This is a genomic window from Sphingobium quisquiliarum P25 (assembly GCF_000445065.1).
GTDB classification, from domain to species: Bacteria; Pseudomonadota; Alphaproteobacteria; order Sphingomonadales; family Sphingomonadaceae; genus Sphingobium; species Sphingobium quisquiliarum.
Genome location: NZ_ATHO01000104.1, coordinates 1 through 43651 on the forward strand (window position 1 = coordinate 1; position 43651 = coordinate 43651).

Annotated in this window: 45 protein-coding genes; 15 read left to right on the top strand and 30 right to left on the bottom strand. The window is 65.0% G+C overall.

Annotation, left to right across the window (positions count from 1 at the left end; all coding sequences use genetic code 11):
- The 4 genes from L288_RS33570 to argH form a co-directional block, all read right to left on the bottom strand.
- On the bottom strand, window positions 1-637 hold a 637-nt coding region (locus L288_RS33570), incomplete at its 3' end, for a precorrin-2 dehydrogenase/sirohydrochlorin ferrochelatase family protein (protein WP_021238619.1).
- The gene (lysA, locus tag L288_RS33575) at window positions 637-1902 is read right to left on the bottom strand and encodes a diaminopimelate decarboxylase (RefSeq protein ID WP_021238620.1); all 1266 of its coding nucleotides are present in this window, start codon (window positions 1900-1902) and stop codon (window positions 637-639) included. The genes lysA and L288_RS33570, both read right to left, overlap by 1 nt.
- Window positions 1903-1927: 25 nt before the next feature.
- Window positions 1928-2191: a hypothetical protein gene (locus L288_RS33580; protein ID WP_021238621.1), complete on the bottom strand. Its 264-nt coding sequence runs from the start codon at window positions 2189-2191 to the stop codon at window positions 1928-1930.
- Window positions 2188-3558: an argininosuccinate lyase gene (argH, locus tag L288_RS33585; protein WP_021238622.1), complete on the bottom strand. Its 1371-nt coding sequence runs from the start codon at window positions 3556-3558 to the stop codon at window positions 2188-2190. The genes L288_RS33580 and argH overlap by 4 nt, the downstream gene beginning before the upstream one ends.
- A 55-nt stretch (window positions 3559-3613) precedes the next feature.
- On the opposite strand from argH, the gene L288_RS33590 reads away from it, so the two are divergent.
- Together L288_RS33590 and L288_RS33595 are read left to right on the top strand one after the other, a co-directional pair.
- Window positions 3614-4210: a TlpA family protein disulfide reductase gene (locus L288_RS33590; protein ID WP_021238623.1), complete on the top strand. Its 597-nt coding sequence runs from the start codon at window positions 3614-3616 to the stop codon at window positions 4208-4210.
- A 292-nt stretch (window positions 4211-4502) separates the two neighbouring features.
- Window positions 4503-7121 carry a TonB-dependent receptor plug domain-containing protein gene (locus L288_RS33595; RefSeq protein WP_021238624.1) on the top strand — a complete coding sequence of 873 codons (2619 nt, stop codon included), beginning with the start codon at window positions 4503-4505 and terminating at the stop codon, window positions 7119-7121.
- Window positions 7122-7222: 101 nt separating this feature from the next.
- Here L288_RS33595 and L288_RS33600 read toward each other — a convergent pair whose 3' ends face one another.
- The 7 genes from L288_RS33600 to L288_RS33630 form a co-directional block, all read right to left on the bottom strand.
- Window positions 7223-7402 carry a Trm112 family protein gene (locus tag L288_RS33600; protein WP_021238625.1) on the bottom strand — a complete coding sequence of 60 codons (180 nt, stop codon included), beginning with the start codon at window positions 7400-7402 and terminating at the stop codon, window positions 7223-7225.
- A complete protein-coding gene (locus L288_RS33605) occupies window positions 7399-8010 on the bottom strand; it encodes an LON peptidase substrate-binding domain-containing protein (protein ID WP_031304469.1) in 612 nt (203 codons plus the stop codon). Before L288_RS33605 ends, L288_RS33600 begins: the two co-directional genes overlap by 4 nt.
- An 11-nt stretch (window positions 8011-8021) precedes the next feature.
- Window positions 8022-8933, bottom strand: coding sequence for a tetratricopeptide repeat protein (locus L288_RS33610; RefSeq protein WP_031304470.1), 912 nt, complete (start codon window positions 8931-8933; stop codon window positions 8022-8024).
- Window positions 8934-9018: 85 nt separating this feature from the next.
- On the bottom strand, window positions 9019-9861 hold the full coding sequence (locus L288_RS33615; protein ID WP_021238628.1) for a MipA/OmpV family protein: 843 nt from the start codon (window positions 9859-9861) through the stop codon (window positions 9019-9021).
- Between the two features lie 72 nt (window positions 9862-9933).
- The gene (locus tag L288_RS33620) at window positions 9934-10365 is read right to left on the bottom strand and encodes a DUF2141 domain-containing protein (RefSeq protein ID WP_021238629.1); all 432 of its coding nucleotides are present in this window, start codon (window positions 10363-10365) and stop codon (window positions 9934-9936) included.
- Window positions 10362-11090, bottom strand: coding sequence for a sterol desaturase family protein (locus tag L288_RS33625; protein WP_021238630.1), 729 nt, complete (start codon window positions 11088-11090; stop codon window positions 10362-10364). The genes L288_RS33620 and L288_RS33625 overlap by 4 nt, the downstream gene beginning before the upstream one ends.
- 51 nt (window positions 11091-11141) lie before the next feature.
- Entirely contained in the window at window positions 11142-12032 is an 891-nt protein-coding gene (locus tag L288_RS33630) for a prephenate dehydratase (RefSeq protein ID WP_021238631.1), read from the bottom strand.
- Window positions 12033-12218: 186 nt separating this feature from the next.
- Here L288_RS33630 and L288_RS33635 point away from each other — a divergent pair, with 186 nt between their 5' ends.
- Complete coding sequence (locus tag L288_RS33635; protein ID WP_021238632.1) at window positions 12219-12881, top strand: c-type cytochrome; 663 nt, start codon at window positions 12219-12221, stop codon at window positions 12879-12881.
- Between the two features lie 286 nt (window positions 12882-13167).
- Here L288_RS33635 and L288_RS33640 read toward each other — a convergent pair whose 3' ends face one another.
- Window positions 13168-14484, bottom strand: coding sequence for a hemolysin family protein (locus L288_RS33640; protein WP_021238633.1), 1317 nt, complete (start codon window positions 14482-14484; stop codon window positions 13168-13170).
- Between the two features lie 151 nt (window positions 14485-14635).
- Here L288_RS33640 and L288_RS33645 point away from each other — a divergent pair, with 151 nt between their 5' ends.
- Window positions 14636-15316 carry an OmpA family protein gene (locus tag L288_RS33645; protein ID WP_031304472.1) on the top strand — a complete coding sequence of 227 codons (681 nt, stop codon included), beginning with the start codon at window positions 14636-14638 and terminating at the stop codon, window positions 15314-15316.
- A 115-nt stretch (window positions 15317-15431) separates the two neighbouring features.
- On the opposite strand, the gene L288_RS33650 is transcribed toward L288_RS33645, so the two are convergent.
- The 10 genes from L288_RS33650 to L288_RS33695 all read right to left on the bottom strand — a co-directional run bounded on the left by L288_RS33650 (window position 15432) and on the right by L288_RS33695 (window position 24912).
- Window positions 15432-16049: a MarC family protein gene (locus L288_RS33650; RefSeq protein WP_021238635.1), complete on the bottom strand. Its 618-nt coding sequence runs from the start codon at window positions 16047-16049 to the stop codon at window positions 15432-15434.
- The gene (locus L288_RS33655) at window positions 16046-16678 is read right to left on the bottom strand and encodes a Cif family virulence factor (protein WP_021238636.1); all 633 of its coding nucleotides are present in this window, start codon (window positions 16676-16678) and stop codon (window positions 16046-16048) included. The genes L288_RS33650 and L288_RS33655 overlap by 4 nt, the downstream gene beginning before the upstream one ends.
- Window positions 16675-17568 (bottom strand): bifunctional methylenetetrahydrofolate dehydrogenase/methenyltetrahydrofolate cyclohydrolase FolD, encoded by an 894-nt coding sequence (folD, locus tag L288_RS33660; protein WP_021238637.1) that lies wholly within the window; start codon window positions 17566-17568, stop codon window positions 16675-16677. The genes L288_RS33655 and folD overlap by 4 nt, the downstream gene beginning before the upstream one ends.
- Window positions 17569-17614: 46 nt before the next feature.
- A complete protein-coding gene (locus tag L288_RS33665; protein WP_021238638.1) occupies window positions 17615-17953 on the bottom strand; it encodes a DUF167 domain-containing protein in 339 nt (112 codons plus the stop codon).
- Complete coding sequence (locus L288_RS33670; RefSeq protein ID WP_021238639.1) at window positions 17950-18240, bottom strand: YggT family protein; 291 nt, start codon at window positions 18238-18240, stop codon at window positions 17950-17952. Before L288_RS33670 ends, L288_RS33665 begins: the two co-directional genes overlap by 4 nt.
- A gap of 130 nt (window positions 18241-18370) precedes the next feature.
- Window positions 18371-19288 (bottom strand): acetylglutamate kinase, encoded by a 918-nt coding sequence (gene argB, locus L288_RS33675; RefSeq protein ID WP_021238640.1) that lies wholly within the window; start codon window positions 19286-19288, stop codon window positions 18371-18373.
- A 94-nt stretch (window positions 19289-19382) separates the two neighbouring features.
- A complete protein-coding gene (locus L288_RS33680) occupies window positions 19383-20897 on the bottom strand; it encodes a Ppx/GppA family phosphatase (protein WP_030540142.1) in 1515 nt (504 codons plus the stop codon).
- A gap of 3 nt (window positions 20898-20900) precedes the next feature.
- Entirely contained in the window at window positions 20901-23039 is a 2139-nt protein-coding gene (locus L288_RS33685; protein WP_021238642.1) for an RNA degradosome polyphosphate kinase, read from the bottom strand.
- Window positions 23040-23053: 14 nt separating this feature from the next.
- On the bottom strand, window positions 23054-23677 hold the full coding sequence (locus L288_RS33690) for a P-loop NTPase family protein (RefSeq protein ID WP_021238643.1): 624 nt from the start codon (window positions 23675-23677) through the stop codon (window positions 23054-23056).
- Entirely contained in the window at window positions 23674-24912 is a 1239-nt protein-coding gene (locus L288_RS33695; protein WP_051209659.1) for a translocation/assembly module TamB domain-containing protein, read from the bottom strand. Before L288_RS33695 ends, L288_RS33690 begins: the two co-directional genes overlap by 4 nt.
- A gap of 206 nt (window positions 24913-25118) precedes the next feature.
- On the opposite strand from L288_RS33695, the gene purM reads away from it, so the two are divergent.
- The 5 genes from purM to nadB all read left to right on the top strand — a co-directional run bounded on the left by purM (window position 25119) and on the right by nadB (window position 30333).
- Entirely contained in the window at window positions 25119-26213 is a 1095-nt protein-coding gene (gene purM / locus L288_RS33700) for a phosphoribosylformylglycinamidine cyclo-ligase (RefSeq protein WP_021238645.1), read from the top strand.
- A gap of 144 nt (window positions 26214-26357) precedes the next feature.
- Window positions 26358-27308 (top strand): phosphoribosylglycinamide formyltransferase, encoded by a 951-nt coding sequence (purN, locus tag L288_RS33705; RefSeq protein WP_021238646.1) that lies wholly within the window; start codon window positions 26358-26360, stop codon window positions 27306-27308.
- A 65-nt stretch (window positions 27309-27373) separates the two neighbouring features.
- A complete protein-coding gene (locus L288_RS33710; protein ID WP_021238647.1) occupies window positions 27374-28300 on the top strand; it encodes an ABC transporter ATP-binding protein in 927 nt (308 codons plus the stop codon).
- On the top strand, window positions 28297-28707 hold the full coding sequence (locus tag L288_RS0121670; protein WP_051209655.1) for an endonuclease domain-containing protein: 411 nt from the start codon (window positions 28297-28299) through the stop codon (window positions 28705-28707). The genes L288_RS33710 and L288_RS0121670 overlap by 4 nt, the downstream gene beginning before the upstream one ends.
- A gap of 21 nt (window positions 28708-28728) precedes the next feature.
- On the top strand, window positions 28729-30333 hold the full coding sequence (gene nadB, locus L288_RS33715; RefSeq protein ID WP_021238649.1) for an L-aspartate oxidase: 1605 nt from the start codon (window positions 28729-28731) through the stop codon (window positions 30331-30333).
- A gap of 14 nt (window positions 30334-30347) precedes the next feature.
- Here nadB and L288_RS33720 read toward each other — a convergent pair whose 3' ends face one another.
- The gene (locus L288_RS33720; protein ID WP_021238650.1) at window positions 30348-31196 is read right to left on the bottom strand and encodes an alpha/beta fold hydrolase; all 849 of its coding nucleotides are present in this window, start codon (window positions 31194-31196) and stop codon (window positions 30348-30350) included.
- 159 nt (window positions 31197-31355) lie between these two features.
- Between L288_RS33720 and L288_RS33725 the strand changes: the two genes are divergently transcribed.
- A complete protein-coding gene (locus tag L288_RS33725) occupies window positions 31356-32501 on the top strand; it encodes a serine hydrolase (RefSeq protein ID WP_021238651.1) in 1146 nt (381 codons plus the stop codon).
- Between the two features lie 108 nt (window positions 32502-32609).
- On the opposite strand, the gene metH is transcribed toward L288_RS33725, so the two are convergent.
- The 4 genes from metH to L288_RS33745 form a co-directional block, all read right to left on the bottom strand.
- Window positions 32610-35210 (bottom strand): methionine synthase, encoded by a 2601-nt coding sequence (gene metH / locus L288_RS33730; protein ID WP_021238652.1) that lies wholly within the window; start codon window positions 35208-35210, stop codon window positions 32610-32612.
- Window positions 35211-35348: 138 nt separating this feature from the next.
- Window positions 35349-36395 (bottom strand): homocysteine S-methyltransferase family protein, encoded by a 1047-nt coding sequence (locus L288_RS33735; protein ID WP_021238653.1) that lies wholly within the window; start codon window positions 36393-36395, stop codon window positions 35349-35351.
- Between the two features lie 93 nt (window positions 36396-36488).
- On the bottom strand, window positions 36489-37406 hold the full coding sequence (metF, locus tag L288_RS33740) for a methylenetetrahydrofolate reductase (RefSeq protein ID WP_021238654.1): 918 nt from the start codon (window positions 37404-37406) through the stop codon (window positions 36489-36491).
- Entirely contained in the window at window positions 37403-38374 is a 972-nt protein-coding gene (locus L288_RS33745) for an ArsR/SmtB family transcription factor (protein ID WP_021238655.1), read from the bottom strand. The genes metF and L288_RS33745 overlap by 4 nt, the downstream gene beginning before the upstream one ends.
- 204 nt (window positions 38375-38578) lie before the next feature.
- Between L288_RS33745 and L288_RS33750 the strand changes: the two genes are divergently transcribed.
- On the top strand, window positions 38579-38806 hold the full coding sequence (locus L288_RS33750) for a hypothetical protein (protein ID WP_021238656.1): 228 nt from the start codon (window positions 38579-38581) through the stop codon (window positions 38804-38806).
- Between the two features lie 80 nt (window positions 38807-38886).
- On the top strand, window positions 38887-39114 hold the full coding sequence (locus tag L288_RS33755) for a hypothetical protein (protein ID WP_021238657.1): 228 nt from the start codon (window positions 38887-38889) through the stop codon (window positions 39112-39114).
- 55 nt (window positions 39115-39169) lie between these two features.
- On the opposite strand, the gene L288_RS33760 is transcribed toward L288_RS33755, so the two are convergent.
- Window positions 39170-39580, bottom strand: coding sequence for a glycine zipper 2TM domain-containing protein (locus L288_RS33760; protein WP_021238658.1), 411 nt, complete (start codon window positions 39578-39580; stop codon window positions 39170-39172).
- Window positions 39581-39819: 239 nt separating this feature from the next.
- Between L288_RS33760 and L288_RS33765 the strand changes: the two genes are divergently transcribed.
- Window positions 39820-40806: an esterase-like activity of phytase family protein gene (locus L288_RS33765; RefSeq protein WP_031304475.1), complete on the top strand. Its 987-nt coding sequence runs from the start codon at window positions 39820-39822 to the stop codon at window positions 40804-40806.
- A gap of 71 nt (window positions 40807-40877) precedes the next feature.
- On the opposite strand, the gene rpmB is transcribed toward L288_RS33765, so the two are convergent.
- Complete coding sequence (rpmB, locus tag L288_RS33770; RefSeq protein ID WP_021238660.1) at window positions 40878-41171, bottom strand: 50S ribosomal protein L28; 294 nt, start codon at window positions 41169-41171, stop codon at window positions 40878-40880.
- 155 nt (window positions 41172-41326) lie between these two features.
- On the opposite strand from rpmB, the gene L288_RS33775 reads away from it, so the two are divergent.
- Window positions 41327-41548, top strand: a complete 222-nt coding sequence (locus tag L288_RS33775; RefSeq protein ID WP_021238661.1) for a hypothetical protein — start codon at window positions 41327-41329, stop codon at window positions 41546-41548.
- A 38-nt stretch (window positions 41549-41586) separates the two neighbouring features.
- Window positions 41587-42045, top strand: a complete 459-nt coding sequence (locus tag L288_RS33780; protein WP_021238662.1) for a nucleoside deaminase — start codon at window positions 41587-41589, stop codon at window positions 42043-42045.
- Here L288_RS33780 and L288_RS33785 read toward each other — a convergent pair.
- A partial coding sequence (locus tag L288_RS33785) for a hypothetical protein (protein WP_021238663.1) occupies window positions 42007-43651 on the bottom strand: 1645 nt, incomplete at its 5' end. The genes L288_RS33780 and L288_RS33785 overlap by 39 nt on opposite strands.

A 43651-nucleotide genomic window follows, 5' to 3' on the forward strand; every position in this document is an offset into this window, starting at 1 on the left:
GATGATAGACGCGGTCGGCCTCACCCAGCAAACGGGCGGCGCGCAGCGTGAGGTCATCAGGGTCGCCGGACAAGAGGCGGATGGGAACGAAGCGGGAGGCGGCGATATCGCCCTGCCCCTCCAGCCAAAGCGGCAGGGCGTCCGCCGCATTATCGCTGAACGGGTCGATCACGCCGCCGGGGCTGAGGCCCGCGTCAATGGCGCGGCGGCGCGCGGCTGCATCCGGCCAGCGCGCCCTTATGGCCGATCGCATGCCGTAAAGGGCCGTGGCGAGCGCGCCCAGCCGTTGCGGCAACAGCGCCTCGAACCGCTGGCGCAGCGCCTTGGCAAGGCCAGCAGACGCGCCGCCGGTGCCGATGGCGATCAGCACGGGCGCCCGGTCGACGATCGCGGGCAGGGTGAAGTCGCACAGGTCCGGCCGGTCAGTCGCATTCACCAGCACGCCGCGCGCGCGGAGCCGGACGGCCGTCGCCTCGTCCCCGTCGGCGACGATGGCGATCGCGGCCTCATCCTCCTCCGCCACGATGCGGGCACCCGCGCGTTCGAGCAGGCGGCGCTTGGCGTCCGCCGCCTCCCCTGCCCCGGTCAGGATGACGGGCCTGCCCTTCAACGTCAGGAAGACGGGCAGGCTGTGCATCAGTCGCGCACCCAGTCGGGGATCTTGTCCGCCTCGATCAGCGCCTCGATCGGCGGGCGGGCGCGAACGACCGCCCATTTGCCGCCCGAAACCAGCACCTCCGGCGTCAGCGGACGGCTGTTATAGGTGCCCGCCATGGTCGCGCCATAGGCGCCCGCCGTCATGAAGGCGACCAGATCGCCCGCCTGCACCACGTCCATGTCGCGGTGCATGGCGAAGGTGTCGCCGGTTTCGCAGACCGGCCCCACCACATTGGCGGTCGCGCGTTTCCCGACCGGGTTGACGGCGCGGATGTCGTGCCATGCGTCGTAAAGGCTGGGGCGCATCAGGTCGTTCATCGCCGCGTCGACGATGACGAAGGGAGCCTGCGCGCCCTGCTTCACGCGCACCACGCGGGACAGCAGCGCGCCCGCATTGCCGACGATGACTCGCCCCGGTTCGAACATCAGGCGGACATTCCAGCCGCTGGTCACGCGCGTCACCATCTCCCCATAGGCGGCGGGAAGCGGCGGAATGGGAAGCGAGGGATCATAAGGCACGCCAAGGCCGCCGCCCAGGTCGGCGGTGCGGATGTCATGCCCCGCAGCGCGCAACTGACCGATGAGCGCGCCGACCTTGACGAAGGCGGCCTCCAGCGGCGCAAGGTCCGTGAGCTGGCTGCCGATATGGACAGCGACCCCCTGCACGTCGAGGCCCGGCAGATCGCGCGCGGCGGCATAGCTTTCCAGCGCGCGGTCATAGGGAATGCCGAACTTGTTCTCCGACTTGCCGGTCGAAATCTTGGCATGGGTGCCTGCATCGACATCCGGGTTGATGCGATAGGCGACGGGAGCTTGTCTGCCCATGGACAGCGCGACTTCGGACAGCATCTCCGCTTCCGGCTCGCTTTCCAGGTTGAACTGGTAGATGCCATGTTCCAGCGCCAGACGCATCTCCCCGGCCGTCTTGCCGACGCCGGAAAAGACGATGCGGCTGGCCGGAATGCCCGCAGCGATGGCACGCAGCAACTCGCCGCCCGACACCACGTCCGCGCCGAGTCCCAGCTTTGCCAGCGTCGCCAGCACCGCGCCATTGGGATTCGCCTTGACCGCGAAAGCGATCAGCGGATCGGCAAGGCGCGACAAGGCTTCGCGGAACACGCCGACATGGCGGGTGAGCGTGGCGGTGGAATAGATATAGACGGGCGTGCCGACGGCCTCCGCAATCTCCGTCATCGGCACCTGCTCCACATGCATGGCGCCGTTCACATAATCGAAATGGTCCAAGGCTCTCTTGTCCTAGCGGGTCTGGTCAGGGCTGGCTTTCGGGCGGCAGATCGAAGGGATCATCCTCCCGGACGCGTGAATTGGTCAGCAGGTCGACGGTGCGTTCGGGCCGCGCCTGGATGGAAGGCGTCATCAGTTCCTGCGCGGTCGGCGCTGCGGCGGCGCCCACCGGCACGGCAGGCATCTTCTGCCCCTCAATAGGCTTCAGCGGCTGACGCCCGCCACATGCCGCCAAGGCGAGCGGCAGCATGGCGAAGCCTATGCCGCGAAGGAGGATGCCGGTCCTCATGCCTGCCTGTCCTTTCGAGCCTGCGCGATGCGCGCCCGCACCTGATCGGGCGCGGTGCCACCATGGCTTTTCCGGCTGGCGACCGATGCATCGACCGTCAGCACCGCATAGATGCGCTCATCAATCCGGGCGTCAATGGCTTTCAGCGTTTCGATCGGCAGGTCGGCCAGCGGCGTGCCCGCGCTCTCCGCCGCCGCCACCGCGCGGCCGGTGATGTGATGCGCCTCGCGGAAGGGCACATTGGCTTCGCGCACCAGCCAGTCGGCAAGGTCGGTGGCGGTGGCGAAGCCGCTTTCCGCAAGGCCACGCATGCGATCGGTGCGGAACGTCACCGTCTCGATCATGCCGGTCATCGCGGCGATGCTGAGGCCCAGCAGATCATGCGCCTCGAACACCGGCGGCTTGTCGTCCTGCATGTCCTTCGAATAAGCGAGCGGCAGGCCCTTCATCGTGACGCACAGCGCGTTCATGCAGCCCATGATGCGCCCGGCATGGCCGCGCACCAGCTCGGCGGCATCGGGATTGCGCTTCTGCGGCATGATCGAACTGCCGGTCGAATAGGCGTCAGGCAGCTTGACGAAGCCGAAGGGCTGGCTCGCCCAGATGATGAACTCCTCGGCCAGGCGCGAAAGGTGCAGGCTGCACTGGGTGGCCGCCATCAGATAGTCGAGCGCGAAGTCACGGTCGGACACGCTGTCGAGGCTGTTGTCGGTCGGCTTGGCGAAGCCCAGCGCCGCCGCCGTCGCGTGGCGGTCGATCGGAAAGCCGGTTCCGGCGAGCGCGGCCGCGCCCAGCGGGCATTCGTTCAGCCGCGTGCGCGCATCGGCGAAGCGGCTGCGGTCGCGGCGGACCATCTCATGATAGGCCATCAGGTGATGGCCCAGCGTCACGGGCTGCGCGGATTGAAGGTGGGTGAAACCGGGCATGACGGCATCGGCATGCTCCTCCGCGCGGGCAAGCAGCGCCTGCTGGAGCGCATCGAGCCCCGCCTCTACCTCGTCGATCGCGTCGCGCACCCAAAGGCGGAAGTCGGTCGCCACCTGGTCATTGCGCGACCGGGCGGTGTGCAGCCTTCCTGCCGCCGGGCCGATCAGTTCGGCGAGGCGCGATTCCGTGACCATGTGGATATCTTCCAGGTCCAGGTTCACGGGCACGCCATTGGCTTCATATTCGGCCGCGATCCTGTCCAGTCCGGCGGTTATCGCCTGCGCGTCCTCACCGCTGACGATGCCCTGTTTCGCCAGCATCGCGACATGCGCCTTCGATCCGGCGACGTCCTGCTTCCACAATCGCTTGTCGAACGGGATGGAGGCATTTATCTCGCGCATGACCGAAGCCGGGCCCGCTGCGAAGCGTCCGCCCCACATGCTGTTGGAGCCTTCGTTGCGAACTTCCCCGTCCCGATCAACTTTGCCCTGCGTAATGACACTGCTCCTGCTGGCTGGCCTTGGCGCGTGCGATAGGCAATCGCCGCCTCCTGGGCAAGGTCAAGCCAATAGCAGCGCGCAAATCCCGGCGGCAAGCGGCGAGGCGACGGGCGCTTCGCAAAGCGCGAAGGGCGTGTTCAGCTATACGATCGACCGTTCGAAGGCGGGCGCCGCCGCCCCGGATTTTTCCTTCACCGGGCCGGACGGCAAGGACGCGGCGTTGCAGGATTTCGCGGGCAAGCCAGTGCTGGTGAACCTGTGGGCGACATGGTGCGCGCCTTGCGTCGCTGAAATGCCGACGCTCGACAGCCTGGCCAAGGCTTATAAGAAGGACGGTCTGGCCGTGCTGACCATATCGCAGGACAGCCAGGGCGAAAGCGTGGTCAAGCCCTTCTTCGCCAAGCATAAGCTGCCGAACCTGCAAGGCTGGACCGATCCCGAAAACCAGTTCGGCTTCCACTTCGCCACCGGCATGCTGCCGACCAGCGTGCTGTACGACCGGCAGGGCAAGGAAATGGCGCGGGTCGTCGGCGCGCTGGACTGGAACAGCAAGGAAGGCCGGGATCTGATCGCGGCGGCGCTGGAGTCCTGACGGAATCTACTCGCCCCTGCTCCGTCATGCTGAACTTGTGTTTAAACGTAAGGCATCGCCAAAACGAACAAGCGCCGGAAACCCGCTATTTTCGGCGCATGCAAAGTGCGCAGGCATGTTGCGCGCTTCTCAATTGCAGAGCACGCACAAGCTAAAATATCCTTTGGCGAGATCGATAGTAAATCTATGGAAACAACTTCATAAATCTGAAAAATTGTGCGGCGCAATAGCGGTTTTTCAGACCATCTCCGTTTCCCCCACTGCACGATAACGCATAAGCAGGGGGCAATAGATGAAACGATTATCCGCAGTTCGACTTTCTCTTGTTCTGGCTTCCTCCTGGTCCGCTTGCGCGGTTGCACAGGAGGCGACGCAAGCACCGCAGGCCGACGAGGGATCGGCCATCATCGTCACCGGCACCCGCGCCACCGGCATGCAGGCCGCCGAAAGCGCCGCGCCGATCCAGGTGCTGAGCGAAGAGGCGATCAGCCATGTCGGCCAGCCCAACCTCAACCAGGTGCTGACGCAGCTCGTCCCCAGCTTCACCGCGCAGACGCAGGGCACCGACCTTTCCAGCTTCTCTCTTTCCGCCCGGCTGCGCGGCCTTAGCCCCAATCACACGCTGGTGCTGGTCAACGGCAAGCGCCGCCACGGCAACGGCATCCTTCAGGTGATTTCCGGCGCGTTCCAGGGCTCGGCCGCGCCCAGCATCGACCTGATCCCGCCGGACTCCGTGGCGCGCGTCGAAGTGTTTCAGGAAGGCGCGGCGGCCGTCTACGGCACCGATGCGATCGCGGGCGTCATCAACTTCATCCTCAAGGACCAGGACGAAGGCGGCACCTTCAAGATCACCGGCGGCCAGCATTATGACAGCGAGGGCGAGCTTTTCTCCGCATCCGGCAATATGGGCTTCAAGCTGGGCGAGGACGGCTTCTTCAACCTGACCCTGTTCCACAGGCGGCAGGACTATACGACCGTGGGCGAAGGCCAGGTGCAGGTGACGCAACGCGACGGATCGCTGCAACCCAACGCCCCGGCCCAATGGTCGAACCTGACCGGCGACGCCCTGTCGGGGATCAATGGCGGCCAGCCCCGCACGAAGCTGACGCTCGGCTTCTACAATATGGGCTATGATTTCGGCGGCGTCGAACTGTACAGCTTCGGCGACTATGCCCGCCGCGAAGGCTGGGCCAAGCAGGGCTACCGCCATCCCAAGCGCATCTGCTACGAAGCGGGCAATCTGGGCGGCAGCGTGACCCCGGCGCCCTACGATCCCAGCATCTGCTACAGCGACACCGGCATCTATGGCATGGTTCCGTTGCAGCATGTCGTCGAGGACGAATATAGCTTCACCGTGGGCGCCAAGGGCGAGTTCGGCGGCGGCTGGAACTATGACATCAGCGGCACCTATGGCGCGCAGAAGGACAGCATCTACACCGAACAGTCAGCGCATCGCGAATTGTGGCAGGAAAGCTTTGCCGCAGGCGGCGTCGCCCGTGCGATCACGCCCAGCAGCGCCTATGACGGCGGGTTCAAGCTGGCGCAGACGACCATTACGACCGACATCCGCAAAGAATTCGATGCCGGCATGGCTTCTCCGCTGACCTTCGCGTTCGGCGGTGAGTACCGGAAGGACGAATATGAAATCCTTCAGGGCGACGCCGTTTCGACCTACAAGACCGGCGTCCAGTCCTTCCCCGGCTACAAGGCGTCCGACGCAGGCGATTTCCAGCGCAGTTCTAAGGCGGTCTACGCCAACCTGATCGGCGAGCCGGTGGATGGCTGGAGCGTCGATCTTGCCGGACGCTATGAAGATTATACGGATTTTGGCGATACCGCGATCTGGAAGGTGACGACGCGCTACGACTTCTCGCCCGCCATCGCCATCCGGGGCACGGCCAGCACCGGCTTCCGCGCTCCCACCCTCGCCGAACAGAAATATTCGACCATCAATGTGGGCCCGACCAGCGCCATAGCGCAGCTTCCCGCAGGCACCCCGGCTGCCGCACTGCTGGGATTCGGATCGTTGAAGGCGGAAAAGTCGAAGAATTTCTCCGCCGGTATCGTGCTGCGGCCGGTGCCCAAGCTGGCGGTCACGGTTGATGGCTATCTTATCAAGATCAAGGACCGCATCACCGGGACGGCGGCGCGCAACGCCGTGCTGAACGGCGTGCCGCAGGCGGGTGGCGCGGACATTCTGAACGCCCTGAGCGCGGCTGGCATCGTGCTCGACAGCGCATTGTTCACCGACGGCACCATCGGCGTGTCCAGCTTCACCAACGGCATCGACACGCGGACCTGGGGCATCGACTTTTCCGCAAGCTATCCGGTGGCGCTGGACTTCGGAACGCTGAACCTGTCGCTGACCGCCAACTATAACAAGACGAAGATCACGGACAACAAGGTCGGCTATCCGATCTTCAACGCCGCGTCGGAAAGCAACATCGAACGGTCCAACCCGGACTACAAGGTCGTAGCCAACGCCCTGTTCAAGAGCGGCAGGTTCACGCTCAACCTGCGCGAAACCTTCTACGGCAAGACCAGCGTCCTGGTGCGGCCCGCCTTCAACGCGCGCACGGTCGCTGGCGCGCTACCCGACGGCGGTTTCCTGATCGGGGACGGTGCAGGCGGTGCAAGCCAGCTCTACTTCAACGGCGTTGTGAAGGCGACGGCGATCACCGATCTGGAGGCGAGCTATGACTTTACCGATCATGTGACCTTCGCGATCGGCGCCAACAACCTGTTCGACAAGCGCCCCGAAATCCCCAAGCTGCTGGGAGACGATGTCCCTGTGGGAGCGGGCGTTTCTCCCTACATCAACGGTTCGGGCAGCTATAACAGCTACTACGGCCATGGCCCTTACGGAACGTCGGGCGGCTATTACTATGCTCGCCTGGAGTTCAAATTCTAAAAAGCCTATCGGGTCGCGGAGGAGGCCGGCTTCGGAAACGAAGCTGGCCTTTTCTATTGGTTCCCGGACTAAATCCTCTCTCTCTATTGGTACGGAGGATTTTAGTCTGACAGTTCCCTCGCCTCGCGCACCACCAGAACAGGAACGCCATCGCGCACGGGAAAGGCAAGACCCGCCGCGTCGGAGATGAGTTCCGACCGCTCCGGGTCCCACCGTAAGGGCGTCCGCGTGACCGGACACACCAGCTTCGCCAACAGCGCGGGATCAAGTGCCCGGCTCATTGCATCGTCGCTCCGCCATCGCGTTCGATGCGGCCGACGATCTGCATCAACTGGATGATGCGTTCCGAACGCTCGCGCAGGCTGTCCGCCTCCAGCAGCGTCTGCTTGGCCGCAGGGTCGAACGGCGCGACCTGCGCTATGCCGTTGACCAGCGACATATCGTCCAGCCGCGATACGGCGGTCCAGTCCACCACATAACCAAGCGCTTCGGCGAAGCGGCGCGATTCCTGCTCGATCGCGGCGCGCTCCACCGCCGCCAGCACCTCGTCCTCCGGCGCCTGCTCCACATCCGCTTCGATCTGGCGGAAGGCGGTGGCGACATCCAGTTCGCGGATGACGCGGAACCGCGCAAGGCCCTTGAGGACGATGTTGAACCGGCCATCCTCCAGCGCCTCGATATGGCTGATATGGCCAAGGCAGCCCATATCGAACAGTGCAGGCCTTGGCCCGTCACCGCGCGGCTGGATCATGCCGATGCGCCGGTCGCGCGCCATCGCGTCATGGATGAGCGCCCGGTAGCGCGGCTCGAAAATGTGGAGCGGCAGTTCCATGCCCGGCAGGAGCAAGGCCCCCGCCAGCGGGAATATGGAAACGCGGGCGCGGTTCACCGCCGCAGCCGTCAGGAAAAGAGGATCTGGGACAATTTCCGCCGCTGCGCCGCGACCCATGGGTCTTCCAGACCCGTCGCCTCGAACAGCTTGAGCAATTGCGCGCGCGCCGCACCGTCGTTCCAGCCACGATCGCGGCGGATCATCTCTAGATATTCCTCGGCCGCCCGGTCGCGATCGCCATTGGCCATCAACCCGCCCGCCAGTTCGAACCGCGCCTCCTGATCGTCCGGGTCAGCGGCGACGCGCGCCTCCACGCCGGTCAGGTCGGCCACGGGCTTGGCATCGCGGGCCAGGGCGATGGCGGCGCGGGCGCGATCTATCGCCTGATCCTTCGCCACATCAGCCGGGAGCGCCGCCAGAACCGCCTCGGCCTCATCCAGCCGGGCGAGCGCGACCAGCGCCCGCGCCTCGCCCGATGCAACATCGGCATTGTCCGGGACCATCTGCGCGATCTGCTGGAATACCGACAAGGCGCGCTCATGCTCGCCGCCCGCCAGAAGCTCCTCGCCCATGGCGATCAGCGGCGCGATCTCCTCAAGCTGCGCCTTTTCGTCCGAGGCGACGGGAAGCTGGGCAAGCAACTGGTCGAGATATTGCTTCAGTTGCCCTTCGGTCCGCGCCTGGCTGAGGTCGGCGACCGGCTGACCCTGAAAAACGGCGTAGACGGTCGGGATCGACTGGACGCGGAACTGGGCGGCGATGAACTTATTCTCATCGACGTTGATTTTGACCAGCTTCACGCCCTTGGACGCATAACCGGCGCAGACCTTTTCGATGACGGGCGTCAGCTGCTTGCAGGGGCCGCACCATTCCGCCCAGAAATCGACGATGACCAGGCTGGTGCGGGAAGGTTCCACAACGTCGCGGCGGAACGCCTCCACCGCTGCCTTATCGGTGTCGCTCATTCCTAGGGTCGCCACGTTTCTGTCTCCTGCCAATGCGGTTGGGTGCCGCCTCCATACATCGCAATATGTGGGGCGTCACCCTTCCGGCACAAGGGAGCGATCAGAAGGTGTAGCCGATCCCGACCGCGCCCGCCCACTGGTTGCGCGAGCCCGCGATGCTGACCACCGGCGAGTCGCCATAATCGCCCAGCATCCGCGCATAGCCGCCCAGCGCGAAAAGCGCCCAGCCCTTGCGCAGATCGCCCGACAGCGACACGCCGCCCGTCAGGTTGACGCCCACCCGCTTGAACCCGGCGCTGTTGCCCGCATCGGAATAAGCGGGAAGACCCGAAGCAAGCGCATCCGCCGCGTCGATGTCGTAATAATAGCGGCCGTAGCGCTTGCCGACATAGTCGGCTGACACGCCCAAACCGACGAAGCTGCGGGTCGAAAGCGGCGTGAAATATTCGATCGCCGGGGTCACGACATAGCTCTTATGCGCGCCCGCCACATCCTTCGTCACGGCGACGCGCACCGACAGATTGTCATAGGCGCTGGTGAAGACGCCAGTCTTGCCGATCCCCGCGAAGCCGCCCACCTCGATCGCGACGTCGCGTTTGCCAAGGGCGCGCACGGCGTCGTCCTTGATATTCTTGAGGCCCGACCGGTCGAATCGGGCGGTCACCACCGGCCCAAGCTGAAAGTCGAGGCCGTTGGGGTCCGTATTCGGGATCGCATCGAAATAGAGGCCGGGGCCGCGCGTCCAGAAGGCGAAGTCGCTGACCTTGCCGCGCAACTGGGGAATCGGGATGACGCGATAATCGTCCGATCCTTCATAGCTGGGGATCACTGCCGCGCCGATGCCGACCGTAAGCGAGTTGCTGTCCTCCTGCGCGAGCGCCGGTACGGTCATGGCGGCGGCCGCCAGGCACGACGCGGCGGCAAGAAAATGACGATGGTTCATGAAGTCCCCTGTTTCCCTGATAAGCTGAACGCTAAAATGTTTCGATGCCAACACAGTTCCGGTTAACATGGGTCAGAGGAAATATTTGACCTTCACCTCCTGCCGCACCGCGCTGCCGGATACCGGGAACAAGGCCGACCGGAAGCTGGGCGCGCCAAAGCGGATAGGCGGATTACGGGAAAATCCCACGCCTTCGCGCGGAATGCCCGCGAACGTGTCGAGCTTTCCATTGCCATTTTCGTCGTGAATGACCGCAAGGCCATATTCGCCCGGCGGAAGCGAGCCGAGGAAGGTCGCCTGCTCCGTCGCCGGGACCGTCATGTGCCGCCGCTCCGGATCGTCGCTGCAATCGGGGAAATAGCGCGCCTGACGCGTGATGCAGACGAGGACCTGCCCCTTGGCCGAACGCAGGCCTTGCAGGCTGAGGCTGAGCGGCTGGGGCTGATCCGCTGGCGCTGCGGCGGCAAGCAACAGGCCCGTGACGACGGCAAGCCGAACCTTCAAACCTTCTCCCCCTTGAAGCTGCCCAGCCCTTTGTCGGTGCCGCAAAGCCGGTCCCAGACACGGAAATACAGGCCGTAATTGCATGTGTAGAGATCGTGATGGCGCTGATGATGGCTGGCGGTGATCAGCCACTTTCCCGCCCAGCCATGCACCATGAAGCGCGGAAACATTTCCCAGCCCATATGATTGGACACGCCCATCACGGTCATGATCGTCAGCACCAGCCCCAGCGCCGCGACATGGATGGGGATGAGGAAGACCAGCAGCGGGATGACGATCGCGCCGGTGAACGCTTCCCAGGGATGGAAGCTCATCGCCGCCCAGGCCGTGGGCGGGCGGCTGGCATGGTGGACGGCGTGGGCGATACGGAACAGGCGCGGCTGGTGCATCCAGCGATGAGTCCAGTAGAACCAGCTATCGTGCGCGGCAAGATAGAGCAGCACCGAAAGCGGCAGATACCAGAGCGGGAAGGCATGGACATCGCTATAGATGCGGGTCCATCCATGCGCCTGCCAGCCCCAAGCGACCACGCCAGCGGGCACGCCGTAGATCAGCGCCGCCACCATCGACCAGCCGATTTCCCGGCCGATCTGACGCCGCAGGCCACTGTAGAGGCCCGGCTTGCGGACGCGGGTCGCCAGCGCGAAACCGCCGCTGGAAAGAAGGTAGCGAACAGCGACGATAGCGCTCATCAACAGAGCGGACGGGATCAGAGCCGCGGCCATGCCCCCCTATAGCCACGCTTTCCCGATTGCGGAAGGCGGATGCGCGCGAGCCTAGGTGCGCGGGCGCGCCTGACGGTAGCTGCCCAGGATGCGGACCCATTTGCTGTGGAATTCCAGTTCAGCGAGCGCGCGGTCGACCGCCGGGTCGCCCGGCATCCCCTCGATATCGCAGAAGAACTCGGTCGCCGCGAAGCTTGCGCCCCGCTGATAGCTTTCCAGCTTGGTCATGTTGACGCCGTTGGTCGCGAAGCCGCCCATCGCCTTGTAGAGCGCGGCAGGGACGTTCTTCACCTCGAACAGGAATGTCGTCATGACCGGGCCGATGCCGGGCTGGGGCATGGCCGGTTCGCGCGCCAGCACCAGGAAGCGGGTCATATTGTCGTCGCTATCCTCGATATTCTCCGCGACGAGGCGAAGGCCGTATAGTTCAGCCGCCAGATAGGGGGCGATGGCGCCCTCCCCCGGCTTGCGCGCTTCGGCCACCAGCGCGGCCGCGCCCGCCGTATCGGCATAGGCGACCGGCTGGATACCCCGTTCGCGCAGATAGTGGCGGCACTGGCCCAGCGCCTGCGGATGGCTGATCGCGCTCTTTACCGGCGTGTCGTCCACCGCCATCAGGCAGTGGCGGATGCGCAGGAAATATTCGTCGATGATGTGCAATCCCGATTCGGGCAGCAGGAAATGCATGTCGGCAACGCGGCCGTGCAGGCTGTTTTCGATGGGGATAACCGCCCGGGCCGCCTGTCCGGACCGCACCGCATCGATCGCATCCTCAAACGCAAAGCAGGGCAGCGGCACGCAATCGGGCGCATAGCCCAAGGCGGCAAGATGAGAGTTCGCGCCCGGCGCGCCCTGATAGGCGACGGCACGGGCGGGATCGAGCGCGGCCTTCGCGGCCATTTCCGCGACGATGACGCGGGCGGGGGCGGGATAGTTTTCCATGGACGCGAGCGCGCTTAGGCACTCCTGCGCGCGCGCGCAAGCGTGGGAGAGGCGCTGCAAGGCCAAAAGCGGGCGCCCGCCGCTTCAACCCGGCTTGCGCGTTCGCACTTGCGCCATTATGGCAGCGCGCTAAAGGGGGCGCGGAATCCAAGCCGCCAGAACAGAAAGTCAAGGGAATCCGAGCGAATGGGCGATCGTTTCAACACCGTTGCAGGCTGGGCGTTGTTCGCGGGGATCATTGCGCTGGGTGGCGGCATCGTGAGCTCGAAATTCTATCATGCCGAACGGCCCGAAAAAATGGGCTACGCCATCGAAGGCGTGGAAGCAGAGGGTGAAGGCGGCGCTGCGGGGCCCGGCCTCAACACGCTGCTCGCCAGCGCCGATATTGCGGCGGGCGAGAAGGTCTTCGCGAAATGCGCGGCTTGCCATACCATCAATCAGGGTGGCGCGAACGGCATCGGCCCCAATCTGTACGCCACGGTCGGCGAGGAAATCGGCAAGGGCAAGGCGGGCTTCGCCTTCTCAGACGCGCTCAAGAGCAAGGGCGGCACCTGGACCTTCGAAAATCTGGACCATTGGCTGGAAAGCCCGCGTGAATTCGCGCCCGGCACCAAGATGACCTTTGCGGGCCTTGGCAATCCGGCGGATCGCGCGAACCTGATCGCATGGATGAACACGCAGGGGTCGAACCTGCCCCTGCCCGCCGCCGACGCCGCTCCGGCCGACGCGAGCGCCACGCCGGGCGAAGCCGCCGCGAATGCCACCAATGCGGCGGCAAGCGTGGAGGGCCAGGCGCCCGCCAATGCAGCCCCTGCTGGCGGCCCGGCCGCACCGGCGACCGGAAAGTAATCGGGCGGTAGTTTTCCGGGGTTGAGTTTTGTCAGGCGCGGCACCTGTTGCCGCGCCTGATGCTTTTTGTTGATCCTTGGGGCATTTCCCTCCACCAGCTGCTTCGTTCGCTCTCAACTTGTGGATCAAGGGCCAATGGAAGCGACATGCTGTTGCGGAGGCAGGAGACAGTTCCTCCGTCAGAGTTACCTCTCACGCGCCATTTCTCATTAGCAGGGGCAGAGCGAAACCTAAGCGGGTTTTTCTTCCTCGATAAACTGAGCCGCGAGCCAAACGCGCGCGCCCATCAACGCTCCGCCACGAGCAGCTTGTCGATCTTGCGCCCGTCCATGTCCACAATCTCGAACCGCCAGCCCTGATCGTCCACGAAGTCGCCGACTTCGGGCAGGCGCTTGAGCAGCCAAAGCGCATGTCCCGCAACAGTGGCGTAATCGCGGTCATCGGGCAGTTCGAGCCCGATACGCTCCGCCAGCAGGTCTACCGGCATCTGCCCGGAAACCAGCAGGCTGCCGTCTTCGCGTTCGACAACGTCCGGTTCCTCATGCAGGTCGCGGTCGGACACGAAATGACCGGCAATGGCCGACAGCAGGTCGGCCGGGGTCGCGATCCCTTCGAAATGGCCATATTCGTCATGCACCATGACCATCGGCACATCGGCGCGGCGCAGCACTTCCAGCGCGTCCATGGCGTCGACCTGATCGGGCACCACTTCCACCCGGCGCATCAGCGCTTCCAGGTTCAGCACTTCGCCCCGGAACAGCGCCGTCATGATGTCGCGCGCCTGCACGACGCCGATGATATCCTCGACCGTGCCCCGCCCTACCGGCAGCCTCGTATGCGGCGTTTGCAGCAGGCGGGCGCGGATCGTGTCCTCATCGGCCTGAACGTCGATCCAGTCCACATCCATGCGCGGCGTCATGATCTCCCGCACCGGGCGGTCAGCCAGCCGGACCACGCCAGAGATGATCGCTCGCTCGCTTTCCTCGATCACGCCAGACCGGCTGGCTTCGGCAACGATCAGGTGCAACTCCTCGGCCGTCACCTGCTGATCCGATTCGCGGTTCAGCCGCAACAGGCGGAAGATCAGCGCGCTCGATCCGTCCAGCACCCAGACGATGGGCGCGGTGATCTTCGCCAGCCACAGCATCGGCGTGGCGACGAGCACGGCGATGGACTCGGGCGCGCGCAGGGCGAACTGCTTGGGCACCAATTCGCCGATGATCAGCGACGCGTAGGTGGTGAGGCCGATCACCAGCGCGAAACCCAGATTTTCCGCCATGTTGGGGCTGAGGCCCAAGCCTTGCAGCCGTTCCCCGACAGGCCCGCCAAGACTCGCCCCGGAATAAGCGCCCGCGACGATGCCGATCAGCGTGATGCCGATCTGCACCGTGGACAGGAATTTGCCGGGATCACTGCCAAGCTCCAGAGCGGTACGCGCGCCGCGGCGACCGGCCTTCTCCATCGCCTGCAAGCGCGGCCGCCGCGCGGATACGATCGCCAGTTCGGACATGGCGAAGACGCCGTTCAACGCCACCAGCGCAAGGATGATGACAAGGTCGGCCCAGGGAAAGGGCGTGGGAGCATGTGGGGGGATCATGGCCATGGCGGTCAGCTACGCCCTATAACCCTGTTTCTTGCAGTTTCACAACCACCCCCTCATCCGCCGTTCAGTTCGGTCGTGGAACAATCAGCCTTCTGGACGATTGGGAACCCAGCCGCGTCTTTCGGCGCAAGTCTATAAGGGAATGGAAAGAATGAGGATTTCTCATCGCATCATGGGGGCAGCGGGGCTGGTGGCAATGTTGGGGACCGCTGCCTGCACCACCGACCCGAATACGGGCCAGCGCCAGATATCGAAAGCGGCGATCGGCGGCATAGGCGGCGCGCTGGGCGGATATCTGCTGGGCGACCTGGTCGGCGGGCGTCGCGACCGGACGGAAAAAATCCTGGGCGCGGGCATCGGCGCGGTCGCTGGCGCGGGCATCGGCGCTTATATGGACGCACAGGAACGCAAATTGCGCGAGGAAACGGCGGGCAGTGGCGTAGACGTGATCCGCGACGGCGACAATCTGGTCCTGCGCATGCCTTCGGGCATCACCTTCAGCTATGACAGCGCCGCCGTGCAGCCGCAGTTCCAGCCGACGCTGAACGATGTGGCGTCGGTGCTGGCGCAATATCCCAAAACCTATATCGACGTGTACGGCCACACCGACAGCGATGGCACGGACGCCTATAACCAGGCCCTTTCGGAACGGCGCGCCCAGTCGGTGGCGGATTATCTGACTACCCATGGCGTCCAGTCAGCGCGCATCGCGACGCGCGGCTTTGGCGAAACCCAGCCGATCGCGTCGAACGCCACCGAAGAGGGCAAGGCGAGCAACCGCCGCGTGGAAATCAAGATCGCGCCGGTTACGGAAAGCGACGTCAGGTCGTAAGGGATTGGCGGGACCGGGGCTCGCCGGTTCCGCCCCCTGTCCGGCTGAGCGGAGGCGAGGACACCTCACTGCGTCCGGTGGAGCCCTTCGACCTCGCTCAGGGGGAACGGAGGTTTCAGAAGCTCGCGTTCAGGCCGTCGATCACGAACTGGGCGGCAAGGGCGGCGAGCAGCACGCCTAGCAGACGGGTGATCACCGCCTCGATCTTAGTGCCCAGCAGCGCCATGAGCGGCCCGGCCGCGAGCAGCGACGCCAGCATCAGCGCCAATGTCGAAAGCACCGCGCCCATCACGATCAGCCGCTCGCCAAGCCCCTCGGCGCGGGACATGAGCAGCATCACCGTCGCGATGGAGCCGGGGCCGGCGATCATCGGCATCGCCATGGGGAAGACCGACACATCCTCCACCTCCGGCGTTTCGGCGATCTTGTGCGCCCGGTCCTCACGCCTTTGGGTACGCTTTTCGAACACCATGTCCATCGCGATGATGAACAGCATGATGCCGCCAGCGATGCGGAAGCTGTCCAGCGCAATGCCCAGCAGCCCCAGCAACTGCTTGCCCCACAGCGCGAAGACCAGGAGGATGGCGGTCGCAATGGCGACGGCGCGGATCGCCATGGCGCGGCGCTGCGCAGCGGACGCGCCGGTGGTCAGGCTGGCGTAGATCGGCGCGCAACCGGGCGGATCGATGACCACGAACAGGGTCACGAAGGCGGAGATGAACAGCTCCGTCATTGGCCGGGTGCCGCCACGCGGTCGTCGATCACCATGTCATAGCCGCTGCCGTTCCACATGCGCACGGTGACCCGGCGGCTGCCGTCAGCGGCGGCGTCCGCACTCCAGGTCAGGCTGTCGTCGGCAGGCGGCGGTATACCCTGCGCACCTCGCTGCCGAGGCTTGCAGCTTGCCACCTTGCCCATCAGAAAATCCGATGTCATGCGCGGCGCGGCCAACCTGTCCTCATGAGCGGCGATCCATTTCCACTGGCCCTTCTTGTCCCGCCGCCACAATGTGGTGAAATAGCCCGTTGTTCCGTCCGGCTGGGTCCAGTTGCCCGTCGAAGCGGCAAGGGTGCCATCGCAGGACACATAGATGGTGGACGGCGTCCATGCGGCGGGCCGGGGCGGATCGGCGCGGCCCTTCAACCATTGTTTGGCGAGCACGCGCTGCGGCACGAACATTATGGCGTCTTCGGCCGCGGTTTCGCGGAAGGCAGTCCACTGGCCCTTTTCGCGCGCGAGCCGGTTGAAGGCGAGTTCAGCGGCGAACACCGAACTCGGATCGGGCTGGTAGCGCATGGGCGGCCGCGCGGCGGTGAGCGAAAGTAGCCCCACCGCCAGCAGAGCGGCGCGCCCTGCCCTCACAGCTCCTCCGGCTTGGCGAGCCCGGCGCGGGCATGGGCGGCGACAAGCGTGTTGCGGAGCAGGACAGCGATGGTCATCGGCCCGACGCCGCCCGGCACCGGCGTGATCGCCCGGACATGGGCCAGCGCTTCGGCAGTGGCGACATCGCCGACGATCCGAGCCTTGCCGTCTTCGGTATCGGTTACGCGATTGATGCCGACATCGATCACGGTCGCGCCCGGCTTGATCCATTCGCCCTTCACCATCTCCGCACGGCCGACGGCGGCGACCACGATATCGGCGCGGTGGACGACCGACGCCAGGTCGCGGGTGCGGCTGTGCGCGATGGTAACGGTGCAGTTTTCAGCGAGGAGCAACTGCGCCATCGGCTTGCCCACGATGTTGGACCGGCCGACGACCACCGCTTCCATGCCGGTCAGGTCGCCAAGCTCATCCTTCAGCAGCATGATGCAGCCCAGCGGCGTGCAGGGCACCAGCGCCTCCTGCCCCGTCGCCAGCCGCCCGGAATTGACGACATGGAACCCGTCCACATCCTTGGCCGGATCGATCGCGGCGATCACCGACGCTTCGTCGATGTGATCGGGCAGAGGCAACTGCACCAGGATGCCGTCGACCCTTTCGTCGGCGTTCAGTTCCTCGACCAGGTCCAGCAACTCTTCCTCGCCGATGCTGGCGGGCAGCTTGAACTCCAGGCTTTCCATGCCCGCCTCGACCGTCATCTTGCCCTTGTTGCGGACATAGACGGCGCTGGCCGGGTCCTCGCCCACCAGCACCACGGCAAGCCCCGGCTTGCGTCCGGTCTGCTTGACGAAGCGCGCCACGCCTTCCGCGACACGGCCACGCAGCCCTGCGGCGAAAGCTTTGCCGTCGATGATCTTGCCGATGGTCATACTGCCTCAACCCGCTCCTTGATGATGGTGGAGAGCCGCGACGCCGTCATTGCCGCATTCCGCCATCCGTCAGATGATGCCATCTGACCTGGAAATGCTCTAGCGCCAACGCGTCGCCGCCTCCCTTAATTCGAAGCCGCTTTAGCCGGTTGGTGTCGCCTGATTCCAGAAAAATCGCGCTGCGGGGCCAATCCAGCCGCTTTGCCAGCAGGGCGATGAGCGCGGCATTGGCCTTGCCCTTTTCCGGGACAGCGCGGACGCGGGCGGACAGCCACTCCGCCCCCTTTTCATCTGTCCACCGGCCGCCCACCTCTTCCCGCGTCGCGCCGGGCGTCAGGCGGATGGCCAGGATCAGGTCGCCCCCGTCCCTGCTCCAGACACTCACACCAGTCCGAAAAGCGGCGGCAGGACGGCCTGGCGGATGATCAGGATGGCGAGAAGCACGACCATGGGCGACAGGTCGAGCGCGCCAAGATCAGGCATGACGCGGCGTATGGGATTGTAGATGGGCGCCGTCATTCGATCGAGCGCGATGATCACGGTGCGGACGAGATCGCTGGAAGTGTTGATGACGTTGAAGGCGATCAGCCAGCTCATGATCGCCTGAATGATGATGATCCACCATAGCACATCGAGCAGGATGACGATGATCTGATAGAGCGCGTAGGCCATGCGGTCTCCGATTTGGTTGCCGGTGCTTTAGCCGAGGCAGGGACCCTGCGACAAGAAGGCAGCTTGCGCTTTTCGTTGGTTACGGAAGAGGGCGCTCAAATTGAGCAGCGCGCTCCTGTCCTTCGCCGGTTTACCGTCGCACCAGCGTGCCAGCGCCGCGCCTGGTGAAGATTTCCAGCAGCATCGCATGCGGAACCCGGCCATCGAGGATGACGGCGGCGTCCACCCCGCCCTCCACGGCCTTCACGCAGGTTTCCAGCTTCGGGATCATGCCTCCGCTGATCGTGCCGTCCTCTTGCAACAGCTTGATCGCCGCCGGGTCAAGATCGGTCAGCAACTGCCCCTGCTTGTCGAGCACGCCCGCCACATCGGTCAGCAGGAAGAAGCGCGAGGCCCGCAGTTCCGCGGCGATCGCGCCCGCCATCGTATCGGCGTTGACATTATAGGTTTCGCCGTCCGCGCCGATGCCCACCGGCGCGACGACGGGAATGATGCCGCTGGCCGACAGCGTGTCGAGGATGCTGCGGTCGACCTTCACCGGATCGCCGACAAAGCCCAGGTCCACATTGCGCTCGATCCCCGAATTGGGATCGGGCGCGCGGCTGCCGCCCACCTTCTCGCAAAGGACCAGGCCGCCATCCTTGCCTGAAATGCCCACGGCCTTGCCGCCAGCGCCGGAAATCCAGCTCACGATTTCCTTGTTGATGGACCCGGCCAGCACCATTTCGGCGATCTGCGCGGTTTCCCGGTCGGTGACGCGCAGGCCGTTCACGAAGCGCGATTCGACGCCCAGCTTCTTGAGCATCGCGCCGATCTGCGGACCGCCGCCATGAACGACGACGACATTGATGCCGACCGCCTTCATCAGCACCACATCCTCGGCGAAGTTGCGCGCCGCTTCCGGGTCGCCCATCGCGTGGCCGCCATATTTGACGACGAAGGTCTGGCCCGCATATCGCTGCATGTAAGGCAGCGCCTCGACCAGTGTTTCGGCCTTCGCGAGGAGCGCGGGATCGGGGGCGTGCTTATCATTCATGCGCGCGCGCATAAGCCCTTATGGGGGCAGGGGCAAGTTTTGCAGGGGCGGAGCTGGCATTCTCTATCCCCGCTGGAATTTCTTTGCGCTTCCGCGCGCGAAATCTTCACCAGGCGATGCGATATTTGACGCCCATGGCTTGCGCCAGGGTCCGCTGCCGCCGCTCGACCGCCTCGCCGAACAGGTCCGCATCAGCCCCGCGCAGCCGGAGTTCCAGCGTATCCGCAACCAGTTCCAGCCTGGAGGCAAGCAGCGGCCCTTCGGCGCCGCCCGACAGCCGCTGCCCCAGCCGGATCGCAAGGCCCCAGAGCGCGGCGCGCTTCAACGCGGCGGGGGAAGCCAGCCCCTCGATCGCCGCCGGAACCGCCGCTCCGCCGCCGAAATTGCTGTGCAGCGCCTGCGCCAGCATGGCCCGTTCCGCCGCCGTGATGCCGACCCAATTGCTATGGAGAGCGATTTCCACCCCGCGTTCGGCGCGGAAATCCGGGTTGGCGCGCCAGCCCACATCGGCCAGCAGGCAGGCCGCGCGGCGGATGCGCCGCCATGCGCCGTCATCGTCCAGAAAGAGGGGCGCGATCCAGCGGTCGATCATGTCGCCATGTCCCGCGAAACGGCCCTGCGCCTCCCCTTCGGCCTCGGCCGCGACGAGCAGCGGGTCGTGGGCGCGGATATCGGGCGGCAAATCCTCGAACAGCAGCCCCTCGCGCAGGCCGTAGGCGGACACGATCAACTCGCTCGACTTGAGCTGCCGCACGACCACCGAAAGCAAAGCGGCGGCATCAGGCAAGGTTGGAACGCGCGATCCCGTGATGGCGGGAATGTCCTTCAACCGCGCCCGCCCGACATGGGACACGATGCGGGTCAGCTGCTCCGCCCGGCTGGCCGTCATCGCATATTGATGGACCACGGGCAGCGGGAAGTTGGTCAACTGCATGTCGAAGCGGGCAAGCGCGCGCCATGACCCGCCGACGAGGTAGAATGGCAGGCCGGTTTCGATGACCGGATCGGCCTTTGCCAGCATCTTCTTGACGCAGCGTTCCAGCGCGCCCGGCCCCTTGGCGCGAATCTGCGGCAGGCGCAGCACGCCCAGCGGCAGGGACACGGTCTCATGCACGGCCCCGTCCTTCACCCGCGCCAGCTCCAGACTGCCGCCGCCCAGGTCGCCGACGATGCCGTCCGCCGCCGGTATGCCCGACAGCACGCCATAGCCCGCGGCGATCGCCTCCTGCGCGCCCGACAGCAGTTCGACATCCAGGCCCATGGCCTTGGCGCGGCGGATGAATTCCTGCCCGTTGGCGGCATCGCGCACGGCTGCGGTGGCGACGCAGCGCACGTCGCGCACATCCATGTCGCGGCATAGATGGGCGAAGCGGCCGATGGCGCGCAGCCCCCGCTCCATCGCTTCGGGCTCGATCTGCCCCGTCCGCCCGAGCGAGGCGCCAAGCCCCGCCATCACCTTTTCATTGAAGAGGATGAAGGGGATGCGGCGCGGCCCGTCATAAACGACCAGGCGGACGCTGTTCGACCCGATATCGATGATCGCCGTGCGCGCCTTGGCATGGGCGGGCGAGGTGACCATCGTGTCGGCGATCGCCCGCACATGGCTCAGCATCGAACTCATGCGTCAGGCTCGCCCGCGCAGCCTGAGCGTCGGCACGGCGCCGCTGTCCAGCGATGCGCCGCGCCCGGACAGGGAAGGGTTGGTCATGAAATAGCGGTGCAGGTTGAACGGCCGGTCGCTCGACACGACGCGCTCATAATGGCCGTCGCTATCCAGTTCCCAGCTTTGTTCCGTGTCGATCAGGTTGGCGACCATCACCTGGTCCAATATCTGATCGTGGACGGTCGGGTTTTCCACCGGCGCCAGAAATTCGACGCGGCGGTCGAAATTGCGCGGCATCCAGTCGGCCGAACTGATGAACACCTTCGCGCCGTTGTTGGGCAACGCCTTGCCATTGCCGAAGACGGTGATGCGGCTATGTTCCAGGAAACGGCCGACCACCGATTTCACCCGGATATTTTCGGACATGCCCGGAACACCCGGCCGCAGGCAGCATATGCCGCGCACGATAAGATCGATCTGAACCCCCGCATTGCTCGCCGCATAGAGCTTTTCGATGATCGCCGGGTCGACCAGCGAGTTCATCTTGGCCCAGATAGTGCCGGGGCGGCCCGCCCGGACATGCTCTATCTCCGCATCGATCAGCTGGCACAGATGATTGCGAAGGTCGCGCGGGCTCATCACCAGTTTCTCAAGTCTCTGGGGCTCCACATAGCCGGTGATATAGTTGAACAGCGCGGCGGCATCGCGGCCATAGGCGGGATCGGCGGTGAAGAAGCTGAGGTCGGTGTAAATCCGCGCGGTCACCGGATGATAGTTGCCGGTGCCGAAATGGCAGTAGGTGCGGAACGCCTCCGCCTCGCGCCGGACGACCATCGACACCTTGGCATGGGTCTTCCAGTCGATGAAGCCGTAGACCACCTGCACGCCCGCGCGTTCCAGCGCGTCGGCCCACATCAGATTCTGCTCCTCGTCGAACCGTGCCTTGAGTTCGACCACCGCCGTCACCGACTTTCCCGCCTCCGCCGCGTCGATAAGCGCTCGGATGATCGCCGACTGCTTGCCCGCGCGGTAGAGCGTCTGCTTGATCGCCACCACATCCGGGTCGGACGCCGCCTGTTTCAGGAAGGACACGACAACGTCGAAGGCTTCATAGGGATGGTGGACGACGATGTCCTTCGCCCGGATCGCGGCGAAGCAGTCCCCCCCATATTCGCGGATGCGTTCAGGGAAGCGCGGGGCGAAGGGTTCGAACTTCAGGTCGGGGCGATCCTCATCGACCACGCCGGACAGGTCGCCGATGCCGACGAAGCCTTCGACTTCCGCGATCATGGCTTCATGGCCCTGGAGCATGTCCTGCAACATTTCCTCGACCGGTTCGGGAATGCGCTCCTCTATCTCCATACGGATCACGCGGCCGCGGCGGCGGCGCTTGATGGCGCTGCGAAAATAGCGGACCAGATCCTCCGCCTCTTCCTCGATCTCGATGTCGCTGTCGCGGATGATGCGGAACACGCCGCTGTTGCGCACGCGGTAACCGGGAAAGAGGTCGGCGGAAAAGCGGCGGATCACCGCCTCCAGCGCAATGTAGCGCGCGTGTTCGCCGGGCATGCGAACGAAACGCGCAAGCGAGGAAGGGATCATCACCAGTTCGCGGATCGGCTGCTTGTCCGACAGCCGTTCCAGGTCGAAGACGATGGACAGGCCCTGATTGGGAATGAAGGGGAAGGGATGCGCCGGGTCCAGCGCCTGCGGCGTCAGGATGGGGAAGATCTGCGTCAGGAAATGTTCGCGCAGCCAGCTTTCGCTCGCATCGTCCATTTCGCTGCCCGGACCGATCACCTCGATCCCGACCTGCGTCAGTTCGCCGTGCAGCGCCGCCCAGACCTTTTGCTGCGCGCCCATCAGGCGTATGGTTTCGTCGGCGATGGCGGCGAGCTGCTGCGCCGGGGTCAGCCCATCGGCGGAGCGCATGTCGACATCCTGCAACTGCTGCCCCTTGAGCCCGGCGACGCGGACGCTGAAAAATTCGTCCAGATTGGCGCCGGAGATGGACAGGAAGCGCAACCTTTCCAACAGCGGATGGGCGCGGTTCATCGCTTCCTCCAGCACCCGCTGGTTGAACGCAAGCCAGGACAGTTCCCGGTTGAAATAGCGGTCGCCCGGCAGGGTGATGCTGGCGGAGGGATCAGCTTCGGCCACGTTTCTCTCTGCGCTCATTGAGGGTCATCGGCGACTATAGGCAAAAAACCGGACCCTTGCAGGGCCTCTTTCGCCATAGCGACGGAAATCTTACGTCCAGATGACAGCGCGGCCTCATTAAGGATGCGCGTCACGCCCGCGATCGCGGCATAGCTGCGCTCGATCCGGCGCAGCAGCCAGTCGGGCAGGTCCACCGCATAGGGCGTCCCCATCCGCACGAACGCCCGTTCGATGAGCGCGCGGGCAAGGGCCTCGTCCGGTTCGGCGATGAACACGAACGGCGCGGCGGCAAGGCGGGATCGCAGGTCCGGCAGCGCGACCTGCCATTGCGCGGGGGGATCGCACCCGATCAGCAGCAGCGGCCGCCTGCTGGTCTGCGCATCGTTCCAGGCGTTGAACAACAGGCGTTCGTCCTGCCCCTGCGCATCCTCGATCACCGTTCCGCCGCTCAACCCGGCGAAACGGCGGCCGAGCAGCGACCGGCCGGAGCGCGGCGGCCCGCCCAGCACGCTGACCGCAAGCGGCCAGTCGCGCCATCCTTCCAGATGACGGACGGCGATACGATTGGCTTCACTCACCAGATAATCATCGTCCGTCCCCTGCCCTGGCCAGTCGAACGGCAGGCTGATCTGCGTCATTGCGGGGCCGGTGCTCCGCCCGCAGGAGCCGCCGCCTGCCGCCGGATACGCAAGGTGGAGCCGGAGACGGTCACGCCATAGCCGCGCGCTTGCAGCGCCGCGCGCAAGGCATCGGCCGATCCTTCGAAGCTGACCTGCATGACCGATGTGCCACCCAGCGCCAGGCTGCTGGTACGGGCCGAACGAACGCCCGCAATGCCGCGCAACGCCGCCTCGCCCTGTGCCACGGATGCGACATCAGGCGTGTCGAACTGGATCGAGAAGCTGCCGATGCCCGGCACCTGCGCGCTTGGCAGGTCGAAGCCGTTCAGCGGCAGGTCGGCGGCATTTTCGATGTCGAGCGCATCGGGGTCCACCGGCTCCTCGATGATGAGCGAGGGGTCGGGCCGCAACCGGCCGTCGTTGAGCGCGCCTGTATAAAGCTGGTCGATCCGGCGCGCCGCTTCGTCCAGCATCTGCGGGATAGCGCTTTCGGCCGATGCCCGCAGGGAGAAGCTGCCGATCAGCCGGTCGTCGGGACCGTAGCGGGCGGTGAAGGTGCCAGTGACCGGGCCGCCGGGCCATTGCCGCTCGATCCGCGCGATCGGCACCACGACATCGGCCGCACCATATTGGTCGAGCAGCACGCGCCACCACAGCCGCCCGCGCCGCCCCACCTGCCCGGCATTCAGCAGGACCGGATCGGCGATCGATCCGCTGACGCGCACATAGTCGATCGCGCTATCGCCCGTGCGAAAGCGCGCCCAGGCCTTCTGCCATTCATTGGTCCGCTCATAAGACACGGCCGATCCGCCGTCCCACATGACCGGGATCACCAGCAGCGGCGGCGAACGCACCACCTGCCCGGACACACCCAGCAACTGGCCGGTGCGCGCGCGGTCGAACAGCATGCCGAGCGTCGCGATGTAGCGGGTCGGCCCGATCTGCTCATATTCGATCTCGATGCCCGAAATCATCGATTCAAGCTGCGAATCGGACAGGTTGGGCACGCCCGCCGCGCCATGAGTGCGCGTCCAGAGCATCCGCCAGCCCTGCCGCTGAGCAAGCCGCCAGCCCGCCTGCCGCGCGCTGTTGGCGTCCTTGCCCACGACATCGACCTTGATGCCGCTCACCTGATAGTCGCCGCCGCTGGCGATCGGCGGCACGCCGCGCTCTCCCTCCATCTGCGCGAACAGCGCCGCGGCGGCGAGGCCGAGCGTGATCGCGGCCAGTATCTGCAAGGGGCGCGACAGCATGCGGAGCAGCTGCGAGGGCCGGAATATCGGGCGATGGGAGGCGGTGGACAGGCTCACGCGCGCCCTTTTGGCGGGATTTCCCCCGTCTGCCAAGCGCCAACCCATTGCCTTTCCCTTTTCCGCGTCATGGCGTGCTTTCTGGCATGCCGCATTTTCCGGCCTGCCAGATGTTTCCATCCGGCTCGAAAATGCTCTAGGGCGCGGGCATGAGCGACACCGAATCCTACAGCTACGCCAAGGCTGGCGTGGACATCGCGGCGGGCAATGCGCTGGTCCGCGCCATCGCCCCGCTGGCCAAGGCGACCCGCCGTCCGGGAGCCGACGCCGAATTGGGCGGCTTTGGCGGTTTCTTCGACTTGAAGGCCGCCGGCTATGACGACCCGCTGCTGGTCGCGGCCAATGACGGCGTGGGCACGAAGCTGAAGCTGGCGATCGATCATGACCGGCACGATGGCGTCGGCATCGACCTGGTGGCGATGTGCGCTAACGACCTGATCGTGCAGGGTGCGGAGCCGCTTTTCTTCCTCGACTATTACGCCACCGGCAAGCTGGAGAGCGGCGTCGCCGAGCGCGTCATCGCGGGCATTGCCGAAGGATGCCGCCAGGCCGGATGCGCGCTGATCGGCGGCGAAACGGCGGAAATGCCGGGCATGTATGCCGCTGGGGACTATGACCTCGCCGGTTTCTGCGTCGGCGCGGTGGAACGCAGCAAGGCGCTGACGGGCAACAGGGTGAAGGCGGGCGACGTGCTGCTGGGCCTTGCCTCGTCGGGCGTGCATTCGAACGGCTTTTCGCTGGTGCGCCGCCTTGCCGCGGACAAGGGCTGGAAGCTCGACCGCCCTGCCCTGTTCGACAATGAAGTGCTGCTGATCGACGCTCTGATGGCGCCCACGCGCATCTATGTGAAAGCGCTGCTGCCGCTGGTGCGCGGCGGCAGGATCAACGCGCTGGCCCACATTACGGGCGGCGGCCTGCTCGAAAACATCCCGCGCGTGTTGCCGGATGGCTGCCATGCCGTAGTGGACGCCGATGGCTGGGAACAGCCCCGGCTGATGGCGTTCCTGCAAGCACAGGGCAATATCGAGCCGGAGGAGATGGCGCGAACCTTCAATTGCGGGGTCGGCATGGTGCTGGCGGTCGATGCTGACGTGGCGGATGCGGTTGCGGCCGAACTGGAAGCGGCGGGAGAGACCGTGCTGCGCGTGGGCGTGGTGGAAAGCGGCGAGAAGGGCTGCACCGTCAAGGGATCGCAGGAGACCTGGAGCGCTAAGGCCGATTGGTCCGCGACGCATCTGGGGTAACACAATTCTCGCAACCGTTCGTGCGGAGTAGGGACTGAGCTTGTCGATGGCCCGTATCGAAGCAGGGGCTGGGCGCAACATCCTTCGATACGCCGCTTCGACTTCGCTCAGCGGCTACGCAGGACGAACGGAGGTCGTTCGGATATGGCAAAGGCTAAAGTCGGCGTTCTGATTTCCGGGCGCGGGTCCAACATGGCGGCGTTGCTCTATGCCGCCAAGCATCCATCCTGCCCCTATGAGATCGTGCTGGTCGCCGCCAATGATCCGCAGGCCGCTGGCCTGACGCTGGCGACGGCGGAAGGCGTGCCCACCTTTGCGCACAGTCACAAGGGCATGAAACGGGCCGAGTTCGACCGGATCATCGACGCGCAACTGCGCGCGGCAGGCGCTGAATATGTGGCGCTGGCCGGTTACATGCGGCTGCTGTCGCCCGAGTTCGTCGCGGGATGGGAAAACCGGATGCTCAACATCCATCCCAGCCTGCTGCCCAAATATAAGGGGCTGGACACGCATCAAAAGGCGCTGGATGCAGGCGACAGCCATGCGGGCTGTTCCGTGCATGTCGTCACCAGCGAACTGGACGACGGCCCGGTGCTGGCGCAGACGGAAGTCGCAATCCTGCCCGGCGATACCGCCGACAGTCTGGCCGCCCGCATCCTGATCGCGGAACATCAGCTTTATTCCCGCACCCTCGCCGATTTTGTGACTCGCGAGCGGCAACCCGAATGGCTGCTGGCACGGGTGCGCGAACGCGCTCTCGCCCTGCCGCAGGCGGACGAGGTGACGTCCCACGGCATGCCCTGCTTCGGCATCGAAAAGGGCAAGAAATTCGCATATTTCAGTCAGGATCATCATGGCGACGGCATCGTCTCCGTCCTGGTAAAGACGACCGCGCCCGAAGAACAGGCGATGCTGATCGACAGCGACCCAGACCGCTATTACCGTCCCGCTTATTTCGGCGACGGCTGGGTCGGCATCCGCCTCGATCTTGGGGATACCGACTGGGACCAGATCGAGGACCGGCTGCGCAAAAGCTGGCGGGAGGTCGCGCCGCGCAAGCTGCTGGGTCTGATGGATGTGGCGGACGAGTTTTGATCCTCCTTCCGTGATATGGGAATGCCCCTTCCCGAACGCTCGCGCGATCCCCATAGAGATCAGCCATGACCGACATACCCGCCCCCGCCATCGAGATCACCAACCTCACCAAAGTCTATAAAGGCGGCAAGCGCGCGCTCGACAATATCAGCCTGACGATCCCGCGGGGGCAGATTTACGGCCTGCTTGGTCCCAATGGCGCCGGCAAGTCGACCACGATCAACATCCTCGCCGGGCTGGTCAACAAGACCAGCGGCAACGCGAGGATCTGGGGGTTCGACATCGACCAGAATCCCCGCAACGCCAAGAATTCCATCGGCATCGTGCCGCAGGAGATCGTGTTCGATCCCTTCTTCACGCCTTACGAAACGCTGGAGAACCAGGCGGGCTATTATGGTGTGCCGAAGGACCGGCGGCGATCGATGGAATTGCTGCGCGCGGTCCATCTGGAGGACAAGGCGGACGCCTATGCCCGCACCCTGTCGGGGGGCATGAAGCGGCGGCTTCTGGTCGCCAAGGCGATGGTGCATTCGCCGCCGATCCTGGTGCTGGACGAGCCGACCGCGGGCGTCGACGTTCAGCTTCGCCAGCAGCTTTGGGCCTATGTGCGCGAACTCAACGCGCAGGGCGTGACCATCGTCCTCACCACCCATTATCTGGAAGAGGCCGAGGAGCTTTGCGACCGGATCGGCATCATCAACCATGGCCGGGTGATCACCGACAAGCCGACGCGCGAACTGATCGCCATGGCCCAGGAAAAGGTGGTGCAGGTGACGGTCGACCGCGACATCGCCGCCGCGCCGGACGCGCCCTGTTTCGAGAAGGTGGAACTGTCCGATCCCCGGACGCTGACCATCACCTATATGAAGGACCGCGCCAATGCGGGCCAGGTGCTGAGCGCGGTGCAGGCGAACGGGCTGTCCATCGTGGATGTGGTGACGCGCGACCCGGATCTGGAGGATGTGTTCCTTCACCTTACGGCTGCTGCGTGACTCCCCTCCCGCAAGCGTGTGGGGGGGGTGGGCCAGCGCTACGCTTCAAGAACAGAAATACGGCTCGCGCAAAGTCCCTTCGCAACGTAGCTTCGCCTCCCGAACGTCTCCTCTGGCAGCACCTGCGCAATCGCCAGCTTGGCGGCCACAAGTTCAACCGCCAAATGCCGGTAGGTCCGTATTTTGCCGGCTTTCTCTGCCGCGAATTCCGGCTCATTGCCGAACTGGACGGTATCAGCCACGACAACAGCGCTGACCATGACGCGCGCCGTGACGCCTGTTGCCGTGACCAAGGCTATTCCATTTTGCGCTTCACCAATGCAGATGTGCTGACGAACATCGAAGGCATGCTGTCGCACATAACGGCGACGCTTGCGCTATTGCCCACCCCCGGCCCCTCCCGCTAGCGGGAGGGGAGAGTATCGAATATGCCCACCACCACGCATGACGTCGTCATCATCGGTTCCGGCGCCGCCGGTCTCACCGCCGCGATCAACCTGGCTCAGGATCGCAAGGTCGTGGTGCTGGCCAAGGCTGCGCTGGACAGCGGATCGACCAACTGGGCGCAGGGCGGCATTGCGGCCGTGCTCGACGCTGGCGACAGTTTCGAAGCGCATGTGCATGACACGATGGTGGCGGGCGCAGGCCTCAACAACCGGGAGACGGTGGAGTTCGTCGTGTCCGAAGCCCCGGCCGCGATCGAGCGGCTGGCGCAGCTTGGCGTCCCCTTCAACGGCGGGGAGGAGTTTGGCGAACGCTGGCACCTGACGCGTGAGGGCGGGCACAGCCACCGGCGCATCGTCCATGTCGATGATGCGACCGGCCATGCCGTGCAGGTCGCGCTGCTCAAGGCCGCGCGCGCCAATCACAACATCACGCTGCTGGAGGATATGGTCGCCATTGACCTTATCACCAGCCGTCATGGCGAGCGCTATTCGGGCGACGGCCATGTCTGGGGCGTCTATGCCTTCAACAAGAAGACCAAGCATGTCGACGCGCTGCTGGGCAAGGCGACGATCCTGTGCACCGGGGGCGCGGGGCGCACCTATCTCTTCTCCACCGCGCCGCGCGGCGCGACCGGCGACGGCATCGCCATGGCATGGCGCGCGGGCTGCCGCGTCTCCAACATGGAGATGAACCAGTTCCACCCCACTTGCCTCTATAATCTGGAGGTCAAGAATTTCCTGATCACCGAAGCCGTGCGCGGCGAAGGCGGGCATTTGAAGCTACCCCCCGGCGTGCCCGGCGGCGGCGAGCGGTTCATGCCCCGCTTCGACCCGCGCGGTGAGCTTGCCCCGCGCGATATCGTGGCGCGGGCCATTGACCATGAGATCAAGCGCCTTGGCCTTGACTATGTCCATCTGGACATCAGCCACAAGGACCCGGAATTCGTAAAGCATCATTTCCCGACCATCTATGCGCGGCTGCTGGACCTGGACATCGACATCACCAAGGAGCCAATCCCGGTCGTCCCGGCGCAGCATTATACCTGTGGCGGGGTGATCATCGATCTGGATGGCCGCACCGACCTGCCGGGCCTTTATGCCGCTGGAGAAGTGACGGAAAGCGGACTTCACGGGGCCAATCGCCTGGCGTCCAACTCATTGCTGGAATGCTTCGTCTTCGGCGAAGCGGCGGCGTGTCACATTCGCGCGCATTGGAATGAACTGCCCCCGCCCCCGTCCATCCGGCCATGGGACGAAAGCCGCGTCACCAACAGCGACGAAGAGGTCATCGTCCAGCATAACTGGAAGGAAATCCGCCGGTTCATGTGGGACTATGTGGGCATCGTGCGCACGACCAAGCGGCTGGAGCGCGCGCAGCACCGCATCGACCTGCTCGCCAAGGAAGTGGACGAATATTACGGCCATTTCCGCGTTACGCCGGACCTGATCGAGCTGCGCAACCTGCTGGAGGTCGCGCGGCTGGTCGTGCGTTCCGCGCTGCGCCGCAAGGAAAGCCGGGGCCTGCATTATACGCTCGACTATCCCGGCATGCTGCCCGCGGCGGTCGATACGGTGCTGGCGCCCTGAACCGATCAGGGTATCTACGTCAGGAAATCCTTTAGCATCGCTGCGAAACGGGCGGGCTGGTCCGCCATGACGACATGGCCGCTGGGACCGATCGGCAGCAGCCGCGCGTTCTTCTTGGCGGCGTAGGCGGCGCGGAAATTGCGGCTGATCTGCGCCGCCTGCGCCGCATCGGACCCGGTGGCGTAGACCACGTCCATGGGAACGGCGATGCGGCCGAGCTGCGGCCCCAGATCGATATTGGCAAGGTCGCGCAGGGCATTGGCGATCACGTCCGGGTCGCTGCCGCGCGCGCCGGGCGCATCCGCGACGATCTGCGCCAGATAGGCGCGGCCTGCTTTCGTGCCGGTGAAATATTGGCTGAGCTGATCGGCGAGGAAGCCCATGCCGCGCGCCGTGCCGCCGACCATCGCCGCGCCCGCCGGAAGCATGTCGACGACCATGATCCGTCCCGCCACGCCCTTGAGGCCCAGCATCATCGCAAGCGTGCCGCCCATGGAATGGCCGACCACGGCCGGGCGGACGAGTCCTGCGGCCTTGATGTAGCGAGTGATCTCATCGGCTAGTGGTTGCACCAGCGGTCCGGTGGCGTTCGCGTCCGGGGGGAGGCCGGCAAAGCCGCGAACATGGATCAAGTGCCAGCGAAAGCCCGGCACCTTGTCCATGATGCCGTTCCAGAGCGCCGGTCCGCTGGCGAGTCCCGCGATCAGCAGCACGTCGCGCCCCGTTCCGCGCGTGGTCACGGCGATCCTGCGCGAGGCGAAGGGGGCAGCCTGCGCGCCTTCGTGCCGCATCATCAGCAGCCCGGCACAGGCGCCCGCGCCCGTCCGCAGCAATGTCCGCCGGTCGATCAACGATGCCATCATGCGATGCTCCCTTGCCCATCACGGCTTAACGGCAGGTGAGCGCATATTGGCCATGCCGTTCAGACTCCTTACATCGCAAATGTGGAATCATTCGTCGCATCTCCCTTGTCAGCCAAAGGGGGTGACGGGCCTAAATCGAAGGAGAGTTCGGGGACGTTCATGCACAATCGAAATCAGGGGCGCGGCAAGCGCCCGGAAGGCGGATCGGTCCGCCTCATCCTGTTGGTCGCGGCTCTTTCCGCCTGCGTCAGCGCTCCGATGGAGCCGCAAGCCAGCGCGACCCAGCGCCCGCAGCCGACGACCGCGACCTACCCCATCAAGCGCGTCGCCAATCCGCCCAAGACCTTCGATCAGTTGAACGTCGACCAGCGGGAAACGCCGCCCCCGGCGCTGGTCAGCGTGATTCGCAACCTGGGCCAGAGCTTCAACGGCAAGGTCGGCATCGCGGTGCGCCGGATCGGCGCCGACTGGACCGTCGCGTGGAACGGCAATGCGCTGTTCCCGCAGCAGAGCGTATCGAAGCTGTGGGTGTCGATGACGTTCCTGGACGCGGTCGACCGGGGCAAGATCCGCCTGACCGACACGACCACCATCACGCGCAAGGACCTGACGCTGTTCCACCAGCCGACCGCCGCGCTCGTGGGATCGAGCGGCTGGACGACCAGCTATTCCGACCTGATGCGCCGCGCGATGACGCAGAGCGACAATACGGCGAACGATACGCTGCTGCGCGCCGTTGGCGGACCCGAAGCGGTGCGCGCCTTCCTGGCGCGGCGGACGATCAAGGATATCCGCTTCGGCCCCGGCGAACGGCTGCTGCAATCGGCGACGGCCGGTCTCGACTGGCGGCAGGATTATTCGATCGGCCGCAACTTCTACGCGGCCCGTTCGCGGCTGCCCATGTCGGTGCGGGTGAAGGCGCTCGACAATTACCTCGCCAATCCGCCGGACGGCGCCGCGCCGTCATCGATCGTGAAGGCGCTGGCGAAGCTGAAGGAAGGCGAGATGCTGTCGCCTGCGTCGAGCCAGCTGCTGATGTCGATCATGAGCCAGGCGAAGACCGGGCCGCAGCGGATCAAGGGCGGCGTTCCGGCCGGATGGAAATATCTGCACAAGACCGGGACCGGGCAGGAACTGGCACCCCGCTCGACCGGATATAACGACATCGGCATCATGACCGCGCCCGATGGCACCAGCTATGCCGTGGCGGTGATGATCGGCAGCACGACCGAACCCATCCCCGTGCGCTGGCAACTGATGCAGGCTGTGGCGAAGGCCGTGGCTGCCAATCACGAGAAGCGGTGACGGCCGATATCCCACAGCCGTTCGTGTCGAGCGAAATTGAGACACGGGAAACGCCGCGTCAGCGTTTCTCGACTTCGCTCGAAACGAACGGACCTTCCTGCCTAGACCTTAATCCAGATTAGGCCGCAGCCAGCGCTCCGCCGTTTCGACGTCGATCCCGCGCCGCCGCGCATAATCTTCCAGCTGGTCGCGTCCGACCCGCGCCACGCCGAAATATTCGGCCTGCGCATGGCCGAAATAAAAGCCGCTGACCGCCGCCGTCGGCAGCATGGCGAAACTTTCCGTGAGCGTGATGCCGGTTGCGTGATGGGCGTCCAGCATGTCGAACAGCAATGGTTTCAGGCTATGTTCCGGGCAGGCGGGATAGCCGGGCGCTGGGCGGATGCCGCGATATTGTTCCTTGATCAGCGCTTCGTTGGTCAACTGCTCGCCTTCCGCATAGCCCCATAGCGCAGTGCGGACATAATGGTGCAGCCGCTCGGCAAAGGCTTCGGCCAGACGGTCGGCCAGCGCCTTCAGAAGAATGTCCGAATAGTCATCGATCGCCGCCTTGAAGCGCGCCAGATGCGGTTCGATGCCGTGGATCGACACGGCAAAGCCGCCTATCCAGTCGCCATCATGGCTGATGAAGTCGGCAAGGCACATATTGGCCCGGCCTTCGCGCTTGGCGATCTGCTGGCGCAGCATGGGCAGGCGGACATGCTTTTCATCCTCGACATGGACGATGATGTCGTCGCCCTCGCGGCGGCAAGGCCATAGCCCCGCCACGCCGCGCGCCGTCAGCCATTTTTCGCTGACGATGCGGTCCAGCATCTTCTGCGCGTCGTTGAACAGGCTGGTGGCGCTTTCGCCGACCACCTCATCCTCCAATATGGCGGGGTAATTGCCCGCCAGTTCCCAGGCGCGGAAGAAGGGCGTCCAGTCGATATAGTTGATCAGGTCCTTGAGGTCCCAATCGGGGAAGGCGTGAATGCCCGGCAGGCGCGGGCGCGGGGCCTTCAACGCCTCGTCCATTTCAAAGGCGTTCGCACGCGCATCCTCGATCGAGAGAAGCTGGCTCTGCCCCTTGCCCTCGCGCGTCTTGCGGACATGCTCATAATCGTCCTTCGTCTTCTGTACAAAGTCCGCCTTCTGCGTCTCCGACACCAGCGCCGTCGCCACGCCCACCGCGCGGCTGGCGTCCAGCACATGGACGACCGGGCCGGTGAAGGCCGGATCGATGCGCAGCGCCGTATGCACCCTGGACGTGGTCGCGCCGCCGATCAGCAGCGGCACGGTCATGTTGGCGCGCTGCATTTCCGCCGCCACCGTCACCATCTCGTCCAATGACGGGGTGATGAGGCCGGACAGGCCGATCATGTCGACGTCATTCTCGTTCGCGGCCTTGATGATGTCCTGCCAGGGCACCATGACGCCCAGGTCGATCACCTCGAAACCGTTGCACTGGAGCACGACTCCGACGATATTCTTGCCGATGTCATGGACGTCGCCCTTGACGGTGGCCATGACGACCTTCCCCTTGCCCTTGGCGCCGGGCTCCTTCGCCGCTTCGATGAAGGGCAGCAGGTGAGCCACCGCCTTCTTCATGACGCGGGCGGACTTCACCACCTGCGGCAGGAACATCTTGCCCGCGCCGAACAGGTCGCCCACCACATTCATGCCGTCCATCAGCGGACCTTCGATCACCTCGATCGGCTTGGCGGCGCTGAGGCGGGCTTCTTCCGTATCCTCGACCACATACATATCGATGCCCTTGACCAGGGCATGTTCCAGCCGCTTGGCGACCGGCCAGCCGCGCCATTCCTCCGCCGCCTTTTCCGCCGCCGCATCCTTGCCCTTGTAGCTTTCAGCCAGTTCGACCAGCCGCTCGCCCGCTTCGGGGTCGCTGTTCAGCAGCACATCCTCGCACGCCTTGCGCAGCGCGGGGTCGATCGCGTCATAGACGTCGAGCTGCCCCGCATTGACGATCGCCATGTCGAGGCCAGCGGGAATGGCGTGGTAGAGGAAGACGCTGTGCATCGCCCGCCGCACCGGCTCATTGCCGCGGAAGGAGAAGGAGAAGTTGGACAGGCCGCCCGAAATATGGACATGGGGGCAGCGCGCCTTGATCTCGCGGCATGCCTCGATGAAGTCGACGCCGTAATTATTATGCTCCTCGATCCCCGTCGCGACGGCGAAGATATTGGGATCGAAGATGATATCCTCCGGTGGAAAGCCGATGGACATCAGCAGCTTGTAGGCGCGCTCGCAAATCTCGACCTTGCGCTCCTTCGTGTCGGCCTGCCCCGTCTCGTCGAACGCCATGACCACGACCGCAGCGCCATAGGCCATGCATTTGCGGGCATGGTCCAGAAAGGCTTCCTCACCCTCCTTCATGCTGATCGAGTTGACGATCGGCTTGCCGCTGACGCATTTCAGCCCCGCCTCGATCACTTCCCATTTGGAACTGTCGATCATCACCGGCACGCGGGCGATGTCCGGTTCGGAGGTCATGAGCTTGAGGAAGGTCGTCATCGCCTCGACAGCGTCGAGCAGACCTTCGTCCATGTTCACGTCGACGATCTGAGCGCCATTTTCCACCTGGTCGCGCGCGATGTCGATGGCCGCGGCATAGTCGCCCGCCATGATCAGCTTCTTGAACTTGGCCGATCCGGTGACGTTGGTGCGCTCACCGATGTTGACGAAAGTGGCGGTTGAACTTTGGGTCATATCCCGATCTCTAAATCCGTTCGGGCTGAGCGAAGTCGAAGCCCTTGTCTGAGCGGAGGCGAAGATACCTCACTATGTTCGGTTTTGCCCTTCGACTTCGCTCGGGGCGAACGGAGGAGAGCTATCTCCTCCGGTAATTCAAGCCGCAATATGCATGGGCTCCAGCCCCGCCAACCGCGTCACCACCGGCAGTTCCGGCACGACGCGCGGGCGATGCCCCGCCAGCGCCTTCGCTACCGCGCCGATATGGGCGGGCGTGGTGCCGCAGCAGCCGCCGACCATATTGACCAGCCCCTCATCCACCCATTGGCGGATGAGCGAGGCGGTGGTTTCGGGCAGTTCATCATATTGCCCAAGCTCATTGGGCAAGCCCGCATTGGGATAGGCCAGGATCAGCGTGTCGGCATTCTTCGCCAGTTCGGAAAGATAAGGCCGCAGCAGATCTGCCCCGAAGGCGCAGTTCACCCCGATGGTCAGCGGCTTCAAATGGCGCAGCGAATACCAGAAGGCGTTGATCGTATGCCCGGACAGGTTGCGCCCGGACATATCGGTGATGGTGAAGCTCAGCATCAGCGGCACCGGCCGCCCCGCCGCCGCTTCCGCCTCGCGCGCCGCCATGCCCGCCGCCTTGGCGTTCAGCGTGTCGAAGCAGGTTTCGACCAGCAGGAAATCCACCCCGCCCTCGATCAGCGCGTCGCACTGCTCGCGATAGTCGGCCTTGAGCGTGTCATAATCCACCTCGCGGAAGGCGGGATCGTTGACGTCCGGCGAGATCGACAGCGTCTTGTTCGTCGGCCCGATCGATCCAGCGACGAAGCGGGGGCGGCCATCCTTCGCCGTCGCTGCCTCGCAGGCGCGCCGGGCGATCCGGGCGGCGGCGATGTTGATGTCCCGCACCAGATGTTCGCAGCCATAATCGGCCATGGCGATCCTGGTCGAACTGAACGTGTTCGTTTCGATCATGTCCGCGCCAGCGTCGAGATAGGCGGTGTGAATGCCCTCCACGATATCAGGCCGGGTCAGGCACAGGAGGTCGTTATTGCCCTTCTGATCCTTCGCCAGATCGAGCGACCCGCGATAATCCGCCTCGGTCAGCCCATGCTTCTGGATCGACGTGCCGTAGCCGCCGTCGAAGATCATGATCTTTTCCGCCGCAATGGCGCGGAAGCGTTGTTCAGCAGTCATGTTCATTCCCGTTCGGGCTGAGCGAAGGCGAAGACACCTCGCTGCGTTCGGTGGCACCCTTCGACAAGCTCAGGGTGAACGGAAGAAAGGGACTCATGCCGCCCTCACCCCCAGCAGATGGCAGATCGCATAGCTCAACTCCGCCCGGTTGAGCGTATAGAAATGGAAGTCGCGTACGCCGCCCGCATAGAGTTTGCGGCACAGTTCCGCCGCCAGCGTGGCGGAAACCAGCTGCCGCGCGGCGGGCAGGTCGTCCAGCCCTTCGAACAGCTTGCCCATCCATTCCGGCACGGCGGTATTGCACATGGCGGACATGCGCTGCACCGCCGCGAAATTGCTGACCGGCATGATGCCCGGGATGATCTCCGCATCGATCCCCGCCGCCGCCACTGTGTCGCGGAAACGGAAGAAGGTTTCGGGTTCGAAGAAAAATTGCGTGATCGCCCGTGTCGCGCCCGCGTCGAGCTTGCGCTTGAGATTGTCGATATCGCTCTGCGCGCTCGATGCGTCGGGATGGGTTTCGGGATAGGCGGCCACGGAAATCTCGAACGGGTGGCGCTTGACCAGCCCTTCGACCAGTTCGGCCGCGCCCTTATAGCCTTGCGGGTGCGGTTCGAACTTGCACCCGGCCTGCGGCGGATCGCCACGCAAAGCGACGATATGACGCACCCCCGCTTCCCAATAGGCGTCGGCGACCTCGCCGATCTCCGCCTTGCTCGCCGCGACGCAGGTCAGATGCGCGGCGGCGGGCAGCGGCGTTTCCTTCGCGATGCGGGCGACGGTGTTATGCGTCCGCTCACGCGTGGAGCCGCCCGCGCCATAGGTCACGGACACGAATTTGGGGGCAAGCGGCGCCAGCGTCCCGATCGCGGACCAGAGCTGCTCCTCCATCTTCTCCGTCTTGGGCGGGAAGAATTCGAAGCTGACATTCAGGTCGCCCGCCATATCGGCATAGAGCGGCGCATCGAGCACGCGCCGGGCCTCTTCGACGGAGGGGAAGGGAAAGGTCATGCGCAAATGCGTCCTTCAATCGGCAGGATGCGCGCGCCGCGACGCCGCCCCAGCCACAGTTTCACGGTCAGTTCATGGCCGGGCAGGCTTTCCACCCGGTCGAGGTCGAGGCCCGCCTGCGCGAACCAGCTTTCCATCTGGTCGTCGGAAAAGCCGAGCCGCGCATGCTGGTCGCGCAGCCGAAGCTCCTCCCGCTCATGCGCGTCGAAATCGGCGATCAGCACCCGGCCCCCGGCGGCCGTAACGCGCGCGGCTTCGGCGATGACGGCTTCGGGCGCCTGCGCATAGTGCAGGACCTGATGCAGCACCACCGTGTCGGCATCGCCCTGCGCCAGCGGCAGCGCGCCGAAGTCGCCGAGCACCAGCGCATATTTGCCGCCAGCATCCTCAGGCAGCTTGGCACGGGCGATGCGCAGCATGTCGGGGCTGCGGTCAAGCGCCGTCACCTGATCCGCCAGCGGCCCGAACAGTTCGATCATGCGCCCCGTGCCGGTGCCGATGTCAAGCAGATGGCCGATCGGCTCCGCCTCCAGCAGCGCCGTCATCGCGCGTTCGACATCACGCTCAGGCACATGGAGCGAGCGGATGGCGTCCCATTTTTCGGCATGTTCGGCGAAATAGCTTTCCGCCGCGCGCGACCTGTCGGCGCGCACCGCGGCCAGCCGGGCAAGGTCCGCCTTCTGCCACAACTGCTCGCTTTCCGAAGGGGCAAGCTGATCGAAGAGGGTGAGGAAGGGCGCGATGGCGGAGCCCCGGCCCAGGCGCAGGAACACCCAATTGCCTTCCTTGCGCCGCTCCACCAGCCCGGCTTCGGCCAGGATGCGGACGTGGCGGGACACGCGCGGCTGGCTTTGCCCCACCACCTGTGCGATTTCGCCGACGGCAAGCTCCATCGCGCGCAGCAGATAGATGATGCGAAGCCGCGTCGGATCGCCAAGGGCGCGGAAAATGTCGAGTGCGGCACTCATGCGAGGATCATATAAAGAAATCTTTATATGCGTCAATGGCTGTCGCCAGTGGCACCGCAATTGCGCGCTTTTGCGCGGTTACGCAGGAATGGGATTGCCTTGAGTCGCCGTATTCATTACGTATCGGCCCCGCAGGCGCAAAGGGGGGTGAACTTTTCTCCGAGAGTGGTCTGCGCAGTTTTTTTCTCTGAGAGGGGTTTGCCCATGTCCAAGTCGATTGCTCTTTCGCTCGTTCTCGCCGCTTCGCTCGGTCTCGCCGCTTGCTCTGGCGGTTCGGAAAACGCCGCCAACGTTTCGGCCAATGCTTCGGAAAACGCCGCGAACGCTGCCGACAACGCGATGCTGGCTGCTGAGAACGCCGCCGCCAACGCTTCGAACGCTGCTGAAAACGCCAGCAACGTCGCTGCCAACGCTTCGGCGAACGCGATGTAATTTCCCTTTTCCCAAGGGAAATGTCGAAGGGGCCGCGCCGGTGACGGAGCGGCCCTTTTCTTATGCGGAAAGGTCAGGCGATGAGGATGATCGGCTTGGGGCCAGCGCTGCTGCTGCTTTTGTCCTTGGGCGGATGCGGTTCATCAGACGATGGCGATGCGAGCGGCCTTGCCCCCGGAGAGGCGCGCGCGCTTAACAACGCTGCGGCTGAACTGGACGCGCGCAACCATCCGCCGCAGGATGACGCGGGCATCAATCCCGCCGCCATGAGCGCGGCAAGGGCCAGGCGGGAGCAGACCGGCCCATGAAAAAGGGCCGCCCCGGAAGGCGGCCCTCTTCATTTGCCTGCCGTTGCAAAGCGGCTCAGCAATCCCGGTCGATCGCCCGGCCCGCCAGAGCGCCCACGCCCGCGCCGATGATGGCGCCGGTGGTGCCGTCTCCGCGACGGCCATAGCGGCCGCTGCCCTTGCCGACTTCATTGCCGAGCAGGCCACCGGCGATCGCGCCGATGATCGTGCCGCCCGTGCCATTGTCGCGGCAGCGGTAACCGCCACGATAGCCGCGATAATAGTTGTTCCGGTAATAGCGGTCGCCACGATCGCCGCGGTAATAATCGCCGCGATAACCGCGATAGCCACGGTCCCCGCGATAATAGTCGCCGCGTTCATAGCGGCCCCAGCCGTCGCGGGCCTGCGCCGGAGCGGCGGTGACGGCGAAGGAAGCCGCGCCCATGGCCAGCGCTGCCCCCATATTGATCAGAAACTTGGTCTTCATGGCGTGCTCCTCGAAATATCCTTTTCGATGGCTGCTGCCATTGGGGCAACTGCATCGATTGAACCCCTTTTGCCCGATTCGCTTTGAGCCAAGCCTGAATGGGCGTGACAGCCGCCGTTAATGCGCGTTTTTTGTTCCATTCGCCGCAGTTGAGCGAAAAGCAGCAGCGCCAAAGCGGCCCGCCGGGACAGGCAGTCATGAAGGTTGGTTCCGTCACCCGGAATGCCTATGGCGAAACGATGCGCCGAATCCTGATCGTCCTGCTGCTCGCGATCCTGCTGTTACCGGCGCCGCACAAGAACAAGCCGGAGCTTTTCGGCCCCGGCCCCCTGCTGGTCAGGGTCCGTGCGCTTCCCTTGAGTTCCATAGACCCGTCCGTCAACCAGGTGGGCGCTCTCACCTATAAGGGCGGCTGGCAGCTCAGCAGCCCGCATCGCGGCTTTGGCGGCATTTCCTCGCTGATGATGGATGCGCACGGACAGGTACTGGCGCTCAGCGATTCAGGGACGCTGATGGGCTTTGCCGTGCGCCCCCGCCCGGACAACCGCCACCCGTTCATCGCTCCCCTGCCGGTGAGGGCCGAAGATCGCAGCCAGCCCTGGTGGGCATGGGATTCAGAATCGCTCACCCATGATCCAGCGACGGACCGCTATTGGGTGGGATTCGAGATGCTCCAGAGGATATGCCGCTATGCGCCGGGCTTCGCGCGGGTGGAGGCGTGCCGGACCTGGCCGGACATAGAGGCGTGGCCTGAAACCGGATCGATCGAGTCCATGGCCCGCCTGCCCGATGGCCGCTTCCTGGTGATAGCGGAGATGGGCATGACGAGCGATGGAAGCCACGACACGCTGCTGTTCAGCGGCGATCCGGCCGATGAAGCGACGCCCGCCCCCATTCACCTGCGCTATGCGCCGCCGCGCGGATACCGGCCGACCGATCTTGTCGCGCTCGATGAGCGCCGCCTGCTCGTGCTCAACCGCAGGGTGACGTTGCAGAATCTCTTCACGGCGACGCTCGCCATAGTGGAACTGCCCGCATCGCCGCGCGCGGGCGACAGGTTGAAGGCGCGGACGCTGGCGCAGCTTGCGCCGCCGCTGCTGGCCGACAATTTCGAAGGGGTGGCGCTCAGCCGGGAACAGGGCCAGACCATGGTGTGGATCGTGTCCGACGATAACCACGAATTTTTCCAGCGCACCTTGCTGCTGAAATTCGCGCTGCGCCTCTGATCCCCGCGCGCTGAACGCAAAAAAGCGGCCCGTTGCCAGGCCGCTTCATGCCGAAACGAATCGAGCGGAAATCAGGCGGCTGCGGCGGCCTGCTTCTTCGCAATGTCGCGCTTCAGGCGGCGCGCCTTGAGCGACAGCTTGTCGTCGCTGGTCTTCAGCAGCCAGTTGTCGAGGCCGCCATTATGTTCCACCGAACGCAGGCCATGGGTCGAAACCCGCAGCTTCACCGTGGTTTCAAGCGTTTCGGAGATGAGCGACACGTTCTGCAAGTTGGGCAGGAACACACGCTTGGTCTTGTTATTGGCGTGGGACACGTTGTGACCCACCTGGCGGCCCTTGCCGGTCAACTCGCAGATGCGCGACATAGTCAATCAACCTTGTAATGCATGATCGTTCGGAAAGCGGCGCGGATAACGGGAATCCCCCGCGCCGTCAACCCGGCAGAGGAGCGCATGGATCAGCTCGCGCAACCCTTTCGCCGGACGGGGCGTTTGGCATCCATATCCCTAAGGAGGGCGAAATGCGACTCATTGGTGGCCTGTTGCTGATCGTGCTGCTGGTCCTTGCCGCCGGCATCGTCACCGGCTTCATCAACCTGGAACAGACGCAGAGGGGCAGCTTGCCCAAGATCGCCGTGGAAGGCGGCACCCTGCCCAAATATGAGGCGAACGTCGCCAAGGTGGAGGTCGGATCGCGCAACGAGACGGTCGAGGTGCCCACCGTCGACGTGAAGAAACCCTGACCTTTTCGCCATAGCCCATCATCCTGTAAGGGACGGCCATGACGCCGCCCTTCCCCCTTCCCCTGCCCATGCGCCGCGCGCTTGACCTGGCGCGCGCGGCGGAGGCCGCGGGGGAGGTGCCGATCGGCGCCGTAGTGACGCTGGACGGCCGTATCATCGGCGAGGGCGAGAATCGCAACCGGCGCGACAATGATCCGACCGCCCATGCGGAAATCGTCGCCCTGCGCGCCGCCGCCACGCTGCTGGGCGACTTCCGCCTGACCGGGTGCGACCTGTGGGTGACGCTGGAGCCGTGTCCCATGTGCGCGGGCGCGATTTCCCATGCGCGCATTGCCCGCCTCTATTACGCAGCCGCCGATCCCAAGGGCGGCGCGATCGAGCAAGGGCCGCGCCTGTACGCGCAGCCCCAATGCCTGCACCGGCCGGACGTCTATGGCGGCATTGGCGGGAAGGAAGCCTCAGCGCTGCTGCGGGGCTTTTTCGCCGCCCGCCGCTGAATAATCGATGCGGTAAAGCGTGTAGGGCAAGGTCAGGCCCGTGCGCAGGGGCACGGGTTTCAGCCAGCCGGGCACTTCGCCCCGCATCAGTCCGGCATAGAAGCCCTGGGGGCTGCGCGCCTGATAGACGGTGCCTTCGGGGAAGCCGGGGCAGATCAGCAGATAGGTTGCATGATGCCGCGCCGCGATCGGGCGGAAGGCGGCGGGGGGGCCGTCAAAGGCGTGATGGACGTCCAATATCACCTTGCCGTTGCGGTGATAGGGGCCAGCGATCGCGCTGTGATGCGTGGTCGCGATCAGGCGAGGGCCAAGGTCCACCATGGTGAAGATGGTGGCGGGGGGCAGTTGATCCAGCACTTTCAGGACAGGCAGGCTGCGGCAACGGGCATTGGCCTTGTTGATGACCTTGTGCCGGGCCGCCAGCGATGCCCGCTGGGGCTTGGCCGCCTCGCCCGTGCTGCTGGCCCAGAGCTGGTTGAGTTGCGGATAAAGCGGCGTCGCGAAGGCGGCCACGGTCAGGATCGCGGCCCCCGCGATGCCCAGAATGCGCGCGAGCGGGCGGCCGGTGAAGATCATCCCGATCACGCGATGCGCGGCCCAGGCGGCGGCCGGGATGGCGAGCAGTTGCGCCGCCGGACCCGCCCGAAGCTGCCAGAACAGCAGCGCCGTGGAAAAGAGCATCATCAGCCCGATCGTGGTCCATGCCCAGCGTCTGTCGCTGTCGCGGCGCGACTCCCACACGCCCCAGATCAGGCCCAGAAGCCCCGCCAGCGGGATCGCCATCAGCGGCACCACCATGTTGCGCGCCTGCGCGGTGATGGGCTTTGCCTCGCGGATGTTGGACAGCCAGAGCCTCTCCAGCTCCGGCGAAATCTGATAGGCGCCCGACAGGCATTGCGGCCAGTTGAGCCAGGCGAAGGCGGCGACCGCTGCCCCCACCAGCAGGCCCGCGCCAAGACGGCTTTGCCAGTTGCGCAGCGGCAGCAGGGCCAGCAGCGTCATGCCCGCCGCCACCGCGCCGAAAATGGCGACCCAGATGGGCGAGAGCGCGTCGCACACCATCTGCCGGTTGGCATAGCTGGCGAACAGCAGGAACAGGATGGACACGCCGCCGCCCAGGCTCAGCGCATAGGGCAGCATCCGCCGCCCCGCCCCTTCCTTGAACACCCAGCGCAGCGCGATCAGCGCCCCGCCCGCCGCCAGATAGACGATCATTTCCATGCCGATCGCGATCGACAGCGCGCTGCTCAACCCCGCGACGATCCCGCCGCGCAGCCATTTGCGATCGACAAGGCCAGCCAGCATCAGCACCGCGAGGGCAAGCTGCCAGCCATGATGATCGACCCGCATGGGCATGAACATGCTGATGCCCATCTGCGCCGCGAAGGGGGCGAGCGCCGCCAATATCCAGCCATTGCCGCCCGCCAGCCTGCGGCCGATGAAGCCGAGGCCAAGCATCAGCGGCAGCAGCGGGAGCAAGGGCGCGATGCCGCAGGCGATCCGATCCGCCTGCCCCTGATCCATGAAGGCGCGGAAGAACAGCATCAGCCCGGCCAGCGGCAGGTCGACCAGCCGCGACCAGTGGATGTCGAACCCGGCGGGCGGG

Excerpts from the sequence above, each read along its gene's own strand:
- L288_RS33580 (WP_021238621.1), bottom strand. The coding sequence starts at position 2,191 with ATGAGGACCGGCATCCTCCTTCGCGGCATAGGCTTCGCCATGCTGCCG.
- argH (WP_021238622.1), bottom strand. The coding sequence starts at position 3,558 with ATGTGGGGCGGACGCTTCGCAGCGGGCCCGGCTTCGGTCATGCGCGAG.
- L288_RS33590 (WP_021238623.1), top strand. The coding sequence starts at position 3,614 with ATGACACTGCTCCTGCTGGCTGGCCTTGGCGCGTGCGATAGGCAATCG.
- L288_RS33595 (WP_021238624.1), top strand. The coding sequence starts at position 4,503 with ATGAAACGATTATCCGCAGTTCGACTTTCTCTTGTTCTGGCTTCCTCC.
- L288_RS33600 (WP_021238625.1), bottom strand. The coding sequence starts at position 7,402 with ATGAGCCGGGCACTTGATCCCGCGCTGTTGGCGAAGCTGGTGTGTCCG.
- L288_RS33615 (WP_021238628.1), bottom strand. The coding sequence starts at position 9,861 with ATGAACCATCGTCATTTTCTTGCCGCCGCGTCGTGCCTGGCGGCCGCC.
- L288_RS33625 (WP_021238630.1), bottom strand. The coding sequence starts at position 11,090 with ATGGCCGCGGCTCTGATCCCGTCCGCTCTGTTGATGAGCGCTATCGTC.
- L288_RS33630 (WP_021238631.1), bottom strand. The coding sequence starts at position 12,032 with ATGGAAAACTATCCCGCCCCCGCCCGCGTCATCGTCGCGGAAATGGCC.
- L288_RS33635 (WP_021238632.1), top strand. The coding sequence starts at position 12,219 with ATGGGCGATCGTTTCAACACCGTTGCAGGCTGGGCGTTGTTCGCGGGG.
- L288_RS33640 (WP_021238633.1), bottom strand. The coding sequence starts at position 14,484 with ATGGCCATGATCCCCCCACATGCTCCCACGCCCTTTCCCTGGGCCGAC.
- L288_RS33645 (WP_031304472.1), top strand. The coding sequence starts at position 14,636 with ATGAGGATTTCTCATCGCATCATGGGGGCAGCGGGGCTGGTGGCAATG.
- L288_RS33650 (WP_021238635.1), bottom strand. The coding sequence starts at position 16,049 with ATGACGGAGCTGTTCATCTCCGCCTTCGTGACCCTGTTCGTGGTCATC.
- folD (WP_021238637.1), bottom strand. The coding sequence starts at position 17,568 with ATGACCATCGGCAAGATCATCGACGGCAAAGCTTTCGCCGCAGGGCTG.
- L288_RS33670 (WP_021238639.1), bottom strand. The coding sequence starts at position 18,240 with ATGGCCTACGCGCTCTATCAGATCATCGTCATCCTGCTCGATGTGCTA.
- argB (WP_021238640.1), bottom strand. The coding sequence starts at position 19,288 with ATGCGCGCGCGCATGAATGATAAGCACGCCCCCGATCCCGCGCTCCTC.
- L288_RS33680 (WP_030540142.1), bottom strand. The coding sequence starts at position 20,897 with ATGAGTTCGATGCTGAGCCATGTGCGGGCGATCGCCGACACGATGGTC.
- L288_RS33690 (WP_021238643.1), bottom strand. The coding sequence starts at position 23,677 with ATGACGCAGATCAGCCTGCCGTTCGACTGGCCAGGGCAGGGGACGGAC.
- L288_RS33695 (WP_051209659.1), bottom strand. The coding sequence starts at position 24,912 with ATGCTGTCGCGCCCCTTGCAGATACTGGCCGCGATCACGCTCGGCCTC.
- purM (WP_021238645.1), top strand. The coding sequence starts at position 25,119 with ATGAGCGACACCGAATCCTACAGCTACGCCAAGGCTGGCGTGGACATC.
- purN (WP_021238646.1), top strand. The coding sequence starts at position 26,358 with ATGGCAAAGGCTAAAGTCGGCGTTCTGATTTCCGGGCGCGGGTCCAAC.
- L288_RS33710 (WP_021238647.1), top strand. The coding sequence starts at position 27,374 with ATGACCGACATACCCGCCCCCGCCATCGAGATCACCAACCTCACCAAA.
- nadB (WP_021238649.1), top strand. The coding sequence starts at position 28,729 with ATGCCCACCACCACGCATGACGTCGTCATCATCGGTTCCGGCGCCGCC.
- L288_RS33720 (WP_021238650.1), bottom strand. The coding sequence starts at position 31,196 with ATGATGGCATCGTTGATCGACCGGCGGACATTGCTGCGGACGGGCGCG.
- L288_RS33725 (WP_021238651.1), top strand. The coding sequence starts at position 31,356 with ATGCACAATCGAAATCAGGGGCGCGGCAAGCGCCCGGAAGGCGGATCG.
- metH (WP_021238652.1), bottom strand. The coding sequence starts at position 35,210 with ATGACCCAAAGTTCAACCGCCACTTTCGTCAACATCGGTGAGCGCACC.
- L288_RS33735 (WP_021238653.1), bottom strand. The coding sequence starts at position 36,395 with ATGACTGCTGAACAACGCTTCCGCGCCATTGCGGCGGAAAAGATCATG.
- metF (WP_021238654.1), bottom strand. The coding sequence starts at position 37,406 with ATGACCTTTCCCTTCCCCTCCGTCGAAGAGGCCCGGCGCGTGCTCGAT.
- L288_RS33745 (WP_021238655.1), bottom strand. The coding sequence starts at position 38,374 with ATGAGTGCCGCACTCGACATTTTCCGCGCCCTTGGCGATCCGACGCGG.
- L288_RS33750 (WP_021238656.1), top strand. The coding sequence starts at position 38,579 with ATGTCCAAGTCGATTGCTCTTTCGCTCGTTCTCGCCGCTTCGCTCGGT.
- L288_RS33755 (WP_021238657.1), top strand. The coding sequence starts at position 38,887 with ATGAGGATGATCGGCTTGGGGCCAGCGCTGCTGCTGCTTTTGTCCTTG.
- L288_RS33760 (WP_021238658.1), bottom strand. The coding sequence starts at position 39,580 with ATGAAGACCAAGTTTCTGATCAATATGGGGGCAGCGCTGGCCATGGGC.
- L288_RS33765 (WP_031304475.1), top strand. The coding sequence starts at position 39,820 with ATGCGCCGAATCCTGATCGTCCTGCTGCTCGCGATCCTGCTGTTACCG.
- rpmB (WP_021238660.1), bottom strand. The coding sequence starts at position 41,171 with ATGTCGCGCATCTGCGAGTTGACCGGCAAGGGCCGCCAGGTGGGTCAC.
- L288_RS33775 (WP_021238661.1), top strand. The coding sequence starts at position 41,327 with ATGCGACTCATTGGTGGCCTGTTGCTGATCGTGCTGCTGGTCCTTGCC.
- L288_RS33780 (WP_021238662.1), top strand. The coding sequence starts at position 41,587 with ATGACGCCGCCCTTCCCCCTTCCCCTGCCCATGCGCCGCGCGCTTGAC.